General features: G+C 40.7%; 40 protein-coding genes, 9 rRNA genes, 1 riboswitch and 1 other annotated feature (2 of these 51 running past the window's edge). Of the genes, 9 read left to right on the top strand and 40 right to left on the bottom strand.

Annotated features, from left to right (window positions below; genetic code table 11):
* The 6 genes from G7061_RS04645 to G7061_RS04620 all read right to left on the bottom strand — a co-directional run.
* Window positions 1-499, bottom strand: partial view of a peptide ABC transporter substrate-binding protein gene (locus G7061_RS04645; protein WP_159640012.1) — the 5' portion only. 1,439 nt of this gene lie to the left of the window's left edge; only the first 499 of its 1,938 coding nucleotides appear in the window; the start codon lies at window positions 497-499; the stop codon falls past the left edge of the window.
* A gap of 333 nt (window positions 500-832) precedes the next feature.
* Window positions 833-2,239: a dihydrolipoyl dehydrogenase gene (gene lpdA / locus G7061_RS04640; protein WP_159638080.1), complete on the bottom strand. Its 1,407-nt coding sequence runs from the start codon at window positions 2,237-2,239 to the stop codon at window positions 833-835.
* 20 nt (window positions 2,240-2,259) lie between these two features.
* On the bottom strand, window positions 2,260-3,846 hold the full coding sequence (locus G7061_RS04635; RefSeq protein ID WP_166119336.1) for a 2-oxo acid dehydrogenase subunit E2: 1,587 nt from the start codon (window positions 3,844-3,846) through the stop codon (window positions 2,260-2,262).
* Between the two features lie 18 nt (window positions 3,847-3,864).
* On the bottom strand, window positions 3,865-4,845 hold the full coding sequence (locus G7061_RS04630) for an alpha-ketoacid dehydrogenase subunit beta (RefSeq protein WP_159638076.1): 981 nt from the start codon (window positions 4,843-4,845) through the stop codon (window positions 3,865-3,867).
* The gene (gene pdhA, locus G7061_RS04625) at window positions 4,845-5,963 is read right to left on the bottom strand and encodes a pyruvate dehydrogenase (acetyl-transferring) E1 component subunit alpha (protein WP_159638073.1); all 1,119 of its coding nucleotides are present in this window, start codon (window positions 5,961-5,963) and stop codon (window positions 4,845-4,847) included. The genes G7061_RS04630 and pdhA overlap by 1 nt, the downstream gene beginning before the upstream one ends.
* A gap of 140 nt (window positions 5,964-6,103) precedes the next feature.
* Window positions 6,104-7,090: a lipoate--protein ligase gene (locus tag G7061_RS04620; RefSeq protein ID WP_159638071.1), complete on the bottom strand. Its 987-nt coding sequence runs from the start codon at window positions 7,088-7,090 to the stop codon at window positions 6,104-6,106.
* Between the two features lie 131 nt (window positions 7,091-7,221).
* Here G7061_RS04620 and G7061_RS04615 point away from each other — a divergent pair, with 131 nt between their 5' ends.
* Window positions 7,222-7,638, top strand: coding sequence for a DUF2721 domain-containing protein (locus G7061_RS04615; RefSeq protein WP_159638069.1), 417 nt, complete (start codon window positions 7,222-7,224; stop codon window positions 7,636-7,638).
* 44 nt (window positions 7,639-7,682) lie between these two features.
* Here G7061_RS04615 and G7061_RS04610 read toward each other — a convergent pair whose 3' ends face one another.
* Window positions 7,683-8,036: a hypothetical protein gene (locus G7061_RS04610; protein ID WP_159640006.1), complete on the bottom strand. Its 354-nt coding sequence runs from the start codon at window positions 8,034-8,036 to the stop codon at window positions 7,683-7,685.
* Between the two features lie 95 nt (window positions 8,037-8,131).
* Here G7061_RS04610 and G7061_RS04605 point away from each other — a divergent pair, with 95 nt between their 5' ends.
* Entirely contained in the window at window positions 8,132-9,169 is a 1,038-nt protein-coding gene (locus G7061_RS04605; protein WP_166119330.1) for a Xaa-Pro peptidase family protein, read from the top strand.
* Window positions 9,170-9,203: 34 nt separating this feature from the next.
* Here G7061_RS04605 and G7061_RS04600 read toward each other — a convergent pair whose 3' ends face one another.
* Window positions 9,204-9,686 carry a peptidylprolyl isomerase gene (locus tag G7061_RS04600; protein WP_159638063.1) on the bottom strand — a complete coding sequence of 161 codons (483 nt, stop codon included), beginning with the start codon at window positions 9,684-9,686 and terminating at the stop codon, window positions 9,204-9,206.
* A 60-nt stretch (window positions 9,687-9,746) separates the two neighbouring features.
* Here G7061_RS04600 and chbG point away from each other — a divergent pair, with 60 nt between their 5' ends.
* Together chbG and G7061_RS04590 are read left to right on the top strand one after the other, a co-directional pair.
* Window positions 9,747-10,463 carry a chitin disaccharide deacetylase gene (chbG, locus tag G7061_RS04595; protein WP_159640000.1) on the top strand — a complete coding sequence of 239 codons (717 nt, stop codon included), beginning with the start codon at window positions 9,747-9,749 and terminating at the stop codon, window positions 10,461-10,463.
* A 64-nt stretch (window positions 10,464-10,527) separates the two neighbouring features.
* Window positions 10,528-11,238: a GntR family transcriptional regulator gene (locus G7061_RS04590; RefSeq protein WP_159639998.1), complete on the top strand. Its 711-nt coding sequence runs from the start codon at window positions 10,528-10,530 to the stop codon at window positions 11,236-11,238.
* 43 nt (window positions 11,239-11,281) lie between these two features.
* On the opposite strand, the gene G7061_RS04585 is transcribed toward G7061_RS04590, so the two are convergent.
* The 8 genes from G7061_RS04585 to G7061_RS04550 all read right to left on the bottom strand — a co-directional run bounded on the left by G7061_RS04585 (window position 11,282) and on the right by G7061_RS04550 (window position 19,370).
* Window positions 11,282-11,506, bottom strand: a complete 225-nt coding sequence (locus tag G7061_RS04585; RefSeq protein WP_159638057.1) for a hypothetical protein — start codon at window positions 11,504-11,506, stop codon at window positions 11,282-11,284.
* Window position 11,507: 1 nt separating this feature from the next.
* A complete protein-coding gene (locus tag G7061_RS04580) occupies window positions 11,508-11,942 on the bottom strand; it encodes a hypothetical protein (RefSeq protein ID WP_166119323.1) in 435 nt (144 codons plus the stop codon).
* A gap of 83 nt (window positions 11,943-12,025) precedes the next feature.
* Window positions 12,026-13,399 carry a PTS sugar transporter subunit IIC gene (locus G7061_RS04575; RefSeq protein WP_159639992.1) on the bottom strand — a complete coding sequence of 458 codons (1,374 nt, stop codon included), beginning with the start codon at window positions 13,397-13,399 and terminating at the stop codon, window positions 12,026-12,028.
* A gap of 201 nt (window positions 13,400-13,600) precedes the next feature.
* Entirely contained in the window at window positions 13,601-14,713 is a 1,113-nt protein-coding gene (locus G7061_RS04570; RefSeq protein ID WP_159638051.1) for a M42 family metallopeptidase, read from the bottom strand.
* Window positions 14,714-14,851: 138 nt separating this feature from the next.
* The gene (locus G7061_RS04565) at window positions 14,852-16,690 is read right to left on the bottom strand and encodes an ABC transporter ATP-binding protein (RefSeq protein WP_166119318.1); all 1,839 of its coding nucleotides are present in this window, start codon (window positions 16,688-16,690) and stop codon (window positions 14,852-14,854) included.
* Window positions 16,690-18,477, bottom strand: a complete 1,788-nt coding sequence (locus G7061_RS04560) for an ABC transporter ATP-binding protein (protein ID WP_166119313.1) — start codon at window positions 18,475-18,477, stop codon at window positions 16,690-16,692. The genes G7061_RS04565 and G7061_RS04560 overlap by 1 nt, the downstream gene beginning before the upstream one ends.
* A gap of 18 nt (window positions 18,478-18,495) precedes the next feature.
* The gene (locus tag G7061_RS04555) at window positions 18,496-18,996 is read right to left on the bottom strand and encodes a Gx transporter family protein (RefSeq protein WP_159638045.1); all 501 of its coding nucleotides are present in this window, start codon (window positions 18,994-18,996) and stop codon (window positions 18,496-18,498) included.
* On the bottom strand, window positions 18,993-19,370 hold the full coding sequence (locus G7061_RS04550; RefSeq protein ID WP_159638043.1) for a NusG domain II-containing protein: 378 nt from the start codon (window positions 19,368-19,370) through the stop codon (window positions 18,993-18,995). Before G7061_RS04550 ends, G7061_RS04555 begins: the two co-directional genes overlap by 4 nt.
* Window positions 19,371-19,558: 188 nt before the next feature.
* Between G7061_RS04550 and G7061_RS04545 the strand changes: the two genes are divergently transcribed.
* Together G7061_RS04545 and G7061_RS04540 are read left to right on the top strand one after the other, a co-directional pair.
* Window positions 19,559-21,082 carry a bifunctional UDP-sugar hydrolase/5'-nucleotidase gene (locus tag G7061_RS04545; RefSeq protein ID WP_166119306.1) on the top strand — a complete coding sequence of 508 codons (1,524 nt, stop codon included), beginning with the start codon at window positions 19,559-19,561 and terminating at the stop codon, window positions 21,080-21,082.
* A gap of 92 nt (window positions 21,083-21,174) precedes the next feature.
* Window positions 21,175-22,443 carry an adenylosuccinate synthase gene (locus G7061_RS04540; RefSeq protein ID WP_166119303.1) on the top strand — a complete coding sequence of 423 codons (1,269 nt, stop codon included), beginning with the start codon at window positions 21,175-21,177 and terminating at the stop codon, window positions 22,441-22,443.
* 72 nt (window positions 22,444-22,515) lie between these two features.
* On the opposite strand, the gene rrf (G7061_RS04535) is transcribed toward G7061_RS04540, so the two are convergent.
* The 13 genes from rrf (G7061_RS04535) to G7061_RS04475 form a co-directional block, all read right to left on the bottom strand.
* Window positions 22,516-22,629 (bottom strand): 5S ribosomal RNA (gene rrf / locus G7061_RS04535).
* Between the two features lie 65 nt (window positions 22,630-22,694).
* Window positions 22,695-25,602 (bottom strand): 23S ribosomal RNA (locus G7061_RS04530).
* 290 nt (window positions 25,603-25,892) lie between these two features.
* Window positions 25,893-27,429, bottom strand: a 16S ribosomal RNA gene (locus G7061_RS04525).
* Window positions 27,430-27,797: 368 nt separating this feature from the next.
* Window positions 27,798-27,911 (bottom strand): 5S ribosomal RNA (gene rrf / locus G7061_RS04520).
* Window positions 27,912-27,976: 65 nt separating this feature from the next.
* A 23S ribosomal RNA gene (locus G7061_RS04515) occupies window positions 27,977-30,884 on the bottom strand.
* A 290-nt stretch (window positions 30,885-31,174) separates the two neighbouring features.
* Window positions 31,175-32,711: ribosomal RNA gene (locus G7061_RS04510) — 16S ribosomal RNA — on the bottom strand.
* 368 nt (window positions 32,712-33,079) lie between these two features.
* Window positions 33,080-33,193 (bottom strand): 5S ribosomal RNA (gene rrf, locus G7061_RS04505).
* A gap of 65 nt (window positions 33,194-33,258) precedes the next feature.
* Window positions 33,259-36,166: ribosomal RNA gene (locus tag G7061_RS04500) — 23S ribosomal RNA — on the bottom strand.
* Window positions 36,167-36,456: 290 nt separating this feature from the next.
* Window positions 36,457-37,993, bottom strand: a 16S ribosomal RNA gene (locus G7061_RS04495).
* The 16S, 23S and 5S rRNA genes sit together here, the layout of an rRNA operon.
* Before the next feature lie 189 nt (window positions 37,994-38,182).
* Entirely contained in the window at window positions 38,183-38,716 is a 534-nt protein-coding gene (locus tag G7061_RS04490; RefSeq protein WP_159640947.1) for a DUF402 domain-containing protein, read from the bottom strand.
* Window positions 38,717-38,765: 49 nt separating this feature from the next.
* Complete coding sequence (locus tag G7061_RS04485) at window positions 38,766-39,281, bottom strand: energy-coupled thiamine transporter ThiT (protein WP_159647116.1); 516 nt, start codon at window positions 39,279-39,281, stop codon at window positions 38,766-38,768.
* Between the two features lie 23 nt (window positions 39,282-39,304).
* Window positions 39,305-39,395: riboswitch (TPP riboswitch) on the bottom strand.
* A 32-nt stretch (window positions 39,396-39,427) separates the two neighbouring features.
* The gene (locus G7061_RS04480) at window positions 39,428-40,108 is read right to left on the bottom strand and encodes an AAC(3) family N-acetyltransferase (RefSeq protein ID WP_159647118.1); all 681 of its coding nucleotides are present in this window, start codon (window positions 40,106-40,108) and stop codon (window positions 39,428-39,430) included.
* Window positions 40,109-40,126: 18 nt separating this feature from the next.
* On the bottom strand, window positions 40,127-40,606 hold the full coding sequence (locus G7061_RS04475) for a phosphatidylglycerophosphatase A (protein ID WP_236261726.1): 480 nt from the start codon (window positions 40,604-40,606) through the stop codon (window positions 40,127-40,129).
* Between the two features lie 106 nt (window positions 40,607-40,712).
* Between G7061_RS04475 and G7061_RS04470 the strand changes: the two genes are divergently transcribed.
* Both G7061_RS04470 and G7061_RS04465 read left to right on the top strand, forming a co-directional pair.
* Complete coding sequence (locus G7061_RS04470) at window positions 40,713-42,191, top strand: carboxypeptidase M32 (protein WP_166083072.1); 1,479 nt, start codon at window positions 40,713-40,715, stop codon at window positions 42,189-42,191.
* Window positions 42,192-42,237: 46 nt separating this feature from the next.
* Window positions 42,238-42,849, top strand: coding sequence for a superoxide dismutase (locus tag G7061_RS04465; RefSeq protein WP_166119297.1), 612 nt, complete (start codon window positions 42,238-42,240; stop codon window positions 42,847-42,849).
* An 82-nt stretch (window positions 42,850-42,931) separates the two neighbouring features.
* On the opposite strand, the gene G7061_RS04460 is transcribed toward G7061_RS04465, so the two are convergent.
* From G7061_RS04460 to G7061_RS04420, 9 genes are all read right to left on the bottom strand, one after another.
* A complete protein-coding gene (locus G7061_RS04460; RefSeq protein WP_166119292.1) occupies window positions 42,932-45,670 on the bottom strand; it encodes a polysaccharide lyase 8 family protein in 2,739 nt (912 codons plus the stop codon).
* Between the two features lie 347 nt (window positions 45,671-46,017).
* A complete protein-coding gene (locus G7061_RS04455) occupies window positions 46,018-46,728 on the bottom strand; it encodes an RNA methyltransferase (protein WP_166119287.1) in 711 nt (236 codons plus the stop codon).
* Window positions 46,729-46,730: 2 nt separating this feature from the next.
* On the bottom strand, window positions 46,731-49,448 hold the full coding sequence (gene ileS / locus G7061_RS04450; RefSeq protein WP_166083076.1) for an isoleucine--tRNA ligase: 2,718 nt from the start codon (window positions 49,446-49,448) through the stop codon (window positions 46,731-46,733).
* Between the two features lie 34 nt (window positions 49,449-49,482).
* Window positions 49,483-49,698 (bottom strand) — a binding site (T-box leader).
* Window positions 49,667-50,146 carry a DivIVA domain-containing protein gene (locus G7061_RS04445; RefSeq protein WP_159638394.1) on the bottom strand — a complete coding sequence of 160 codons (480 nt, stop codon included), beginning with the start codon at window positions 50,144-50,146 and terminating at the stop codon, window positions 49,667-49,669. (Overlaps the previous feature by 32 nt.)
* Window positions 50,147-50,151: 5 nt before the next feature.
* Window positions 50,152-50,556: a cell division protein SepF gene (locus G7061_RS04440; protein ID WP_159638392.1), complete on the bottom strand. Its 405-nt coding sequence runs from the start codon at window positions 50,554-50,556 to the stop codon at window positions 50,152-50,154.
* Between the two features lie 60 nt (window positions 50,557-50,616).
* Window positions 50,617-51,159 (bottom strand): ribosome hibernation-promoting factor, HPF/YfiA family, encoded by a 543-nt coding sequence (hpf, locus tag G7061_RS04435; RefSeq protein ID WP_159638390.1) that lies wholly within the window; start codon window positions 51,157-51,159, stop codon window positions 50,617-50,619.
* A 32-nt stretch (window positions 51,160-51,191) separates the two neighbouring features.
* Complete coding sequence (locus G7061_RS04430) at window positions 51,192-52,133, bottom strand: zinc dependent phospholipase C family protein (protein WP_207948930.1); 942 nt, start codon at window positions 52,131-52,133, stop codon at window positions 51,192-51,194.
* Between the two features lie 73 nt (window positions 52,134-52,206).
* On the bottom strand, window positions 52,207-53,325 hold the full coding sequence (gene ald / locus G7061_RS04425) for an alanine dehydrogenase (protein WP_166119281.1): 1,119 nt from the start codon (window positions 53,323-53,325) through the stop codon (window positions 52,207-52,209).
* A complete protein-coding gene (locus G7061_RS04420; RefSeq protein ID WP_166119278.1) occupies window positions 53,322-54,041 on the bottom strand; it encodes an HAD family hydrolase in 720 nt (239 codons plus the stop codon). Before G7061_RS04420 ends, ald begins: the two co-directional genes overlap by 4 nt.
* Before the next feature lie 257 nt (window positions 54,042-54,298).
* On the opposite strand from G7061_RS04420, the gene mgtA reads away from it, so the two are divergent.
* On the top strand, window positions 54,299-56,905 hold the full coding sequence (gene mgtA / locus G7061_RS04415) for a magnesium-translocating P-type ATPase (RefSeq protein WP_159640977.1): 2,607 nt from the start codon (window positions 54,299-54,301) through the stop codon (window positions 56,903-56,905).
* A 65-nt stretch (window positions 56,906-56,970) separates the two neighbouring features.
* On the opposite strand, the gene G7061_RS04410 is transcribed toward mgtA, so the two are convergent.
* Both G7061_RS04410 and G7061_RS04405 read right to left on the bottom strand, forming a co-directional pair.
* Window positions 56,971-57,129, bottom strand: a complete 159-nt coding sequence (locus G7061_RS04410) for a hypothetical protein (protein ID WP_159640980.1) — start codon at window positions 57,127-57,129, stop codon at window positions 56,971-56,973.
* Window positions 57,129-57,671: the final stretch of a valine--tRNA ligase gene (locus G7061_RS04405; protein ID WP_159640983.1), read on the bottom strand. Its footprint extends 2,040 nt past the window's final position; only the last 543 of its 2,583 coding nucleotides appear in the window; its start codon lies off the right edge, out of view; its stop codon occupies window positions 57,129-57,131. Before G7061_RS04405 ends, G7061_RS04410 begins: the two co-directional genes overlap by 1 nt.

The raw sequence follows: 57,671 nt of genomic DNA, 5'->3' as shown, positions 1-57,671 counted from the left end.
CAAGTGTGTAATCATCAAGAGCTTTCATACCGACTGATTCGATACCTAAAGCTGGGTTTTCGCGGTATTCTGCGAGTCCTTTAATACTTCCGATTACGATTGGGAGAGATTGTGAATTTTCTGCAACTGCATGTTCAATTCCAGTTACCCAGTCTTGAGCTTTAACTTCTGCATATTCATCCCCTGTGTTTGTAACCCATTTTACGCCTTGGCGAATTTTATATGTATAAACGAGTCCATCATCTGAAACTGTGTGTGATTCAGCTAATGCTGGCACAAAGTTTCCATAAGGGTCATTTTCATATAATCCATCTACAAAGTTACCAAAGTGGTCTCCATCTGTAGCTTTCATTGATACTGTATAGTCCAACATGTTTAAGTCAGTTGAATATACATATGAGTATTTATTAGACAGTTCGGCTGAGCCACCGCCTTTTGATTGTCCACAACCTGTGAGAACCAAAAGAACTGCTAATGAAAGTGCAAATATCTTTTTCATTACTTCTTCCTCCTTATTTACAAGTAAATACCTACGTGACTTACTGTATGTTTGTAATTATATATCATTTCATACAATTGTCAATTGATTTTTCATAGATTACACAAATATTTGAAAAAGTTTTGTAAATTACTGAAAATTGTTTCATCTGTAGTTACATTCAGTGTTAAATAGCGTCTGGATTGCGTTTCATGCCTTTATATAAGCAATAGATGAGCTTATGAAACGCTATTAAACATTTTAATTCTGCATCTATTATTGGAAAATATGAAGTAACGTCTGAAAATTGTTTCAGAATAAAGAAAAACCCGCAAATTTTGCGGGTTCCTTTGATTAGATATGAATTGGTAATCCTAATGATAACTCTGATGCATCCATGATTGTCTCTGACAATGTAGGGTGAGCATGAATTGTTAATGATAAATCTTCAACATTCATACGAGCTTCAACAGCTAATCCAATTTCAGCGATGATATCTGATGCTCCAACACCTGCAACTTGACCACCTAATAGTAATCCTGTTTCTTTGTCTGAGATCAAACGAACGAAACCTTCAGTTGCATTCAATGAAAGTGCACGACCATTCGCTCCAAATGGGAATTTAGAAACTTTAACAACAAGTCCTTGTTCTTTAGCTTCTTTTTCAGTTAAACCAACTGTTGCAAGTTCTGGGTCTGTAAAGCAGACTGCTGGAATTGCAACGTAGTCAACTGCTGATGGGTGTCCTGAGATTGCTTCAGCAGCAACTTTTGCTTCGTATGAAGCTTTATGAGCTAATGCTGCTCCAGGAACGACATCTCCGATTGCGAAGATATGGCTTTGGCTTGTACGGCCTTGATTGTCAACAGGGATTAATCCGCGCTCACCAACTTCAACGCCAGCTACTGTCAAGCTTAATTCGTCTGTATTTGGACGACGTCCAACAGTTACTAATACGTAATCAGCTTCGATTGTTACATCTTTTCCGTCTACTGCATATGTAATTGCTACTGCATCATCAAGCTCTTTTGCTTCTTTAGCCATTGCATTTGTTACGATATTAACATTTTTTGATTTAAACTCAGTTTCAACAAGTTTAATCATGTCTTTGTCGAATTGAGGAAGAATTGATGGACCACCTTCTAAGATTGTGATCTCAGTTCCTAAGTTAGCATATACACCAGCTAACTCACTTCCGATGTAACCACCACCGATAACAACTAAGCGTTTTGGAATTTCTTTTAAGTTCAATCCGCCTGTTGAATCAAGAACTCGTTTACCATATTTGAAACCTTTGATTTCAATAGGACGACTTCCCGTTGCGATGATTGCATTTTTAAATGTATATGATTGTGCATCATCTCCATTAACAACACGTAATTGGTGTGTATCATTGAAGAATGCTGTTCCACGAATGATTTCTACTTTGTTCTTTTTGAGAAGCATTTCGACTCCAGATGTAAGTTGTTTAACAACTTTAGTATCTTTCCATTCTTGAGTTGCTGCAAAATCAATTGTTACATTGTCTGCTGAGATACCGAAAGCTTTTGAATCTAATGATTCGCGGTAACGGTGTCCTGCATTGATTAATGCTTTTGATGGAATACATCCGACGTTTAAGCAAACGCCGCCGATGTATTCTTTTTCAATAATTGCTACTTTTTGTCCAAGTTGTGCTGCACGAATAGCTGCAACATATCCACCAGGACCTGAACCGATAACTACTGTTTCGAGTTCTAATGCTAAATCTCCAACTACCATATTTTATGTCCGTCCTTCTATTATGATTCCATTAAGAGAAGCTCTGGATTGCTTAAGAGGCGTTTCACTTCGTTCATCGCCATTTGAGCTGTCATACCATCGATAATACGGTGGTCAAAGCTTAATGATAACGCTAGTACATTACCAACACCAAGTGTTCCATCTTCAAGAACGACTGGTTTCTTGTCGATACGGCCGATACCTAAGATTGCAACTTCTGGGAAGTTGATAATTGGTGTAAACCATAATCCACGTGCTGATCCAATATTAGAGATTGTAATTGTACCATCTCGCATATCTGGTCCTGCAAGTTTGTTGTCGTTTGCTGCTGCTGCAAGTTCTGTAATTTCTTTAGCAATAGTAAAGATACCTTTTGAATCTGCATTTTTCACGTTTGGTACGTATAGTCCATGCGGTGTATCGGCAGCAAATCCGATATTGTAGTAGTTTTTGTATACAATTTCATTCGTTTTGTCATCAACACTGCTGTTGAGAACAGGGTATTTACGAACAACTGCAACTAAAGCTTTCACAACGTAAGGTAAGAATGTGAGTTTTACATCTTGTGATGCTGCCACATCTTTAAATTTCTTACGGTGGTTAACGAGTGCTGTTACATCCACTTCGTCAAAAATCGTAACGTGTGGTGCTTCTTTTTTACTTGTAACCATTGCTTTAGCGATTGCACGACGTGTTGGTGTCATTGCTTCACGAGTTACTTCACCTTTAGGTGCTACAACTGCTGCTTTAGCTACTGGAGCTGCTGCTTTTTCTTCTTTGATTGATTCTGGTGCGAATGATGCTGTTTCTGTTGCTGCTGCAACTGGTGCACCACCTGCTAAGAATGCATCAACATCTGATTTACGGATATGTCCGTGTTTACCGGATGCTGAAACTTGTGTTAAATCAACACCTTTTGAACGTGCATATGAACGTACTGAAGGCATTGCAAGAACACGGTTAGCAATTGTATTGCCAGCATGTTGAACTCCGTTTGATGCCGGTGCTGCTACTGGAGCTGCGGCTACTGGAGCTGCTGTTTGAGTTGCAGGTGTTGATACGCCGCCTGTTGTTGAGATTTCAACTAAAGCGTCACCGACTGTTGATACGGTTCCTGGTGTGACATGAATTTTTGTAATTGTTCCAGATACTGGAGCTGGAATTTCTTGAACAAGTTTATCATTTTGAATTTCAAGTAATGGTTGATCTTCTGAGATAGTATCTCCTTCTTTAACAAACCATTGTACGATTTCACCTTCAGCAATTCCTTCTCCAACATCTGGCATGTTGAATACAAAACTTGCTGATGCAGCTGGTGCTGCTGCAGGTGCTGCGGCTACTGCTGGTGCTTCAGCGGCTGGAGCGCCACCTTCTACTGCAAATTCAACAAGGTCGTCACCGACTGTTGATACGGTTCCTGGTTCTACAAGAATTTTTGTAATTTTTCCTGAAACAGGTGATGGAATTTCTTGAACGAGTTTATCGTTTTGGATTTCTAATAAAGGTTGATCTTCTGAAATTGTATCTCCCTCTTTAACAAACCATTGTACGATTTCACCTTCTGCGATTCCTTCACCAACATCAGGCATTTTAAATTTGAATGACATATTATTTGGCCTCCTCTATTAGTCGAAGTTTACTGTTTCGCGAACTTTATTGATGATATCTTGTGCGTTTGGTAACCAATCGCTCTCTGCCATACCGAATGGGAATACTGTATCCGGAGCAGCGACACGACCGATAGGTGCGCTTAGCGTAAGAATTGCACGTTCTGCAATTTCTGACATAACAACTGCACCAACACCTGCTTGGCGTTGTGCTTCTTGGACCATAACAAGACGGCCTGTTTTTGTTACTGAAGCAACGATTGTTTCAATATCAATTGGAGATACTGTACGTAAGTCGATAACTTCTGCGTTAATTCCATCAGCTTTTAATGCTTCTGCAGCTTTAATTGCTTCACGAACCATGTAACCGTAAGTTACGATTGTTACATCAGTACCTTCTGTTACGATGTTAGCTTTTCCTAATGGAATTGTGTAGTATCCTTCTGGAACTTCATCACGGAATGAACGGTATAACTTCATGTGTTCTAAGTAAACAACTGGATCGTTGTCTTCGATAGCTGCAAGAAGAAGACCTTTTGCATCATAAGGGTTTGAAGGAATAACAACTTTAATACCTGGTGTTTGTTGCATTAATCCTTCTAAGTTATCTGAGTGAAGCTCAGGTGTATGAACTCCTCCACCAAATGGTGAACGAATTGTAATAGGCATTTGACGTGTGTTTCCTAGACGGTAACGAGTACGTGCCATTTGAGCAACAACAGAGTCCATTACTTCGAATACGAATCCGAAGAATTGAATTTCAGGGATTGGACGGTATTTTTCTAAAGCCAATCCGATTGCTAATCCACCAATTCCTGATTCAGCAAGTGGTGTATCGAATACGCGGTCTTCACCGTGTTTTTCTTGAAGTCCGTCAGTAGCACGGAAAACTCCACCGTTTTTCCCAACGTCTTCACCAAAAATTAATGTATTTTCATCGCGTTCAAGGGCAATATCAAGCGCTTCTGTAATGGCTTGAATCATAGTTAGTTGTGCCATTATTTTTTACCCTCCTTTTCTTCAAAGTATGCAATTTGTTCTGCAATAACGTTTGTTGGTTCTTCAAACATATTTTTCAAGAAGTCAGAAACTTTTTGTTTTGGAGCTGAGTCCGCTAATTTAACTGCTTCTTTGATTTCTTCGTCAAATTGATCAATTAAAGCAACTTCTTTTTCTTCTGTCCATAAGCCTTTTTCAGTTAAGAAATTACGCATACGGATCAATGGGTCTTTTTTATCCCATTCATCGAAACTTGCTTGATCACGGTAACGTTTTGGATCGTCTCCTGACAGTGAGTGAGGACCGAAACGTGATGTTAATGTTTCAATTAATACAGGACCATTTCCTGCAAGTGCCCAATCACGAGCTGCTTTTGAAGCAACATAAACTGCTAGTGGATCCATTCCATCAACTTGAATTCCTGGAATACCTGCTGCTGCTGCTTTTTGAGCTAATGTAGGCGCTGCTGTTTGTCGATGACGTGGTGTTGAAATAGCATAACCATTGTTTTGGATGTAGAAAACGACTGGTGCTTTAAATGCCCCTGCGTAGTTCATACCTTCGTATGTATCACCTTGTGATGATCCACCGTCTCCTGTATATGTAAATGCTACTTGTGGTTTTCCACGTTTTTTCAATCCAAGACCAGAACCTGCTGCTTGAATAATTTGTGCCCCAATAATAATTTGTGGTGGCATTGCTTGTAAATCTTCAGGGTAGTTATTTCCCTCTACGTGACCACGGCTCCATAAGAATGCTTTGTGGAGTGGTAATCCGTGTTGTACCAATTGAGGAATATCACGGTATCCTGGGAATAGGACGTCTTTTTTGTCAAATGCAAAATGTGATGCAATTTGTGATGCCTCTTGACCTGCTGTAGGTGCAAAGAATCCAAGACGACCTTGACGTGCTAATGTTGTTGAACGGTCATTCAACGCACGTGACCATAACATCTTCTCGAATAACTCGACAAGTTGCTCGTCAGTTAAGTCAGGTAACAAGTCTTTGTTAACGACTTTTCCAGTTTCGTCTAGAATCTGGAATGTTGGGTATAGTTTCTCAACTGCATTGAGTTGAGCTTCAAAGTCCAACGCTTTGATTTTTTTAGTTTGTGCCATAAAAAATCTCCATGTCCCTTCTATTTACTAGGTCTTAGTGCCTAGCAATACATATTAAATGTACCATGTAAGCTTGTTTCATTCAACGATAATAATGTATTTACTGTGAATATTTGTTAAATGTGGTGTGTTTCTCACAATTAATCGAACATTACCGAAAGTATTTCGTCAAGAGTAATAGTGCCGAAGTATTTATTGAGTGTAAATTGTTCAAAGACTGCCGTTACATCAGCACGATTGAATCGTGTGCCTTGCATTCTTTGTTCAATTGCTTCAACATCTTCAATTCCAAGGTAATCACCAATAAATCGAACGGAATCAATACGTCCATCTGTTACGTGCATCAAGACCTCAATACGTCCACCTGGGAAACGTTTGCTATTTTTAAGATTAAACTCTGGTGATGCACCATAAATCCAATCCCAAGTTCCAAAGCGATTCACTGCTTCGTATTCAATCTTCGCTATATCTTCGTCCGTCAGAATAATTTCTTCATCTTTTCCTTCATTCGATAAGTAAAATTGTAATGCATCCCAAAATTGTTGGAGTGTCGTACCCTCAGGGAGATGCTCCTTAATATTGGTAACACGTGAACGAACAGATTTTACGCCCTTCGAAGTAATTTTATCGGGATCAACATTTAACGCTTCAACCAATGTTTCAACATCCACATCAAACATAAGCGTGCCATGATGCATAAGTTTGCCATTCGCCATACGTTGCGCATTTCCTGATATTTTTAGACCATCAACAAGAATGTCATTTCTTCCTGATGCTTCGGCTGTTACACCCATACTTGCAAGCGCGTCAATCACAGGTTGAACAAACTTTTTATAGTTAACTTTGCCTGGATCGTCGACATTGATGACAAACGTAAAGTTCAAATTACCGATATCGTGATACACAGCACCACCACCAGAAACACGGCGCGCTACTTTTATCCCTTTTTCATCGATAAATTTTTGGTTAATTTCCTCAGCTGTATTTTGGTTTTTACCAATAATTACAGAAGGCTCATTTTGCCACAAAAAAAAGAAATCTTCATCACAATCTATATGCTTCATCGCATATTCATCCAACGCTAAATTGAAATATGGATTGGTCGAAGGATTCTTCAAATATCTCATTGTAATACCTCACTCTCTGTCTCACTGCTCTATTATTCTAAGCCCTAATCCGTTATAATTCAACTAAAGTGATGGGGTTTTACAGCCTTTTCATTTGTTATGATTTGGACAATCTAGAAGGAGAATTTATTATGAGTTTCACATTTGATTTTGCATTGACGACGCCCGCTTTGGTCTTTCCTGCAATTTCTTTATTAATGCTCGCATACACGAATCGTTTTGTCGTTTTGGCGGATTTAATCAGACAACTCTACGACCGGCATAAAGAGTACCCCAAAGCAGAAAACTTGAATCAAATACTGAACTTGCAATATCGCATGAAAATTATTAAACGCATGCAACAGTGCGGAGCGACAAGTTTTGCATTTGCGGTCTTAAGTATGATTACTTCAATGCTTTACATCCCTTATTTATCGGGAATTCTGTTTTTAACAAGTCTAGTTTTATTATTATTTTCTTTAGTTTTTTTGCTAAAAGAGCTCAGCATTTCAATAGATGCGCTCACAATGCAGCTTGATGATCTGACCGTTCAGGTCAATGAAGACTAAATCCCTACAAAAAAAAGCCCAAACATCTTCCGTTCGGGCTTTTTTTAATGCATAAGGCGTTCTTCATTATTGACGAGTTCGACAAACTCTTTAATTGTTTCAAAAATCGATTTAATTTGTTCGGGATTCATTGCCGTTTCATCTCCTGTTAAGAAGAATTCTACGATAGGCAAAACATCCGCTTCTTCCATTGCATCCCGAAATGCTGTTACAAAATCAATAATGTAATTAGCAAGTTTTTGATCAAAAATATTTCGTTGAATTTCGTGCGTTACCGATTCGAAATCATCTTCTAGTTCGAATAAATTGATTGGACGAAACGGTGGAATCACAATTTGTAATGAAGCATCTGCCGGGTTTTTATTCATAATAATAAGTTGATTCATTTGATTTTCCATAATATCAGCGTCCTTTCATATTTAGTATAGCATAGGCTTTAGGACATTGCATTTTGGATACTCAAGTGCCTATAATAGTGCAAAGGAGATTAATTATGAACCGTATACAAAAATTACAAGCTATTATGGATGTTAAACAATTGATTATATCTGATCCAGCAATGCTCTATTATTACACCGGACACCGTTTTGATGTTGGAGAACGTATGATTGCACTTCTTGTTAAAAAAACAGGTGCTCCGACACTTTTCTTAAACAAACTTTTCGAAGCTCCTGATGATTTGCAAACTGTTCAATTCAGTGATTCCGAGGACTCGATTGGTATTCTTGGATCTTATTTAGAATCAGGACCACTTGCAATTGATGGAAATTGGCCTGCACGTTTCATCATACCATTCATCACTACCCACACGTTAGTAAATGCATCACCGCTTCTCGAACAAATTCGTACGATCAAAGATGCTCATGAGTTAGCGCTTCTTGAGACTGCATCACATCACAATGACCGTATTATGACCGAAATGCGCGACTTAATTAAAGTAGGAATGACTGAGCGAGAACTCGCTGAGATAGTTCGAACGAAACAAAGTACTGCGCCACTTCAGGGACCCAGCTTTGAACCGATTGTTATTTTTACTCAAAATATCGCAGACCCTCACGGGATTCCAACAGACCGAGTTCTACAAAACGGCGATGTGGTTCTTGTCGATATGGGTGGATTCTACGAAGGCTATGCATCAGACATGACCCGATGCTTCTTTGTTGGAAGTAATAAAGAGCTTGAGCCCATTTATGAAATTGTACGTCAAGCTAATGAAGCTGCCATTGCCGCTGTTAAACCAGGGGTTACATTAGCAAGCATTGATAAAGCTGCTCGAGATGTGATTACCAAAGCGGGTTATGGCGAATACTTCATTCATCGTACAGGTCACGGTATTGGAACTGAAGCTCATGAAAATCTTGATGTTTCCGAAACCAATCAAAAAATCGTTGATGTCGGTATGTGTTTCTCCATTGAACCTGGTATCTATCTTCCAGGAATTGGTGGCATTCGAATAGAAGATCTCGTTCATGTTACAGCAGACGGAGTCCATGTTATGAATCACTTCAGGAAAGAACTCACACGAATCTAGCGAATATATAAAAAACAACCGTGTGGTTGTTTTTTTAATCGATAAATTCTACTGTAGCGATGCGTTGATCTGTATCGGGACGATCGTTACGATTACGACTTACAGATACGATTTCTTGAATTGTATCAAGACCTTCGATTACTTTTCCAAAAGAAGCATATTGACCATCTAAATGTGGAGAATCTGCTGCCATGATGAAAAACTGACTTCCTGCACTATTTGGATCCATTGCACGTGCCATTGAAAGTACGCCAAGAGTATGTTTCAACTCATTTTTAAATCCATTTGATGTAAATTCGCCGTCAATTGAATAACCAGGGCCACCCATACCTGTTCCATCAGGGTCGCCACCTTGAATCATAAATCCTGGAATAACACGGTGGAAGATTAAACCATCATAAAATTTATCTTCAACAAGTTTTGTAAAGTTTGCAACCGTTTTCGGTGCAATTTCAGGATAAAGTTCAGCAATCATTGTTTTGCCATTTTCCATTGTAAATTTGATTGTATTTTTCATTGAAATACCTCCTCAAACATCATAACAAACATGGTATAATTTTACTAGGAGGATACCACAATGAAAGTAATTATTAATGCGGATGATTTTGGATTAACTTCAGGCGGAAACCGTGCCATTATTGAATGTCACAAGAACGGAGTCCTTACATCCACAACACTTATGGCAACAACGAAATACACTCAAGAAGCGATTCAACTTGCAAAGGAAAACCCATCACTCGGTGTTGGTGTACATATGGTCTTGACTACAGGTCGTCCCATCTTGGATTCACACAAAACCCTCGTAGACGAAACCGGCAAGTTTAAATATACAATTAATACTATCGATGATGCAATTGACCATGAAGAACTCTTTGCAGAATGGGATGCTCAAATTGAATCAATCAAACAACACTTAGATATTACGCATCTCGACTCCCACCATCACGTTCATATGCATCCAAAAATTAACGATGTCGTTGTTCGGCTTGCAAAGAAACATAATGTTCCTTACCGATCAGAACGTTTAAACCTTCCCACCGAAGTCTTAGTTGATGGCGCTTTCTATAAAGAAGGAGTATCACTTGATTATTTTAAAGAACTCTTCGAATCCGATAAAGCAGCATGTGTCGATGTTATGACTCACCCTGCCTATGTTGATGACTATCTTGAATCAATTTCAAGTTATACTTCATGGCGTCAAGTCGAATTAGAAATACTTACCAGCCAAGCGCTAAAAGACTTAGTTAACAAACATAACATTGAATTAATCACTTACCGTGATATTACGGCTTAAACATTGAGTTTAAGCCTTTTTTTTGTTATAATGTAAGAGATTACAACGACACGTGGGGATGACTATGACACATAAATATCAGAGTATTAGTTCCGACATAGAACAACGTATATTAAGTGGTTATTATAGCGATGGCAATAAACTTCCTACTGAGGAAGAGTTGGGTAAAGAATTCAACGTGAGCCGCAATACAATTCGCAAAGCAGTTGATACACTTGTAAAACGTGGATATATTATGGCGGTGCAAGGAAGCGGTATGTTTATTCGTAATATCGCACAACAAGATAATTCAATCATTAATTTAGAAAATTTTCGTGGCTTAACCGCTGATTTTCAAAACAGTACCATTGAATCACAAATCATTGAATTCAATGAGACCACCGCAACTGAATCTCTCGCAGAAATTATGAACTGTGCGGTTGGTACAGAATTGTATTACATTAATCGACTTCGAATCATTGACGGTAAACGATGGGTTGTTGAATATTCATACTATAACAAGCAATACATTCCGTTTCTAAATGAAGATATCATTAATGACTCCATTTATGATTACATTCGTAATGGTTTGAATCGGCAAATAGGATATGTAGACCGTGTTATTGAAGCAGCACCACTCAATCTTCGTGATGCACATCTTCTGGGTTTGCAAGAAGGTGACCCAGCGTTAATTTCGACCAACAAATCGATGTTCAAAACAGGAGAAATTTTTGACTACTCCATTGATATTCACCATTATAAATATACCAAATTCTTAAAACTGTCCAATCTATAAAAAAGAACTTCACCGGATGATAAATCCTCAGTGAAGTTCTTTTTTATATTTCAACAACTTGGAAGAACAATGTTCGTCCTAAGTCTGATTCTTTGATACGATCTTTAAATAAACGTATTGCCCGATCCATTTGATCTGGTTTATTTACTGAATAAATCAATTTAATCCCTTGTTCTTTTTCGAGTGTATATACAAAGCCTTCGACTTCGTAATCCTCAAATAAACCTTTAATAAAATCACGTTTTAATGGACTTGAAATTTGAATCATATTACTCTGCCTCCCCCTCTACTAACATTTTAATACCTTCGATACGAGCTCTCACTTTCTTCTTTGCGCTACTACGTAAAATTGGTAGTGACATGAGACTGTAGTTTAGTGATCGCAACGTACTTTTTTTACCTTTACCACTCTCGCTTGCAGTAAGGTAAGTACCTGTTCCAGCTTCATCCGTTTCAAGAATGTACTCCGTCTCAACCAGATCACGACCTGACTCAGACTGAATAATCAAACGGTGTGGTTTTTCTTGAATTGTGACCTCTTGACGAATGGCAATGACTTTACCAGTAAAATTCATGGTTTCCGCTTCAATTGTTTTACCAAGTAATTTTGATGGACTTGTTTTAAAGACCTTCGCAAATTCAAGTTCGATAAAATTCCATACTTCTTCAATAGGTTTCTCAATGTAAATCGTTTCTTTAATCATGTGTGCTCCTTCAATAGATAAGTCCTGTATAAATAGATTATACAGGACTTCCGAATATATTTCTATTAAGAAAGACGTCTAATCTATGCTTCAATACCTTCTGCGCGGTTTGCAACAAATACGAATGGTACGTAGAATGCAAATGCGATAGCAAAGTTAACTGCTGCGATAATACCAGCACCAATGCTGAAGTTTGTAGCTAATAATGCATTCAATACTGGAGGTGTTGTCCAAGGAATCGAGTTGACGATAGGACCAGCAAATCCAGAAATTGAAGCATAATATCCGATCATTGCAAGAACTGGTTGGTTCAATACAAATGGGATAATGTAAATTGGGTTCAAGACGATAGGAATACCGAATAGAACAGGTTCGTTAATCATAAAGATACCAGGAGCGAGTGATAAACGCGCAACCTCTTTTTGATCACGTAATTTTGAGAAGAGTAAGATTGCAAGGATTAGTGGAAGTGTTGCTCCCGATCCTCCGTGCCATACATATGCATCCCATGAACCACTTACCCAGTATGCTAAAGTATTTTGTCCGAGAGGGTCAAATCCAACATCTCTAACACCTTGAGCATAAGCTTGTAAGTTGTGGTTTTGTAAGTTTCCATAGATTGGACTCATAACTGGAGCCAATAAGTTAGCACCGTGTAATCCAAAGAACCATAGAATTGGAACAAGAATTGTAATAATTAAGATCAATGTTGGACCTTGTGAAATTGATGCAAATGGTTTCGCAATATATACTTCAAAGAGCATGAAGATATTTGGGTTTGCAGCAGCCTCTCCAAACATTTGTTCTAATCCAGACCATTGGACTTTAGTAATTGCAAATTTAACTGCAGCAAATAAGAACAATACAACTGTACCAGGAATGATTCCTGTAAATCCACGTGATACTGCAGGTGGGACTGTATCCGGCATTTTAATTGTAAGGTTGCGGTTAACAATTGCGAAGTAAATTGCAGGAACGATAAGTCCAACAATTAAGGCAACGAAGACTCCTTGACTTCCCAAGTAGTGACCAATCCAAGGGGCGATCATTTGGTTCTTACGTCCTAAAGCACCTAAGATGATAAATGATCCAATTGAAATTGTACCTGTGACAAGAGCATCTTGCCCTTCATTTTGTGCACGTAGGTAAGCAATTGCGAATGCGAGTGCTAAACCTAGAATTGATAGTGTTCCTGCATCCATAGTTGCAAGAATTGGTGAAATATATTCCCCTGTAAACTTGAAGAACCCGGATTCAGCTGACCCGCCAACAAAAGTTGACAATAAGCCAGTTGGGCTGAATACAACGTTATTCAATAGTAATGCAACAGCACCAGCCATAACAAGTGGCATCAATGCAGCAAACGCATCACGGATTGCAATCAGGTGACGCTGATTACCAATCTTAGCAGCAATTGGGACTAACTTGTCCTCAAAAAACTGGATAATTCCTTCCATAACTTCCTCCTCTTAACATCTCCTACGATGTCCTTGTACCTTCATTATAAAAGTTGTAGGTACGAATTACAGTCATATTATATCTAACATTATAATCTTTGTAAAGGCTTTCTTTGCGAAATGTTATAACGTTTGAACCAAAAACCACTCATAAAGCCGTATAATCTAAAAAAAAAACTACTTTTTAAAGTAGTTTTTAGATTATCGTTTGTAGTTTTGTAAGTCTTCAAGCACTGATGCATTGACACGCTTACTGAATTCCGTGAGGAGTTTTACAGTGTCTACATAATCTTTACGGTGAATAATACCGTAATGTGAATGAATATAACGCGTAGGAATAGAGATTGAAAGTGTAATAACACCATCGTGAACTTTATGAATTTCACCAGAATCAGTACCACCCGCTGCTAAGAGCTCAAACTGGTAATCGATACCCAATTCATCACTCAGATCTTGTAGGTAGTATAGCAGCCCTTTATGGCCGATATAAGATGCGTCCATAACTTCGAGAGTTACACCTACACCTAATTTAATACGGTTATCTTCACCAGGTGTATCCTGTGCAATTGTCGTATCAATAGTTACGGCAATATCTGGATTAATCTTTTGCGCAGCAGTCTTAGCACCACGAAGTCCAACCTCTTCTTGAACAGTTCCCACTGAATAAATATGTGCATCTGTCTTTTCTTCTTTTAATTGACGAATAACTTCAGCTGAAATAGCTGCCCCAATACGGTTGTCCCACGCTTTTGACATGAGGTAGTTAGGGTTAGCTAATACATGGAAATCAGCTTTTGGTGTTATAGCATCACCAACTTGAACACCCAGATACTCGAGTTCTTCTTTACTGTTTACACCCATGTCAACATACAAGTCTTTAAGTTCCATAACTTTGTTACGAACTGCAACAGGCATTCCATGAGGAGCTTTTGAACCGATTACACCAACATAGGCTGCCCCTTTTCGTGTTGTGACAGTCACAGGTTGTGATAGCAATACATGAGGCCACCAACCACCTACTGGGTGAAGGCGAATAAATCCATTTGCATCAATTGATTTTACTAAAAAACCAATCTCGTCAATATGACCCGCAAACATAATTTTAGGTCCATTTGCAACACCTTCTTTATGCGCAATGATTGATCCCAAATTATCATATGAAATATCATCAGCAGCATCTTCTGTCCAATTGCGATATACTTCCGCGATTTCACGCTCGTGTCCTGAAATTCCATTTGTAAGTGTGAAATCTGCAAGCATACTTAAATTTACATCACCATACGCCTCTTCCAACTTAAAATTATTTTTATCCATGCTATATTCTCCTTATTTCTACAACTTTAATCTCATTGTGATGATTCCTCAAAATCATGAGTTGTTTTACTCGTAATATCATACCACAACATTTCTCAGTTATCACTTCTTATGATAGAAAAAAGTGCCCGAAGGCACTTATAAGTTAGACATGAGTTGATCTTGCAAGGTTTCATTGAACTGATTGGTATACAATCTATGATAGTAACCTTTAGCAGCTAAGAGCTCCTCATGTGTTCCATCCTCAATGATTTCTCCCTTTTTAACAACGAGTATGCGATCCGCATTAACAATAGTTGATAGACGGTGAGCAATGATAAAACTCGTCTTCTCTTTTAATACGGTGTCAACTGCATACTGAATAATTGCCTCAGTCTCTGTATCAATGGATGATGTTGCTTCATCCAACACAAAGATTGAAGGGTTTGCAAGCAATGCACGCGCAAAGGAAATAAGTTGTTTCTGTCCTGTTGAAAGACGTCCACCACCTTCACCGACATCAGTATCATACCCATCTTCCATTTGCATAATGAAACTATGCGCGTTCACCAATTTAGACGCTTCGATTATCTCCTCATCAGTAGCATCCAGACGACCATAACGGATATTATCTTTAATAGTACCTGAGAACAGATGCGGAGCTTGAAGTACATAACCTAGATGTGAATGAAGCCATCCAATCGAACGATCTCGATAATCAACCCCATCAATCAACAGTTCACCAGCCTTAGGTTCATAAAAGCGACAAATCAGATTAACAATCGTACTTTTACCCGATCCAGTTTCTCCAACTAAAGCGACCCTCTGACGCGGTTTCACTTTAAGATTAAAATTCTTTAGAATTGGCTCGTCAGGATTATAGTAAAAGTCAACATCTTTGAATTCAATGTCCCCTACAATACCTTCATATACGGATTCGTTAGGTTCAAGTATCGTACCATATTTTGCAATAACATCATCACGATCCACAAGATCGGGTTCGATTTCAAGCAATGAAAGAACACGTTCAGCAGACGCCTGTGCCATTTGTAACGAAGCTAATATATTCGCAATGTTACGTAATGGTTCATAGAACTGTCCTGCGTACTGATTAAAGAGAATTAACGTACCAAATTGGACAAGACCTTGAATAACCATATTTCCACCGATAGAGATTACGCCAGCGCTTCCTAACGACGTGACAATAATGATGACAGGAAAGTAAAGTGAACTTAAGATAATTGCACGCATCGTACGCGAACGCATTTCAGATGTGAGAACACTAAACTCTGAAAAATGCAATTCTTCCAATGCCATTGTCTTTGTTGTTTTCGCTCCCGATATTCCCTCACTAAAAGCACCCGTTATTTTTGAGTTCACTGCTCGAGATTTTCGATAGCTTCGTAAGATGCGACGTTGGAACCATGTGCTAACGCCGTAAATAAATGGAATTACCGACACAACAACTAATGCAAGTTTCCAATTTGTTACAAACATGACAATCGCTAGCATGATCATCATAAATACACCCCAGATTAAATCTACAAAACTCCATGACAAGATTTCCGACAAGCGAGAAATATCACTAGTAACCCGTGCCATAATCCAACCACTCGGTGTTCGATCATAATACGAAAACGGTAAGTTTTGCAACTTCTTCATTGCATTCTGACGTGTATGGTAACTAACATCCATTTCAATCAATCCACTTTGATAAATAAATTGATAGATCAGATAAGCTTGGATGATAACCAATCCTGCATAAGCAAGTCCAAATAGAATTATATCTTGCGTTGTCCCTTGTCCTATATAGAATACATCAATAGCATGTCGATTGAGCAAGGGTAATGTTACACCAATTGCAGACTCACCTAAAACGATAAACAGTGCAATAAACATACGCTTCTTACTTTGTGCAAGTAAACCAAGTATTTTTCGCCATAGACCAGTATCCAGCGTTTCTTCATCAAAAATTTCTTCTTCATACTCTGGATTCATTATTGATCACCTCCAAACTGATTGCTCTGAATGTTGGCAATAGTTTGGTATAGCCCCTTCTGAGCGATTAGATCATTATGTGTCCCGATTTGTTCCACACGACCATTATTAATTACAATAATCTTATCCGCGGTTTGTGCTGAATTAACACGGTGTGTGATAATCAACGTTGTCGCAGTAGATTTTGCACGTTTTAATTCATTTCTAATATTTGAATCAGTTTCAGTATCTAAAGCAGACAGTGAATCATCAAAAATTACAATAGGTTGTTTGTTAATGACTGTTCTTGCAATCGCAACACGTTGCTTCTGACCACCACTTAATGTAACACCCTTCTCTCCAACTGCGGTATTATAGCCTTGGTCAAAACCTGCAATTACATCATGAATAGAGGCAACACGAGCCGCCTCATAAACATCATGCTCACTCGCATACGGCGTCGCAACACGGATGTTATCGTAAATTGACTTCGAAAATAGATACGGTTCTTGCAAGACAATTCCAACATTTTCACGCACATAACGTGGTGATAATGACGTAATATCATGATTATCGAAGCGAATCATACCTTCCGTTGCATCATAAATTCGAGTTAGCAAATGCACCAGACTAGATTTTCCAGAACCCGTAGGTCCCATAATAGCCACAGTTTCTCCAGCCTTGATATCAAATGAGACGTTACGAAGAACCCACTCATTCCCATCATCATACATAAACGAGACGTTATCAAAGGTGATTCCACCAGCAATTTGAGGTGTATCTCCTTCTTCAAGCTGTTCGATATCAATTTCTAAGATTTCATTGAGACGGTCAATTGAGACTGTTACTTTCCCCATATCCGAAAGAATCCGTCCAACATTACGAATCGGCCATAACACTGTACTAATATATGTTACAAACACGACTGCCTGTCCAATTGTAAGCGCACCACTTCTAACTTCAAAAATACTTGCGACTAACACAGCAAGAATTTGCAAGAAACAAAGTAAATCTGACGTGCCCCAATAAACTCCAAGCAGCCAAATAAGATGTTTTGTTTTATCGCGATATTCTATATTCTTTTCCGTGAATTTATCAAGTTCAAAGCGTTCGCGGTTAAAAGCTTTAACAACTCGAACTGCATCTAATGACTCTTTAAAAACTTCTGATAATGCAGCCTCCGCTTCATCACTCTCCTTGAATACTTCTTGCATTTTCTTAAAAAACAAGAATCCAAAGAAAAAGATAAATGGAAAAACTATCATCGAGATGAGCGTCATTTTAATGCTAATTTGAGCCATTACTGTTAATGAAATGACAACCATAAAAATAGCATAAACAAATTCCCGTATTTGATTCGCTAAAAATCTATTAATAGTATCAACATCTGAAGTACAACGTTGAATTAAATCACCTGTTTTTGCGCGTACATGGTACGCATATGGTAATTTTTGTAGATGATCATAGAGATGATTTCTCAATCGTTCAGTAAACACTTCTGCAAAAATACCATTTGAATGACCGCGCCAGTACAACATGATACTACTAATGACGTTAAGTCCAACTAAAACTCCAGCAATAATCCACAAATTATTGTGAATCGTTGCTATACCACCAAAAAACTCAGAAAATCGAATCCACACCGAGCTGGTGATTGGATCCATATTAATTACATTATCAATTGTGAATTGTAACAACAGTGGATTCACAAGAACGACAGCAACATAAACAAATGTTGCAATAACCATATAAATTAGGTTTCGTTTGTATCCCTGTGTATAATTCTTTATAAATTTAATTTGGTTCATTACCACTACTCCTAATCACTATCTCTTAAATTTTTTAAGAATTGATTGGACCAAGTAGCCAGTTAATACACCTGTAGGTAACCCTGTTAGTAACATTACAGGAAGCCATGTAATCATGAGCGGCATATCCGTTATAAATATAATTACAAATATTTGTCCTAAATTATGAAAGGTTGCTGAAACTGTAGAAATTCCAATCTCAGACATATTTGTGAATTTATGAAACACTACCACAGCAGCACTACTGAGTATAGCACCAATTAAGGCTAACCAGAAACCTGTGCCCACTAAAAATGTACCACGCATGAGTGATGCAATCACAACACGCATAATATTGACGATGAAAATTTCTTTAGCTCCAAAAATATATAGAGCAAACAGTCCCAAAACGTTCGCTAAGCCAAGCTTAACTCCTGGTAACCCAATTACAAACACGGGTTCCATCATATTGACGATTAGAGCCATGCCAACGAGCATAGTTAAAACAGTCATACGTTGTGTTTTATTTCTGATTGTCATCGAATAATAATATCTTCGTCAGTTGCTGCTTGATTTGCTTCCACTACAATTAGGATTTTATTAGGTAAACAAACAATTGGGACATTCGTTTTATCCACCCATCCTTGAAGTGAGCAATAGTTTAAAGGAGAAATCTCTTCGGCAACACGAATCTTGCCATCTTTGACTTCGACCACGACATCACCAAGTTCACCTGAAACAGTGTAGAACTCGTCCTTATTCATATTTATACGCAAGACTTCCTTATCCTTGAAAGTCACAACTGCCTGGGTTAAATCAGCATTCACTGTTTCGACTAACTTCCCAGTCGATAGGAATAATGCAACGCTTAAAATAAACACGATGCTGATGAAGACTTTATCTGATCGATTCATTGACTTCTCCTTTCTGTATGTGTTGATTTTAGCATACTTTGACACAATTTGTTCAACATATTTCACAAAATACCGATACTTTAATGCAAAAGTCAAAAACCGTGAATATTTTTAGATATTATAAGATTAAATACAGCTTTATTCCCTTTCAATCAATAAATTTAGTATAATTGATAAAGGTGATAAATATGAAAATGAAAATATTAGCAACAACTGATTTACATGGAAATATCTTTCCAACAAACTATACAAGTCGCGATAATATCGAGAACTATGGTCTAGCACGAATTGCTTCCGCGATCCATTCCCTCCGAGAAAACAATGATATTTTACTCGTCGACAACGGTGATTCATTTCAAGGAACGCCACTACTTACTTTTGCACATCAAAATGCAGATAGTTACATGAATCCGACTGCTGCAGCGTTTAACGCTCTTAAGTATGATTTCATAAATTTGGGAAATCATGATTTTAATTATGGTCCTGATATTCTTAAAAAATTTATTAGTGAAAACAAAGCACCGCTACTTACGTCTAATGTTGATATTGAGGGTAGACAGCTTGGAAATACACAAATTATTGAAAAAGGTGGAAAAAAAATTGCATTAATTGGCGTATTAACACATTACATTCCGAATTGGGAACGCCCAGCATACATCGAAAATATGACATTTAGAGATGCGCTCTCCCAACTGCAAACAGAAGTTTCACGTGTCAAAGATTCTGTGGACTTTGTGATTGCACTTTATCATGGTGGCCTTGAACGCGACCCGAAAAGCGGTGAACCAACAGAACGATTAACTGGTGAGAACCAAGGGTACGAGATGACAAAAATAGATGGATTAGATATTCTGATTACGGGACATCAACATCGCTCATTTGTTGAAGTTGTTAATGGCGTTCTTGTTACTCAAAATACTTTTAAAGGGCAAGAATACATTACAATTGATTTGGATTTAGAAACTGGTGAAAAAAGTGCACAACTTCATAAAGTCTATGATTTACCAGTTGATGAATCATTGCTGCAACAGTACCAAATTATTCAAGACAACGTTCAGACCTGGCTCGATCAGCCCGTCGGAAAACTAGATGCACACTCTCCTTCCCTTGTGATTGAAGATGAACTCGATGCAAGAATTCATAAGCATCCGATTGTCTCATTCTTTAATCAAGTCCAGTTGGATCGTAGTAAAGCCGATGTATCATCAGTAGCACTGTTTAATGGGGCAACTGGATTCAATTCTGAAATTACAATGCGAGAGCTCGTAAGTACATACTTATACCCAAACACATTGGTCGTGAAGAAAATGACCGGTAAATCAATAAAAGAAATGGTCGAATTTAGCGCAAACTATTTTGCTCTTGATGATGAAGGGAATATCGTTCCTTCTCCTGAATTTATCAGTCCTAAACCTCAGCACTATAACTATGACATGCTAGACGGCATTGAATATACAATCAACGTATCAAAGCCAAGAGGACAACGTGTCGAAATAATTACTAGAAATGGAATAGAAATTAATGACGAAGATACACTAAACTTAGTTACAAATAATTATAGAGCAATGGGCGGCGGAAATTATACAATGGTTGCTGATTGTCCGACAGTTCAAGAGATTCAGGAGGAAATGGTCGATACTATTATGAATTACTTCCTCCAAAATTCTCCCGTAATTGTAAATCATTCTGATAATATTAAAGTAATCAAATAATTTTTTGTTTGACATGGAAAATGATTTTTGTTAGTCTTATTCGTGTACGACGAGGCACCAAGGTGCCTCGTTTTGCTTTTCAGGAGGTCTATATGATAAAAGCAATTGTTGGCGCAAACTGGGGCGATGAAGGTAAAGGTAAGCTTACTGATGTATTCGCAAATGAATCTGATATTATTGTAAGATTTCAAGGCGGAAACAACGCTGGTCATACAATTATCAATGATCAAGGGAAATTCGCACTAAAAATGCTACCATCTGGAGTATTTTATGAGCATACAACAAATGTAATTGGAAATGGTGTTGCACTTAATATCCCTGCATTGATGAAAGAACTTAAAGAACTGGAAGATCGTGGAGTTAAGCCTAAAATTGTTGTAAGCGATCGAGCACAAATTGTCATGAGTTATCATAAACTTTTTGATGAACTCGAAGAGACAAGACTTGCTGATGCAAAATTTGGATCAACAAAGTCAGGTATCGCTCCATTCTACTCTGATAAATTCGCAAAAATCGGATTTCAAGTGGCAGAACTATTTAATGAAAAATGGCTAGAATCTAAAGTCGAACGTATTTTAGATATCAAAAATACGCTCCTTGTTAATCTTTACGGACATGAACCCTTAGATAAGAATTCAATATTGAATGAATTAATTGAGTATCGTAATACAATTGAGCCATTTGTAATAGACACATTTACATACTTGAATGACATGCATAGCCAAGGAAAGAATATTTTATTCGAAGGTCAACTCGGGGCTTTACGAGATCCTGACTTTGGAATTTATCCATATTCTACATCTTCGTCAACGCTTGCACATTATGCAACTGTCGGAGCGGGATTACCACATAAAATAGATGAAGTATGGGCTGTAACAAAGGCATATTCCAGTTGTGTTGGAGAAGGCGCTTTTGTATCTGAGATATTCGATGAAGAAGCAGAAGAGCTTCGACGTCGAGGCGGTGATGCTGGTGAGTACGGCGTAAATACCGGTCGTCCAAGACGTGTAGGCTACTTTGATGCTGTTGCAACTAAATATGGATGCAAGGTTCAAGGTGCAACGCATGTAGCATTAACAAACATTGATGTACTATCATATCTTGATGAAATTAAAGTTGTTGTCGCGTATGAGTATAATGGCGAAGTTTCCACACGATTTGGCAATATTACAGAGCTCGAATCTTCAAAACCAATAATCAAATCATTCAAAGGATGGAATGTTGATATTACCCAAATATCTACATACGAAGATCTTCCTGAAAAATGTATAGCCTATATCGAAGAACTAGAGAGACTAATTGATACAAGAATAGCGATTGTTTCAAACGGACCAAATCGAAAACAAATAATGTATCGCTAACATCTGCCCCGTTATAACGGGGTTTTTTTATATTGATGCATAAAAAAAAGACATCCAAATGGATGTCGAATTACCTGGCAATGAGCTATCTTCACTAACGCTGGGCTAGATATTGTCGCCGCTAAAGTGCTTAACTTCTGTGTTCGAGATGGGAACAGGTGTGACCACTTTGCTAGAATCACCAGATCATGAGAGTAATCTCTCAAAACTGAATAACAGAAGACTTTGTATCTTTTCAAATAGTCGTTATTGTGATTAAAACCTCGACCTATTAGTATCAGTCAGCTACACATATCACTATGCTTCCACCTCTGACCTATCAACCTGATCGTCTCTCAGGGGTCTTACTACTTACGTATGGGAAATCTCATCTTGGAGTTGGCTTCGTGCTTAGATGCTTTCAGCGCTTATCCAGTCCATACTTAGCTACCCAGCCATGCCCTTGGCAGGACAACTGGTACACCAGCGGTATGTCCATCCCGGTCCTCTCGTACTAGGGACAGCGCTCCTCAAATTTCCTACGCCCACAACAGATAGGGACCGAACTGTCTCACGACGTTCTGAACCCAGCTCGCGTACCGCTTTAATGGGCGGACAGCCCAACCCTTGGAACCGAATTCAGCTCCAGGATGCGATGAGCCGACATCGAGGTGCCAAACCTCGCCGTCGATGTGAACTCTTGGGCGAGATCAGCCTGTTATCCCCAGGGTAGCTTTTATCCGTTAAGCGACGGCCCTTCCACGTGGTACCGCCGGATCACTAAGCCCGACTTTCGTCCCTGCTCGACTTGTAGGTCTCGCAGTCAAGCACCCTTCTGCCTTTACGCTCGTCGATTGATTTCCAACCAATCTGAGGGTACCTTTGGGCGCCTCCGTTACTCTTTAGGAGGCGACCGCCCCAGTCAAACTGCCCACCTGACACTCTCCCGGACCCGGATTACGGGTCGCGGTTAGATCTTCAAACTTACAAGAGTGGTATCCCAATGGCGACTCCACATAAACTAGCGTTCATGCTTCATAGTCTCCCACCTATCCTGTACATGTAAATTCAAAGATCAATATCAAGCTACAGTAAAGCTCCATGGGGTCTTTCCGTCTAGTTGCGGGTAACCGGCATCTTTACCGGTACTAAGATTTCACCGAGTCTGCTGCCGAGACAGCGCCCAAATCGTTACGCCTTTCGTGCGGGTCGGAACTTACCCGACAAGGAATTTCGCTACCTTAGGACCGTTATAGTTACGGCCGCCGTTCACTGGGGCTTCAGTTCAATGCTTCGACTCATGGTCTAACACATCCCCTTAACCTTCCAGCACCGGGCAGGCGTCACCCCCTATACTTCGTCTTGCGACTTTGCAGAGAGCTGTGTTTTAGTTAAACAGTCGCTTGGGCCTCTTCACTGCGGCTCTTCTCTAAAAAGAGCACCCCTTCTCCCGAAGTTACGGGGTCATTTTGCCGAGTTCCTTGGCAACAGTTCTCTCGCTCACCTCAGGATTCTCTCCTTGCCTACCTGTGTCGGTTTTGGTACGGGCCAAACCATAATTAACGCTAGAAACTTTTCTTGAGAGCTGGCATCGGTTACTTCGCTACTTCCTCACGGGTTCACTCCTCATAACGCCTTTGCTTTATATGGCGGATTTGCCTACCATACGGCTCCTTCGCTTAAACCGGCTCTTCCATTCGCCGGCTTAACCTAGCCTTCTCTGTCATTCCTTCACTTATGGCTCGGGTACAGGAATATCAACCTGTTGTCCATCGACTACGCTTTTCAGCCTCATCTTAGGTCCCGACTTACCCAGGGCGGACGAGCCTTCCCCTGGAAACCTTAGGCAATCGGTGTGTCAGATTCTCACTGACATTTCGCTACTCACACCGGCATTCTCACTTCTATACGCTCCAACGCTCCTCACGGTACATCTTCAACGCTGTATAGAACGCTCCCCTACCACTTGTATTACTACAAATTCGCAGTTTCGGTATCATACTTAGCCCCGGTAAATTTTCGGCGCAGGGTCACTCGACTAGTGAGCTGTTACGCACTCTTTCAAGGGTGGCTGCTTCTAAGCCAACCTCCTAGTTGTCTGTGCATCCCCACATCCTTTTCCACTTAGCATGAATTTTGGGACCTTAACTGGCGATCTGGGCTGTTTCCCTTTTGACTACGGACCTTATCACCCATAGTCTGACTGCCATCTACTTCTCCACTGGCATTCGGAGTTTGATTATATTCAGTACCCCGAGATGGGGCCATCATACATTCAGTGCTCTACCTCCAGTGGCCTTACGATGACGCTAGCCCTAAAGCTATTTCGGGGAGAACCAGCTATATCAGAGTTCGATTGGTATTTCACCCCTAGCCACAACTCATCCGCCAGCTTTTCAACGATGGTCGGTTCGGTCCTCCATTTGGTTTCACCCAAACTTCAACCTGGTCATGGCTAGATCACTCTGTTTCGGGTCTACCACAATGTACTTCGCGCCCTATTAAGACTCGCTTTCGCTTCGGCTCCGTCTTTTCCAACTTAACCTTGCACATTATGAGTAACTCGCCGGTTCATTCTACAAAAGGCACGCCATCACCCTTTAACGGGCTCTGACTTCTTGTAAGCATACGGTTTCAGGATCTATTTCACTCCGCTTCCGCGGTTCTTTTCACCTTTCCCTCACGGTACTGGTTCACTATCGGTCACTAAGGAGTATTTAGCCTTACCGGGTGGTCCCGGTTGATTCCGACAAGGTTTCACGTGCCTCGCCGTACTCAGGATTCCACTAGGGTAATCGCAGCTTTCGTCTACAGGGTTTGCACCTTCTACGACTGGCCTTTCAATGCCATTCGACTAGCTTTAATTAATCCCACATTGTGGTCCTACTACCCCATCTCGAAGATGGTTTGGGCTCTTCCCGTTTCGCTCGCCACTACTCAGGGAATCACTGTTGTTTTCTTTTCCTCTTGCTACTAAGATGTTTCAATTCGCAAGGTTGCCTCACTATAGACTATGTATTCATCTATATGTAATACTGCATTACCAGTACTGGGTTCCCCCATTCGGATACCTCCGGATCGTTGAGTACGTACCTCTCCCCGGAGCATTTCGCTGTTAGTCGCGTCCTTCATCGGCTCTTAGTGCCTAGGCATCCACCGTACGCCCTTACATATTTAATCACATGTAATTTCGCGCCTGATTGTTTAAAATCAGTTTTTGTGTTTATCGCTTCGATAAACGTGTGTTCGCTTTGCTTTTAATTGCTTTTAGTTACTGTTTGTTTAACTTGATGTAAATCTAGTTTATACAACTATTCGAAAAGATATTCTGTTGATAACTTTATGTCTATCTATCTCTTCTGTTATTCAGTTTTCAAAGATCATTCTTTTGAAAAGCTTAATAGCCTCTCAAAACTAAACAGGAAACTCTTGTGTCAACTTCTGCTTCTTACTAAGTTATTACTCCTTAGAAAGGAGGTGATCCATCCCCACCTTCCGGTAGGGATACCTTGTTACGACTTAACCCCAATCATCGGTCCTACCTTCGACGGCTTCCTCCCTTTCGGGTTAGACCACCGGCTTCGGGTATTACCAACTCTCATGGTTTGACGGGCGGTGTGTACAAGGCCCGAGAACGTATTCACCGCGACATGCTGATTCGCGATTACTAGCGATTCCGACTTCATGGAGTCGAGTTGCAGACTCCAATCCGAACTGAGACGTACTTTCTGAGATTCGCTTCACATCACTGCTTCGCTGCCCTCTGTATACGCCATTGTAGTACGTGTGTAGCCCAGATCATAAGGGGCATGATGATTTGACGTCATCCCCACCTTCCTCCGGTTTATCACCGGCAGTCTCTCCAGAGTCCCCAACTTAATGCTGGTAACTGAAGACAAGGGTTGCGCTCGTTGCGGGACTTAACCCAACATCTCACGACACGAGCTGACGACAACCATGCACCACCTGTATCCGCCATAACTATTACATATCTCTATGCTTTTGCGCGGTATGTCAAGACCTGGTAAGGTTCTTCGCGTTGCTTCGAATTAAACCACATACTCCACCGCTTGTGCGGGCCCCCGTCAATTCCTTTGAGTTTTACGCTTGCGCGCATACTCCCCAGGCGGGATACTTATTGCGTTAACTACAGCACTGAATTTCTCCAACACTTAGTATCCATCGTTTACGGCGTGGACTACTAGGGTATCTAATCCTATTTGCTCCCCACGCTTTCGAGCCTCAGCGTCAGTTACAGGCCAGTTAGCCGCCTTCGCCACTGGTGTTCCTCCATATATCTACGCATTTTACCGCTACACATGGAATTCCACTAACCTCTCCTGTACTCAAGTCTACCAGTTTCTATGGCATCACGGGGTTGAGCCCCGAACTTTCACCATAAACTTAATAAACCGCCTGCGCTCCCTTTACGCCCAATAATTCCGGATAACGCTTGCCACCTACGTATTACCGCGGCTGCTGGCACGTAGTTAGCCGTGGCTTTCTGGTAAGGTACCGTCATATAGCTAGCATTCCCTCTAACTATCGTTCTTCCCTTACAACAGAGCTTTACAACCCGAAGGCCTTCTTCACTCACGCGGCGTTGCTCGGTCAGGGTTTCCCCCATTGCCGAAAATTCCCTACTGCTGCCTCCCGTAGGAGTCTGGGCCGTGTCTCAGTCCCAGTGTGGCCGGTCACCCTCTCAGGTCGGCTACGCATCATCGTCTTGGTGAGCCGTTACCTCACCAACTAACTAATGCGCCATAAGCCCATCTCATTGTGATGTATCCCATCTTTAATTAAATCAAGATGTCTTGACTTAACCTATCCGGTATTAGCTGACGTTTCCATCAGTTATCCCAGGCATTGAGGCAGGTTGCTTATGTATTACTCACCCGTTCGCCACTAAGATTGTAAGAAGCAAGCTTCTTACGCTCTTCGTTCGACTTGCATGTATTAGGCACGCCGCCAGCGTTCATCCTGAGCCAGGATCAAACTCTCCATTTGATTCTTTCTCATTTTTATACTCTGACGAGTTTTGTTTATTTCTTGTATTTCTTTTGAAATTGACGTTTCCTGTTTAGTTTTCAAAGACCATTTCGCACCCAAGTTCCCTTGAACGCTTGTACATAATACCACCCTATATCACTTGTGTCAACGCATTTTTCACATTTATTTAAAAGAGATTTAACTTTCTCTAGTTTCACTCTATTTCTCCTTTTTTATACACACTTCATCATGTTTTCTTCACCCTTTTTACCCTGACTTCCCTTTTCTTTTTATCCTTTTTCTACCCCTTCTTTTTAATCCTTTTCTTCCGCTTATGCCTTTCGCTCAATTGCATAAAAAAAAGACATCCAAATGGATGTCGAATTACCTGGCAATGAGCTATCTTCACTAACGCTGGGCTAGATATTGTCGCCGCTAAAGTGCTTAACTTCTGTGTTCGAGATGGGAACAGGTGTGACCACTTTGCTAGAATCACCAGATCATGAGAGTAATCTCTCAAAACTGAATAACAGAAGACTTTGTATCTTTTCAAATAGTCGTTATTGTGATTAAAACCTCGACCTATTAGTATCAGTCAGCTACACATATCACTATGCTTCCACCTCTGACCTATCAACCTGATCGTCTCTCAGGGGTCTTACTACTTACGTATGGGAAATCTCATCTTGGAGTTGGCTTCGTGCTTAGATGCTTTCAGCGCTTATCCAGTCCATACTTAGCTACCCAGCCATGCCCTTGGCAGGACAACTGGTACACCAGCGGTATGTCCATCCCGGTCCTCTCGTACTAGGGACAGCGCTCCTCAAATTTCCTACGCCCACAACAGATAGGGACCGAACTGTCTCACGACGTTCTGAACCCAGCTCGCGTACCGCTTTAATGGGCGGACAGCCCAACCCTTGGAACCGAATTCAGCTCCAGGATGCGATGAGCCGACATCGAGGTGCCAAACCTCGCCGTCGATGTGAACTCTTGGGCGAGATCAGCCTGTTATCCCCAGGGTAGCTTTTATCCGTTAAGCGACGGCCCTTCCACGTGGTACCGCCGGATCACTAAGCCCGACTTTCGTCCCTGCTCGACTTGTAGGTCTCGCAGTCAAGCACCCTTCTGCCTTTACGCTCGTCGATTGATTTCCAACCAATCTGAGGGTACCTTTGGGCGCCTCCGTTACTCTTTAGGAGGCGACCGCCCCAGTCAAACTGCCCACCTGACACTCTCCCGGACCCGGATTACGGGTCGCGGTTAGATCTTCAAACTTACAAGAGTGGTATCCCAATGGCGACTCCACATAAACTAGCGTTCATGCTTCATAGTCTCCCACCTATCCTGTACATGTAAATTCAAAGATCAATATCAAGCTACAGTAAAGCTCCATGGGGTCTTTCCGTCTAGTTGCGGGTAACCGGCATCTTTACCGGTACTAAGATTTCACCGAGTCTGCTGCCGAGACAGCGCCCAAATCGTTACGCCTTTCGTGCGGGTCGGAACTTACCCGACAAGGAATTTCGCTACCTTAGGACCGTTATAGTTACGGCCGCCGTTCACTGGGGCTTCAGTTCAATGCTTCGACTCATGGTCTAACACATCCCCTTAACCTTCCAGCACCGGGCAGGCGTCACCCCCTATACTTCGTCTTGCGACTTTGCAGAGAGCTGTGTTTTAGTTAAACAGTCGCTTGGGCCTCTTCACTGCGGCTCTTCTCTAAAAAGAGCACCCCTTCTCCCGAAGTTACGGGGTCATTTTGCCGAGTTCCTTGGCAACAGTTCTCTCGCTCACCTCAGGATTCTCTCCTTGCCTACCTGTGTCGGTTTTGGTACGGGCCAAACCATAATTAACGCTAGAAACTTTTCTTGAGAGCTGGCATCGGTTACTTCGCTACTTCCTCACGGGTTCACTCCTCATAACGCCTTTGCTTTATATGGCGGATTTGCCTACCATACGGCTCCTTCGCTTAAACCGGCTCTTCCATTCGCCGGCTTAACCTAGCCTTCTCTGTCATTCCTTCACTTATGGCTCGGGTACAGGAATATCAACCTGTTGTCCATCGACTACGCTTTTCAGCCTCATCTTAGGTCCCGACTTACCCAGGGCGGACGAGCCTTCCCCTGGAAACCTTAGGCAATCGGTGTGTCAGATTCTCACTGACATTTCGCTACTCACACCGGCATTCTCACTTCTATACGCTCCAACGCTCCTCACGGTACATCTTCAACGCTGTATAGAACGCTCCCCTACCACTTGTATTACTACAAATTCGCAGTTTCGGTATCATACTTAGCCCCGGTAAATTTTCGGCGCAGGGTCACTCGACTAGTGAGCTGTTACGCACTCTTTCAAGGGTGGCTGCTTCTAAGCCAACCTCCTAGTTGTCTGTGCATCCCCACATCCTTTTCCACTTAGCATGAATTTTGGGACCTTAACTGGCGATCTGGGCTGTTTCCCTTTTGACTACGGACCTTATCACCCATAGTCTGACTGCCATCTACTTCTCCACTGGCATTCGGAGTTTGATTATATTCAGTACCCCGAGATGGGGCCATCATACATTCAGTGCTCTACCTCCAGTGGCCTTACGATGACGCTAGCCCTAAAGCTATTTCGGGGAGAACCAGCTATATCAGAGTTCGATTGGTATTTCACCCCTAGCCACAACTCATCCGCCAGCTTTTCAACGATGGTCGGTTCGGTCCTCCATTTGGTTTCACCCAAACTTCAACCTGGTCATGGCTAGATCACTCTGTTTCGGGTCTACCACAATGTACTTCGCGCCCTATTAAGACTCGCTTTCGCTTCGGCTCCGTCTTTTCCAACTTAACCTTGCACATTATGAGTAACTCGCCGGTTCATTCTACAAAAGGCACGCCATCACCCTTTAACGGGCTCTGACTTCTTGTAAGCATACGGTTTCAGGATCTATTTCACTCCGCTTCCGCGGTTCTTTTCACCTTTCCCTCACGGTACTGGTTCACTATCGGTCACTAAGGAGTATTTAGCCTTACCGGGTGGTCCCGGTTGATTCCGACAAGGTTTCACGTGCCTCGCCGTACTCAGGATTCCACTAGGGTAATCGCAGCTTTCGTCTACAGGGTTTGCACCTTCTACGACTGGCCTTTCAATGCCATTCGACTAGCTTTAATTAATCCCACATTGTGGTCCTACTACCCCATCTCGAAGATGGTTTGGGCTCTTCCCGTTTCGCTCGCCACTACTCAGGGAATCACTGTTGTTTTCTTTTCCTCTTGCTACTAAGATGTTTCAATTCGCAAGGTTGCCTCACTATAGACTATGTATTCATCTATATGTAATACTGCATTACCAGTACTGGGTTCCCCCATTCGGATACCTCCGGATCGTTGAGTACGTACCTCTCCCCGGAGCATTTCGCTGTTAGTCGCGTCCTTCATCGGCTCTTAGTGCCTAGGCATCCACCGTACGCCCTTACATATTTAATCACATGTAATTTCGCGCCTGATTGTTTAAAATCAGTTTTTGTGTTTATCGCTTCGATAAACGTGTGTTCGCTTTGCTTTTAATTGCTTTTAGTTACTGTTTGTTTAACTTGATGTAAATCTAGTTTATACAACTATTCGAAAAGATATTCTGTTGATAACTTTATGTCTATCTATCTCTTCTGTTATTCAGTTTTCAAAGATCATTCTTTTGAAAAGCTTAATAGCCTCTCAAAACTAAACAGGAAACTCTTGTGTCAACTTCTGCTTCTTACTAAGTTATTACTCCTTAGAAAGGAGGTGATCCATCCCCACCTTCCGGTAGGGATACCTTGTTACGACTTAACCCCAATCATCGGTCCTACCTTCGACGGCTTCCTCCCTTTCGGGTTAGACCACCGGCTTCGGGTATTACCAACTCTCATGGTTTGACGGGCGGTGTGTACAAGGCCCGAGAACGTATTCACCGCGACATGCTGATTCGCGATTACTAGCGATTCCGACTTCATGGAGTCGAGTTGCAGACTCCAATCCGAACTGAGACGTACTTTCTGAGATTCGCTTCACATCACTGCTTCGCTGCCCTCTGTATACGCCATTGTAGTACGTGTGTAGCCCAGATCATAAGGGGCATGATGATTTGACGTCATCCCCACCTTCCTCCGGTTTATCACCGGCAGTCTCTCCAGAGTCCCCAACTTAATGCTGGTAACTGAAGACAAGGGTTGCGCTCGTTGCGGGACTTAACCCAACATCTCACGACACGAGCTGACGACAACCATGCACCACCTGTATCCGCCATAACTATTACATATCTCTATGCTTTTGCGCGGTATGTCAAGACCTGGTAAGGTTCTTCGCGTTGCTTCGAATTAAACCACATACTCCACCGCTTGTGCGGGCCCCCGTCAATTCCTTTGAGTTTTACGCTTGCGCGCATACTCCCCAGGCGGGATACTTATTGCGTTAACTACAGCACTGAATTTCTCCAACACTTAGTATCCATCGTTTACGGCGTGGACTACTAGGGTATCTAATCCTATTTGCTCCCCACGCTTTCGAGCCTCAGCGTCAGTTACAGGCCAGTTAGCCGCCTTCGCCACTGGTGTTCCTCCATATATCTACGCATTTTACCGCTACACATGGAATTCCACTAACCTCTCCTGTACTCAAGTCTACCAGTTTCTATGGCATCACGGGGTTGAGCCCCGAACTTTCACCATAAACTTAATAAACCGCCTGCGCTCCCTTTACGCCCAATAATTCCGGATAACGCTTGCCACCTACGTATTACCGCGGCTGCTGGCACGTAGTTAGCCGTGGCTTTCTGGTAAGGTACCGTCATATAGCTAGCATTCCCTCTAACTATCGTTCTTCCCTTACAACAGAGCTTTACAACCCGAAGGCCTTCTTCACTCACGCGGCGTTGCTCGGTCAGGGTTTCCCCCATTGCCGAAAATTCCCTACTGCTGCCTCCCGTAGGAGTCTGGGCCGTGTCTCAGTCCCAGTGTGGCCGGTCACCCTCTCAGGTCGGCTACGCATCATCGTCTTGGTGAGCCGTTACCTCACCAACTAACTAATGCGCCATAAGCCCATCTCATTGTGATGTATCCCATCTTTAATTAAATCAAGATGTCTTGACTTAACCTATCCGGTATTAGCTGACGTTTCCATCAGTTATCCCAGGCATTGAGGCAGGTTGCTTATGTATTACTCACCCGTTCGCCACTAAGATTGTAAGAAGCAAGCTTCTTACGCTCTTCGTTCGACTTGCATGTATTAGGCACGCCGCCAGCGTTCATCCTGAGCCAGGATCAAACTCTCCATTTGATTCTTTCTCATTTTTATACTCTGACGAGTTTTGTTTATTTCTTGTATTTCTTTTGAAATTGACGTTTCCTGTTTAGTTTTCAAAGACCATTTCGCACCCAAGTTCCCTTGAACGCTTGTACATAATACCACCCTATATCACTTGTGTCAACGCATTTTTCACATTTATTTAAAAGAGATTTAACTTTCTCTAGTTTCACTCTATTTCTCCTTTTTTATACACACTTCATCATGTTTTCTTCACCCTTTTTACCCTGACTTCCCTTTTCTTTTTATCCTTTTTCTACCCCTTCTTTTTAATCCTTTTCTTCCGCTTATGCCTTTCGCTCAATTGCATAAAAAAAAGACATCCAAATGGATGTCGAATTACCTGGCAATGAGCTATCTTCACTAACGCTGGGCTAGATATTGTCGCCGCTAAAGTGCTTAACTTCTGTGTTCGAGATGGGAACAGGTGTGACCACTTTGCTAGAATCACCAGATCATGAGAGTAATCTCTCAAAACTGAATAACAGAAGACTTTGTATCTTTTCAAATAGTCGTTATTGTGATTAAAACCTCGACCTATTAGTATCAGTCAGCTACACATATCACTATGCTTCCACCTCTGACCTATCAACCTGATCGTCTCTCAGGGGTCTTACTACTTACGTATGGGAAATCTCATCTTGGAGTTGGCTTCGTGCTTAGATGCTTTCAGCGCTTATCCAGTCCATACTTAGCTACCCAGCCATGCCCTTGGCAGGACAACTGGTACACCAGCGGTATGTCCATCCCGGTCCTCTCGTACTAGGGACAGCGCTCCTCAAATTTCCTACGCCCACAACAGATAGGGACCGAACTGTCTCACGACGTTCTGAACCCAGCTCGCGTACCGCTTTAATGGGCGGACAGCCCAACCCTTGGAACCGAATTCAGCTCCAGGATGCGATGAGCCGACATCGAGGTGCCAAACCTCGCCGTCGATGTGAACTCTTGGGCGAGATCAGCCTGTTATCCCCAGGGTAGCTTTTATCCGTTAAGCGACGGCCCTTCCACGTGGTACCGCCGGATCACTAAGCCCGACTTTCGTCCCTGCTCGACTTGTAGGTCTCGCAGTCAAGCACCCTTCTGCCTTTACGCTCGTCGATTGATTTCCAACCAATCTGAGGGTACCTTTGGGCGCCTCCGTTACTCTTTAGGAGGCGACCGCCCCAGTCAAACTGCCCACCTGACACTCTCCCGGACCCGGATTACGGGTCGCGGTTAGATCTTCAAACTTACAAGAGTGGTATCCCAATGGTGACTCCACATAAACTAGCGTTCATGCTTCATAGTCTCCCACCTATCCTGTACATGTAAATTCAAAGATCAATATCAAGCTACAGTAAAGCTCCATGGGGTCTTTCCGTCTAGTTGCGGGTAACCGGCATCTTTACCGGTACTAAGATTTCACCGAGTCTGCTGCCGAGACAGCGCCCAAATCGTTACGCCTTTCGTGCGGGTCGGAACTTACCCGACAAGGAATTTCGCTACCTTAGGACCGTTATAGTTACGGCCGCCGTTCACTGGGGCTTCAGTTCAATGCTTCGACTCATGGTCTAACACATCCCCTTAACCTTCCAGCACCGGGCAGGCGTCACCCCCTATACTTCGTCTTGCGACTTTGCAGAGAGCTGTGTTTTAGTTAAACAGTCGCTTGGGCCTCTTCACTGCGGCTCTTCTCTAAAAAGAGCACCCCTTCTCCCGAAGTTACGGGGTCATTTTGCCGAGTTCCTTGGCAACAGTTCTCTCGCTCACCTCAGGATTCTCTCCTTGCCTACCTGTGTCGGTTTTGGTACGGGCCAAACCATAATTAACGCTAGAAACTTTTCTTGAGAGCTGGCATCGGTTACTTCGCTACTTCCTCACGGGTTCACTCCTCATAACGCCTTTGCTTTATATGGCGGATTTGCCTACCATACGGCTCCTTCGCTTAAACCGGCTCTTCCATTCGCCGGCTTAACCTAGCCTTCTCTGTCATTCCTTCACTTATGGCTCGGGTACAGGAATATCAACCTGTTGTCCATCGACTACGCTTTTCAGCCTCATCTTAGGTCCCGACTTACCCAGGGCGGACGAGCCTTCCCCTGGAAACCTTAGGCAATCGGTGTGTCAGATTCTCACTGACATTTCGCTACTCACACCGGCATTCTCACTTCTATACGCTCCAACGCTCCTCACGGTACATCTTCAACGCTGTATAGAACGCTCCCCTACCACTTGTATTACTACAAATTCGCAGTTTCGGTATCATACTTAGCCCCGGTAAATTTTCGGCGCAGGGTCACTCGACTAGTGAGCTGTTACGCACTCTTTCAAGGGTGGCTGCTTCTAAGCCAACCTCCTAGTTGTCTGTGCATCCCCACATCCTTTTCCACTTAGCATGAATTTTGGGACCTTAACTGGCGATCTGGGCTGTTTCCCTTTTGACTACGGACCTTATCACCCATAGTCTGACTGCCATCTACTTCTCCACTGGCATTCGGAGTTTGATTATATTCAGTACCCCGAGATGGGGCCATCATACATTCAGTGCTCTACCTCCAGTGGCCTTACGATGACGCTAGCCCTAAAGCTATTTCGGGGAGAACCAGCTATATCAGAGTTCGATTGGTATTTCACCCCTAGCCACAACTCATCCGCCAGCTTTTCAACGATGGTCGGTTCGGTCCTCCATTTGGTTTCACCCAAACTTCAACCTGGTCATGGCTAGATCACTCTGTTTCGGGTCTACCACAATGTACTTCGCGCCCTATTAAGACTCGCTTTCGCTTCGGCTCCGTCTTTTCCAACTTAACCTTGCACATTATGAGTAACTCGCCGGTTCATTCTACAAAAGGCACGCCATCACCCTTTAACGGGCTCTGACTTCTTGTAAGCATACGGTTTCAGGATCTATTTCACTCCGCTTCCGCGGTTCTTTTCACCTTTCCCTCACGGTACTGGTTCACTATCGGTCACTAAGGAGTATTTAGCCTTACCGGGTGGTCCCGGTTGATTCCGACAAGGTTTCACGTGCCTCGCCGTACTCAGGATTCCACTAGGGTAATCGCAGCTTTCGTCTACAGGGTTTGCACCTTCTACGACTGGCCTTTCAATGCCATTCGACTAGCTTTAATTAATCCCACATTGTGGTCCTACTACCCCATCTCGAAGATGGTTTGGGCTCTTCCCGTTTCGCTCGCCACTACTCAGGGAATCACTGTTGTTTTCTTTTCCTCTTGCTACTAAGATGTTTCAATTCGCAAGGTTGCCTCACTATAGACTATGTATTCATCTATATGTAATACTGCATTACCAGTACTGGGTTCCCCCATTCGGATACCTCCGGATCGTTGAGTACGTACCTCTCCCCGGAGCATTTCGCTGTTAGTCGCGTCCTTCATCGGCTCTTAGTGCCTAGGCATCCACCGTACGCCCTTACATATTTAATCACATGTAATTTCGCGCCTGATTGTTTAAAATCAGTTTTTGTGTTTATCGCTTCGATAAACGTGTGTTCGCTTTGCTTTTAATTGCTTTTAGTTACTGTTTGTTTAACTTGATGTAAATCTAGTTTATACAACTATTCGAAAAGATATTCTGTTGATAACTTTATGTCTATCTATCTCTTCTGTTATTCAGTTTTCAAAGATCATTCTTTTGAAAAGCTTAATAGCCTCTCAAAACTAAACAGGAAACTCTTGTGTCAACTTCTGCTTCTTACTAAGTTATTACTCCTTAGAAAGGAGGTGATCCATCCCCACCTTCCGGTAGGGATACCTTGTTACGACTTAACCCCAATCATCGGTCCTACCTTCGACGGCTTCCTCCCTTTCGGGTTAGACCACCGGCTTCGGGTATTACCAACTCTCATGGTTTGACGGGCGGTGTGTACAAGGCCCGAGAACGTATTCACCGCGACATGCTGATTCGCGATTACTAGCGATTCCGACTTCATGGAGTCGAGTTGCAGACTCCAATCCGAACTGAGACGTACTTTCTGAGATTCGCTTCACATCACTGCTTCGCTGCCCTCTGTATACGCCATTGTAGTACGTGTGTAGCCCAGATCATAAGGGGCATGATGATTTGACGTCATCCCCACCTTCCTCCGGTTTATCACCGGCAGTCTCTCCAGAGTCCCCAACTTAATGCTGGTAACTGAAGACAAGGGTTGCGCTCGTTGCGGGACTTAACCCAACATCTCACGACACGAGCTGACGACAACCATGCACCACCTGTATCCGCCATAACTATTACATATCTCTATGCTTTTGCGCGGTATGTCAAGACCTGGTAAGGTTCTTCGCGTTGCTTCGAATTAAACCACATACTCCACCGCTTGTGCGGGCCCCCGTCAATTCCTTTGAGTTTTACGCTTGCGCGCATACTCCCCAGGCGGGATACTTATTGCGTTAACTACAGCACTGAATTTCTCCAACACTTAGTATCCATCGTTTACGGCGTGGACTACTAGGGTATCTAATCCTATTTGCTCCCCACGCTTTCGAGCCTCAGCGTCAGTTACAGGCCAGTTAGCCGCCTTCGCCACTGGTGTTCCTCCATATATCTACGCATTTTACCGCTACACATGGAATTCCACTAACCTCTCCTGTACTCAAGTCTACCAGTTTCTATGGCATCACGGGGTTGAGCCCCGAACTTTCACCATAAACTTAATAAACCGCCTGCGCTCCCTTTACGCCCAATAATTCCGGATAACGCTTGCCACCTACGTATTACCGCGGCTGCTGGCACGTAGTTAGCCGTGGCTTTCTGGTAAGGTACCGTCATATAGCTAGCATTCCCTCTAACTATCGTTCTTCCCTTACAACAGAGCTTTACAACCCGAAGGCCTTCTTCACTCACGCGGCGTTGCTCGGTCAGGGTTTCCCCCATTGCCGAAAATTCCCTACTGCTGCCTCCCGTAGGAGTCTGGGCCGTGTCTCAGTCCCAGTGTGGCCGGTCACCCTCTCAGGTCGGCTACGCATCATCGTCTTGGTGAGCCGTTACCTCACCAACTAACTAATGCGCCATAAGCCCATCTCATTGTGATGTATCCCATCTTTAATTAAATCAAGATGTCTTGACTTAACCTATCCGGTATTAGCTGACGTTTCCATCAGTTATCCCAGGCATTGAGGCAGGTTGCTTATGTATTACTCACCCGTTCGCCACTAAGATTGTAAGAAGCAAGCTTCTTACGCTCTTCGTTCGACTTGCATGTATTAGGCACGCCGCCAGCGTTCATCCTGAGCCAGGATCAAACTCTCCATTTGATTCTTTCTCATTTTTATACTCTGACGAGTTTTGTTTATTTCTTGTATTTCTTTTGAAATTGACGTTTCCTGTTTAGTTTTCAAAGACCATTTCGCACTAAAGCTCCCTTGAGTGCCTACATATAATACTACTTCAGGGGGCAGTTGTCAAACATAAAACTCATTTATTGCAAAAAAAAATCCACGAGCTTATTTAAACTCGTGAATTGATAAATATTTGTCGAAATAACGATGAATAGTATCGTCATTGAATGGATATTCTTTATGTTTAGCCAGTTCAACGAGGCGGTTTTTCTCATCTTCAACAATTCTTATGATGGATTCACTGTAGTGCATCTTTTTTTGATGCAATTCAAATTCATCTTCATCCAAAATGATATACTTACCATCCGGAAATACTTTCACATCCAAATCATAATCTATATTCTTCAATGACTCGCCATCGTACACACTTGGCGAAGCAAGATTGCAGTAATAATAAACTCCTTTGGCACGAATCATAGCAATGACATTATACCAACGATTTAAATAGTAGAAGCAAATTGCGGGTTCTCTAGTAAACCACCGACGTCCATCAGACTCGACTACCCATGTTTTATATGTAATGAGAACAATTTTTTCGTCATCGGCCGATAATACCGTTCCACTTGACCATGTTCTATGAAGCGATCCGTCATGTTTATAACTTTGTACGTAAATTACTTCTCCAACTTTCGGTTTCATAATGTTCCCTCCCAATTAATATACAATAATAACTAATTTAAAATATAATTTATTTTTTCAATTTTGGTCTTATTAATAGAACTAAGAATGCACTTATTATCATCGTCGGTACCATATATGACGCATTGTAAAGCATGACTCCGACAAGGATGTTACCTTCGTAATACGAGGCAAAGAAAAGCCATCCTGCAATATTATGCCACATAAATCGCAAAACATTCGACATAATTGCGCCAGTGGGGAATGTCTTGTCTCCAAACCTTAGATCTTTAAAGAGCACCGCTGTAGAGTAGGACATGTAAGAAAATACATAATCTGCCATGAATTGACCCAGAGTGAGAAAGTATGGAGGTGTGATTAACAACATAATGACGACGGAAATTGCGGACACTATCAAAGATTTTTTAAATCCTAAGTGATAACTCGCTATAATCAATGCTACTGCACTAATGGAAATACTTCCACCCTGAGGCATTTTCAATAATCCAAAGGTAACACTTATATACTCCAATACTGTAAATAAGGTTGCGTACATTGCAATTAGAACTAAATCTTTTGTTTTCATAAAAAAAACCTCCACACAAGGCGCAGGGTAAAAACAGAACTCCCTCCGCTAGTCTTAACTAGATCAGGTTTTGAGGGTTATTTTCTCAACCATTTGGTTCCCCTGTTCACTTTTTAATTATAACATTTATGTTTGTTTTTTCAATGTCACATTGTAATGAAGTCAACGAGCATTCTATAGGATATCCCATAAATTTTTACACCTTCAATTTCTTCAAACAACAGGATATTCGAATTAACAATTTTCGATAATAATGGTGTTTCGTCAATATCTAAATCTAAAAACGAAATCATTTCTCCATCTTTAATTGCAGTATTCCTTTTAATTGACTTCGTTGTGTCGTGGGCATATGCAAGCTTAGCTTCTGGAACATGTGCCGGTTCTCCAAGAAAAAGTATTGTTGCATTTAGCTCGTACATATCTTGAAAAATCGATTTATCTCCGTAGGGGTAATCGACTTTAACATGTCTTGCAAAGAACTTTGCATACTTACCTATATGTCCAATCATTAAAGACGGATGGTGGGCAAATGTTGTCTCATCTTTTAAGAGCATTAATTGAAGCATTCTTCCTGATGAGAGAATAATTCGTTCTTGGGTTGTAACAAGTGGTTTTAGTACCTTTTGGGATACGTTATTATTAAACGTATTGTCACCAATTATCGAAACAGTTCGGTCTTCTATATTTTTCAACAACATGTCAAGCACATATTTCGATACAAGTGCAGGAACATTGCTGTTTTCATGAATTATTAATACACCGTCTGAAGGGACGTCAAGTCTCTTAAGGAGTGATTGAATTTGATCTTGATTCACTTTCTGTTCCATATGTTCCCTTTCCAGCCTTTAATTACTATGTGAATGTGCAAGCTTGCTCGCAGCTGCAGCTGCAATTGCGCCGACTATATCATCGATAAAGGTGTTGCATTGCCCTGCATCATGATCATTAAGTTTGCCAATAATTCCAGGTTTTACTTTATCGATGTAACCATAATTGGTTAGTGCAATAGAACCATAAAGGTTACATATTCCATATGCCATAACTTCATCAATACCATATAAACCTTCATCAACTCTTATGATATTTTGAATTGTTTCATTACCAAATGCACCCTTGTCGACTTGAATATCAATATTAATAGCGGTCATCAATGCATTTTGTACTTCTCTTTTCCGGATTACGCTTTTAACAATATCTTCAATATCGATTTCGTGAATGTTCGCGATATAGTCTTTTTGTAGATAAACCACACAATCAACTATATCATTAAGGGTCACACCGCGTTCTTCTAGTAACGCAATGCAGTCATCATACATTTCATTCATTATTGAGTCCTCCAGTACTTTGTCACCTAATTATACATCATCTTTTCTGTAAAACATAGTATCCCTTTAGGTTTGAATGCAGTACAATAATTTCAGGAGGTATATTATGAATTTTTCAGAATTAAACAATAAATTGAATGCATATTCTTTAGCATTAACAACGATGTCATTTGATGCGCAGACGATAGCACCAAAAATGGGAGATGCGTATCGAAATAACGTAATGTCTTTTTTATCTGGTGAGTACTTTTCATTGTTCACAAGTCATGAAGCATATGTAGCCTTGACTGACGCTTTATTAAATGAGGATCCAATTATCGCTAAAAGTGCGGAGCAAATGTTAGAGAGCTTAAACAAAATCAAAGATATTCCTTATGATGAGTACGTAGCGTTCGAAAATCTAAAACTTGCGTCTCATAATGTATGGGCTGATAGCCGTAAAAATAAGGACTATAGTACTTTTGTTGAGAACCTGAATGAACTAATCACATCTCATCGGAACGTTGTTTCATATCGACCAAATGGTGCATCCATTTATGATGCATCTTTAGATGATTATGAAAAAGGATTAACAATTAACATTGTCGATAATTTCTTTACAACGATCAACGACAAAATTGTACCGTTCATCGATACGGTAATCGAACACCAAGCACCGCGTCCTGCGTTTATGAACGCTTTTGTATCAATTTCAAAACAACGTGAAATTTCTGAGTTAGTAATGACTCATCTTGGTTATAGTGTTGATTTTGGTCTTCTTGGTGAAGCTGAACATCCTTTCAGCAGTACATTTTCAATCAACGATACTCGTATTACAACTACATATCACGAAAATGACTTTACACAAAGTATTTTCTCGATAATTCATGAAATTGGTCACTCCATGTACAACCATCAAGTTAATCCAGAATTTGAGGGTTACGCTATCGCTGATTCGATGAGCATGAGTTTGCATGAATCGCAGAGTCGTTTTTTAGAAAACATGATTGGCCGTTCCGTTGCATTTTGGACACCGCTTTATCCAAAATTGCAAGCAATTATACCTGATGTTCTTGGAAGCGTTTCACTTGATGAATTTATTCGCGGTATCAATTTTGTTGAACGTGGTGCAATTCGTATCGAAGCTGATGAATTGACATACCCACTGCACATTCTTGTTCGTTACAATATCGAAAAAATGATGTTTGTAGAGGCTCACGATGCACATGGGCTTGACCAAAAGTTTGCCGACGAAATGACTCGTATCTTAAAATTAACACCTGCATCCGTAAGCGAAGGGATTTTACAAGATATTCATTGGTCCGATGCATCATTTGGTTATTTCCCAACATATGCACTTGGTACAGCATATGCAGCACAGTTTATGGCGGCGATGGAGAAAAATCTTGACGTCGATCAAACATTGCGTGATGGAAATTTATCATTAATATTTGATTGGCTACGTCAGAACATTCACCAATTTGGCGGATCAATCGAAACACAGGACCTTATTCTTAAAGTGTGCGGAGAGGCTTTTGATCCAAATTATTATGTGAATTATTTAATTACAAAATATAGTACATTAGTAGGCATACCTTTTGAATGACCCGACCCCATATGCTATGATGTAGCCATTAGGAGGAAGTACTATTATGACATACAAACTACCAGAATTGGCTTATGCTTATGATGCTTTAGAGCCACAAATTGATGTACGTACAATGGAAATCCATCATACAAAACATCACCAAACATATATTACAAATTTAAACGGAGCTTTAGATAAACACGAAGCTTTGAAGGATAAATCTCTAGAGGATTTAATCCGCAATATTAATGATGTTCCTGAGGACATTCGTGTTGCTGTTCGCAATAACGGTGGTGGCCACTTAAACCACTCGATGTTTTGGGAAATCATGGCTCCCGCAACAGGACAACAACCTGAAGGTGCATTGTTAGAAGCTATTAATGGCACATTCGGTTCAGTTGATGCATTCAAAGAAAAATTTGATGCAGCAGCTAAAACTCGTTTCGGATCAGGTTGGGCTTGGTTAGTTGTAAATGCTGACAAACAATTGGAAGTAATTTCAACACCTAATCAAGATAATCCACTTATGGATGGACTTGTTCCAGTTCTTGGCTTAGATGTTTGGGAACATGCATACTACCTAAATTATCAAAACCGACGTCCAGACTACATCCAAAGCTGGTTCGATGTTGTTAATTGGAGTAAAGTTGCCGAATTATTTGCAGCTGCAGTCTAGTCAACTTCAAGGAAGTCTGAAAACAGTATTCAAAAAATAAAAAAACGGTACATTTCGCACCGTTTTTTTTAGTTATCTTTTCCTAATCAATTTTTTTTAATTTCTTTTTGATATCGAAACAGAATACAATAACTCCCATAATGGTTAGCATTGCACCCAGACTTATCCCAAAGCCACTCACTCCTGTTGAAGGTAATGTTTCCAATCTCGAATCGCTTGATTTATCATTTTCTATAATTTCGTTAACTTCTGCGTCTGGTTTCGGCGTCGTTTCTCCTCCTTGTTCCGGTGTCGTTTCTCCACCTGTTTCTGGTGTTGTTTCTCCACCTGTTTCTGGTGTTGTTTCCCCACCTGTTTCTGGCGTTGTTTCTCCTCCAGTTTCTGGCGTTTCTTTCTCTTTTTTGTTAAGTGTAATCGTTGTTGTAACACCGTTTGAATTTCTCGTATCAACAACAAATACATTATTTCCAATTTGAGATACATTAGCAGGCAAAATTACTTCTGAAAATTCTACATCCGTTGAGAACATGATTGAGTCTTGTGCTTGAGTTGGATCTGCAATGTTAATTTCAAATGACTTTGCTTGTTCATCAATTAGAACCGATGCTGGTGAATAGATTGTATAGTCCATCACCTTATGAGGTCCTTGACTCCACACATTAATACCCAACGTATTGTGTTTTTCATCAAGAACTGCTTGAACGTCTTTGTTGTTCTCAATAATCTCAAAGGATTCCTCCACAGTACTTAGGGAATTAATTTCTACGGCAGGTGCCATAACGTAGGCATACGTTGCTTCTTGCGCATTAGCACCGTGATTTACAATAATCTTCTTATATGTGTCAGTGTATTCATTGCCACTTAATTCAGTCGCTGAGTGTCGCAAATATGTATCTGTATTTGTTTCCGTTTGTATTGTGATGGCTTGGTCTTGAAGCATCATGTATGCGAGATTGTTCGAAGATTCATATGCTTCAAGAATCATCCAATCTCCTTTTTTCACGTCGTAATTTCCATCGATAATTGCTTTTTCGTCTTGATCAACCAACTTATAACCTATATCACTATCAAGGATGCGATTTTCAACGACTGTTTCGATTGTTGCTGGGGTTTTTCCATTTATATCCGTTCCAAGTGCAACGATCTTTCCATCCATCACAAACCATGATTTTTTTGCGGTTAAATTCATGCCTATGTTTTTACCATTATTTTTCATGTCATTTTTATCAAGTTGCATTCCAATAACAGCGTTAGTGTCACTACTTGTTCCGCCCACCCATTTTTGTGGCGAAAGGTATGAAACCCATGCTTCAGTTGTATCTTCAAGAGTTCGCGTATCTACCGTTATTCCAGGTAGACGGTACATATCGACAGTTGCCCAGTATGATTTTCCGAATTGCTTATCCTCATTTTGGAGGTAAACCATTCCATCAGCCATATGCCACCCTTTTAGGTTCTCTTTGTTCCCTGTTGCATATGCTGATACTCGGTTGGAATACATTGAGAGCCCGAAATGATAGTCTTGAGCACTGTATACGTATCGGTCCATATTTGAAAACATTTTACTTCCTCTAAATGGGACAAAATCTACTGGCAACGTATCTCGATTAATAAAATCGCTCATTGTTACTAAGTCTGCTATATTAGAGCTTATTTTGAGGTAGTATTCTGGATCTTGCTGAATCCAGTATTGCATTGAGTTTTGTAGCTGAATGCCTTGATTGTTTTTAAGCAAGTTTCCTGCTTGCGCGAGTACTTTTACGCTATCAGATCCTGATGCATCTATATTATGAACATATTCGCGTGCAATTGATCGTCCTTTAACAAACGGCAGAAACGTTCCTTTGAACATAACTGGAACCGTTGCATTATAGGTCATTGCAACGAATCGTTCTTTTGTTTCTGCTGGGAGATCGTATGTTGTTTCGCTCACAATTGTAAGTATTTTTGTAACGGCTTTTATTAATTCAATTCCGTATGAACCTACATACGGTTTATTTTCGTGAAAAATAAAACTTCCGTCATCATAAAATCCTTCACCCTGGGTAACATAGTCAAATTCGCCCTTAATACTTTCGATACTTTCAGCAATAATTTCTGGATTTTGGTCAAGGATTCCGATGCCAAGGCGAGTATAAGCAAAATCTGTCCGATTAGCTCCTGAAGTTTGTGGTCCTGTATAAACAAAAGGAACAAATACTTCACTGCTTCCTTGGCCTAACAGTTGTTTATAGGGATCTGGTACATATAATTTTAAGATTTCGATATATTCGTTCAGCTCTTCAGGTGTCAAAGTATCTTGAATCATGAAAAGAATATTTATCATTTCATGTGGAATTCCAATTTGCCAGTTCCACCAGTTTCCATAGTATCCTTCACCATTGTATTGTTCGATTTCTACAATGTGTCGTAATGCGTCTTTAATTGTTTGTAACATTGCACTATCTTGATAGTACACAGTACCGTATGTTGCGTAAGCTTTGGTCAAAATTCCGATATTTTTGACATTTCGTGAGAGATAGTCGTGTTTGGGTTCTTTATCATTTCGCACCCATAAAGAAGTCCGATTCGTATCTTTATTAAGTGTTTGGTTAACTTGCGTAGCATCATTGGAAAGTTTTTGAACATAGTCTTTAACATATACATTTGATTGTAAGTCCGTATCTACGTCTAAATTTCCGGTTAGTGATTGAACCCATCGTTGGGTCATCACTTCTATATCCTGTGCTTCGTCACCATAGATTGGCATAAATGGTACAGATCCAATTCCTAGTACCATAATAAAGAGTAGTATTGTTCCTAGTTTATATAATCGTTTCATTATTCCTCCTGTGAAAGCGCTTCGATTATTAAAATAGCACACCACATCTCGATGTCAATTAAGCAGTTGTATCTAATTTTTTATAATTGCATGTCATCAATGTCGATCAAAACCACTTATAAATGGCTTTTTAGGCATTACGTTACTTACCTAACGATTTTAGCTTCGAAACCAAAACACCAAAATTGCGTATGTTTTACACAAGATTGTTTATGCTCATTTTTGCCTATTAAGCTTCGTTCAACTCCTTATTTTAAGAATGTGGACGTCTTGATATCTTTCGCCATTTTATCAGTATCTACGGAATAAAAGGATTAAAAAAACGCTACAAAATGTAACGTTTTAGTTTATTGCCTAAATGTATAACAAATAATTGCTGTCGCAATTGCAACATTTAATGATTCAAAATTACTGGTTTCTATTTTTGTAGTGCCATCACATTGCTCGAGAACTGCATCACTGACACCTTGCCCTTCGGATCCAACCACAAAAGCAATTGCATTATCGGTAACTGCTGACAATGGCACTGTATTATCTCCCAAGTATGTTGCATAGACAGATACAGATTCACCTTTCAAACGTGCGATTGCGTCTTCGAGTGACATTCTTATAACTGGCATATGGAATATCGACCCTTGGGTTGATCGTACAACCTTATCATTGAATTCATCCACACTATCGTGCGAAACGATGACTGCATCAAATCCAAAACTGTGTGCGGTGCGTATTATCGTGCCAAGGTTTCCGGGGTCTTGAACTCCATCACATAATATGAATCGTTTCCCATTTTGGGGCCATCCATGCTGCGGTTTATCAACTACAGTAAAGAGTGTCGATCCTGATTGAGTCGTCGATAGTTTGTGTGCAATGGCATCGGTAATTTCAACATCAAATTCTGATCCGATACCATAAGTTGTGTGGTTAAGTCCAGATGCCTTCACTTCTTGAAGTAGGTGTTCTCCTTCGACAAGAAGTTTGCCATTAGCATCACGATATTTTTTCTTTGATAATTTTAAGAGCGACTTGATGGTTTCGTTGTTGACGGATGTAATTTTCATAATTAACTATGAAGGACGTGATCACAACGCTCACACAATCCTGCATCGTTAATTGAACTTACAACATTCCAGCAACGTTGGCAAGTATGACCATCGTATTTCGTAACCGCTACGTCAATTGCTTCGCCTTCGATAGCTTCAAGTGTTACATGTGACACAATAAACCATTGTGCTAGATGTTTTCCAAGAATAGACTCGACACGTTCTATTGTCGCGCTATTCATTGAGATTGTAACTGCTGCTTCTAATGATTTTCCAATTTCTTTATCCGCACGTTTGACTTCAAGTGCTTTAAATACTGTTTCGCGAACCTTAAAGAGATCTTGCATGTCTGCTTTTTCTTGTTCAGAAATAATCTCATCTTGAATATCGACAAATTTTGTGAGATGAATACTTCCTTGCTCTGGTTTAAAGATTTGATACATTTCTTCTGTTGTATGCGGCAAGATTGGTGCAAGGAGTTTTAAGTATGTATCGAGTGTATGATAAATGACAGTTTGAATTTCACGTCGTGCTCGATCATCTTCTTTCTCAATGTAAAGAATATCCTTTGTATAGTCTAAATAGTATGACGACATCGTATTAATTAATGAGTTAAGAACTGCTGTCGTTACTTTTTGATAATCATAACCTTCGTATGCTTTACGACCTTCGTTATTTACACGAATCGCTTCGTTCAAGACATAACGGTTCATTAAGGATAAATCTTCAATTGCAATACCGTCAGTGTCAATGTTGAAATTGTTCAAGTTACCGTGCATGAATCGGAATGTGTTTCGAATCTTGCGGTAAGACTCGCTCACTTGTTTTAAAAGGTCTTTTGACATTGTAATGTCTGAGTGGTAATCAACACTACCCACCCAAAGTCGTAAAATATCCGCACCCATTTCGGATGTGATTTCATTTGGGCTAAGTCCATTCGATTTAGACTTACTCATTTTCTCACCGGAATCCAGTTTGATAAAACCGTGCGTAATTACAGCCTTGTAAGGTGCAATTCCGTACAACGCGACAGAAATAATGAGTGATGAGTTAAACCACCCACGGAATTGGTCAGCTCCTTCAGCATATGCATCAACCGGAAGTGGTGTTTCGTTGTGATTTAATGCAGCTGTATGCGATGACCCTGAGTCAAACCAAACATCCATGATATCTTTTTCTTTTGTAAAGGTTCCATTTGGAGAATTTGGATGTGTATAACCAACAGGCAACAGTTCTGCAGCCTCTTTCTCAAACCAAATATTTGAACCATGTTCTTCAAATAACGTTGCAACATGTTCAAAGACTTCTGCATCGATGATTGGTGTCTCATCTTCTGCGTAGAAGATTGGAATTGGAACACCCCACGCACGTTGACGTGATATTGTCCAGTCGCCACGATCTGCAATCATATTATGCATACGTTTTTCACCCCATTTTGGATACCACTCAACATTCGCAATTTCATCAAGAATTTGTTGACGAATGCCATCAATCGATGCAAACCATTGCGTTGTTGCACGGTAAATAATTGGAAGCTTCGTTCTCCAGTCGTGTGCATAACTGTGAGTAATCCAACCCATTTTTAAAAGTGCACCTTCTTCTTCCAAACGAAGCGTTACGGCTTTATTTGCTTTCTCAAAGAACATACCCGCAAACTCACCTGTTTTTTCATTAAGGTGACCTTGAGCATCGACAGGTCCAAACGGTTTAATATCATACTTTGCAGCGACATCAAAGTCTTCTACCCCGTGGTCTGGCGCTGTATGAACACAACCTGTTCCCGCTTCATCAGTTACGTGATCACCATTTAATACAGGGGAAATACGGTCATAAAGTGGGTGTTTGTATGTAACATATTCAATGTCTGACCCCAAGAATGTTGTCAAAATCTCATAGTTTTCAATTTCTAATTCTTTCATTACGGATTCAATGCGCGATTCCATCATCACGAGAACCCCTTTATCAGTTTTCACACGTGCATAAGTCATCACTGGATTAACTGAAATTGCAAGGTTTGCTGGAATAGTCCATGGTGTTGTAGTCCAAATGACCAATTTATCATTTTGTTCTACGACGCCCTTACCATCAACCACATCAAACGCAATATAGATAGCTGGATCACGTCGATCTTGATATTCGATTTCAGCCTCAGCTAGTGCAGTCTCACTGGATGGTGACCAATAAACAGGTTTTAATCCTTTGTAGATCATACCTTTTAGCGCCATTTGAGCAAAGACACGAATTTGTTGTGCTTCATAGTCTTTATTGAGTGTAATGTATGGATTCTTGTAATCTCCAATTTTCCCAAGAGATTTGAAATCTTTCATTTGAATTGCAACTTGTTCGCGTGCATATTTCTCGCAAAGAGCTCTAAACTCGTGTAATGGCATTGATTTACGATCAACACCTAGCTTTTGAATCGCATTTTCAATTGGCAATCCATGCGTATCCCAACCTGGTCTAAACGGTGTCTTAAATCCTGCCATGAATTTTGTACGGACAATGAAGTCTTTTTGAATGCTATTTAATGCATGACCAATATGAATGTTTCCATTCGCATAAGGAGGACCATCATGTAATACAAAGAGTGGCGCACCTTCTGCTTCTCTGGTTGTTTGCATTGCTTCATAGAGATTTTCTTCATCCCATTTCGCTTGAATGAGTGGTTCTTTTTTGCTGAGATTCCCTCTCATCTCAAATTCTGTTTTCGGTAACAGTAGTGTATCTTTGTATTCCATAATTTCCTCCTATATACAAAAAAAGACGTCCTTAGATAAGGACGTCTTCGACGCGGTACCACCTTAATTCACAATTAAAAAATTGTGCACTCAAATGCGGTAACGCCGCCGACGTGTTTCTTACTTTATTCATAGAGTGTTCAGAAACAAGCTCACAAGTGATAAACCCATAAGGCCCTCTTCGTTCTCACCAACCACGAAGTCTCTGCAAGGGATGCTTATTGATTATTGTCTTGGTCATCGCCAATTATTAATGAATAAGGCGCTTCAGGAAGTTCAAGTCCTTCAATCGCTTCTTCTAGATTTTTAATTTTATCTTTCAATTCATCACGAAGCAAGTTCGATTCATTTGAAATTCGAGCAATCTCAACCAGCACTTGACGCGATGTTGACATTGCTTCACGAACAATCATATCTGCATTTGAATGAGCATTTTCAATAATGTCGTTTGCTTCACGAAGGGCAAGGCGTGACATTTCTTCTGATGCTCGTTCACGAACAGTGATTTCGCCAACAAGTTGCTGATACCTCTTTTTTATGAGGTCACGTTGTTCTTGGAGTGTATCAATCTGTTTCTTATAGATTTGTGTTTGTTTTTGCAACAAAACGCGTTCACGTTCTAGTTCCGAGATTGTCTGATCTACTTCAAAGCGATCGTATCCCTGTTTCATAATGCGAAATGCATGATTGTTTGACATAGTGTCTAAGAATCGAATTCTTCAAGGTTCATACTGATTTCACCTTGTACACCAATTGTTTTAGGAGTACATAGAATTACATTATGACCTATTTTTTGAATTGATCCATCAAGTGCAAAGACGACACCTGTTAAAAAGTCAATTGTACGCTGTGCGTAATCACGTTGTAAACGATGTAAGTTAACAACAGCAGCTCGTTTTTCTTTTAAGTAACGTGCTACTTCTTCAGACTCCTCAAAGGATCTTGGTTCGAATAGAACCATCTTTGTATCACTTGGTAATTTTGTTCCATCGCTTGCGCGTGGTGCTTCATAATCGCTCAATGTTTCTACCTCATCATCTGAAAATTCCAGGTATTCGTCATCTTCTACTGGCGTTAGAATGTTTTTTAGTTTGTCTTTAAAGCTCATATCCAAACCTCCATTTGTGTAATTATAGCATTTTTTCTACTGAACTTAAAATAAATTTTGTTATTCTACCTCAAGTAGACCATAGTCACCATCTAAACGCTTGTAAACAACAGCTACTTCATTGGTTTCATCATCAGTATAAATGAAGAATGTATGACCAAGCATTTCCATGTTTAAGATTGCATCGCTTAGGTCCATTTTTTCTGCAGCAATTGTTTTGGTTCTTACTAATTCTGCTTCTTCGTTTTGTTTTGTTTCTGCTTCTTGATCTTCGATCATTGAAATGAATGCTTGTGATAAGCCTTCACGGTTTTTCTTAGAAATACGTGTCTTATGACGACGAATTTGATCTTCTAATTTATGGACTACTTTATCAAGAGCAGCATAGAAATCTTCGGTCATTACTTCTGCACGTAATGGTCCGATTTTTGAAGTAATAGTTACTTCAACTTTAACGCCTGTTGGGTATGTATTAACAACAACGTTTGCACGCCATGTATCGTCAATTTCGAAATACTTGTGTAAGAATTCCAATTTTTCCTCTACTGCTGTGTACATCGCCTCTGTAATGTCGACGTTTTTTCCATGAATACTGATTAACATAATAAAACCCTCCCTATTATAGTGTTATAGATTTAATAAATACTATTGTAATACTTCATTTCTTTACCTACAGGTCTCCCCGTATCATATTGGCAATCTCTGAGTATGTCATCAAATGTCACACTAGGATCTGCAAGTGCTTCGTTTAGACGATCAACAAGGATTACACCTAGTTTAATTGAGTAATCGTACAAGTCGACGAAGCTTAGTCGCGATGTATCGTTTATATCCGTTGGATTTGACCAAACATCGTGTTTTAAATTAAGCACATCATGTTCTGAATCCAGTTCTCCATTCACCACATGGCTCGTAAGTGCCCAGGGTTCCAAGAACTTGTTTTCATATGCCCGGATTACAGGCGTCTTGATGTTACTTGGATCATATAAAAATCCAAGTGCCGTCTTGAAAGTCACAATTGATTCTTCTATGACTTGTGGACTCGTTTGAATATCAAACACATTTGCCAATAACATTTGGTAAAATGATGCGATAACACGACGCTCCGTCGCATCAACATCCACAAATCGTGTCGCTTTCAATTTTTTCATGTCTCTTCGTTTTACGTAAGATACCATGAGGGCGTCAATCATTGACTCGTAACGGAAATGCCAGTACTTCGTTTCATTTGCAATTTCGCCACTGCGATAAAACACAAATGGATGTGCTAACGTATCCAGTGACCAATGCATAAAATGTCCCGAAAGATATGCAATAAGAATTGCACGTCGTTCTGGATCTTGGACTTGACGAACAAATGATACAGCTTCACGATAGAAGTCATTTATATGTTCAACATGAACCAAGTTTCCATACCCACCAACTTTTTTATTTAAAGCTTGATCTTGCCAAGGCAAGGCTTTGTAGTAAAAAAGAAGGTCAGGTCCGTTACTCCCAAGCAAGTAAGCTTTAGGATGTTTTGCGATTGCCTCTTGGACTTCTGACACCTCTAGTTTGTTGTAAACGTCGAGTGCCATCAATCCGTGTGTTATTACATTAGGTATGACGGCCACCTCCTTTAATCTATTGTACCAAAAATGCTTAAAGAGTTCATCCTTTTAACGTATTTTTCATGTTGTTATATTCAAAATTTTGTGAACGTGCAACTGCAGCATTTGTAATGTGACCATCGTAGGCATTAAGACCATTAAATAGACCTTCATTACTTTGGATTGCTTCCAAAGCGCCACGATTGGCAATTTCTAGACCATATCGAATTGTCGCATTCCCCAATGCATGAGTGGATGTTTGTGGCACAGCACCCGGCATGTTCGTAACACAGTAGTGCACAATTCCCGAGTCAATAAAAATTGGATTTTGGTGTGTTGTCGGTTTGCTAGTTTCAAAACATCCCCCTTGATCGATTGCAACATCCACAAGAACTGTTCCTTTTTCCATCAGTTCTAGATGTTCACGGCGCACAAGTTTGGGTGCCTTATCACCAGGAATCAATACACTTCCAATTACAATGTCTGCACGTTTCAATTCTTCTTGAATATTATGTTCATCACTAAAAATCGTGTTGACACGGCCATTAAAGACATCCTCTATGTATGCAAGGCGATCAAGATTTGTATCCAAAATGCTTACAGATGCTCCGGTTCCAAGTGCAGTTTTACATGCACTCATCCCGACGACACCTGCCCCAATGATTACCACATGACCGCCATGAACTCCAGGAACACCCGATAGCAGAATTCCTTTACCACCGTAGTGACCTTCAAGGTATTTTGCTCCTTGTTGAATTGAGAGTCGTCCTGCAACTTCTGACATAGGACGTAATAACGGCAAACGACCTTGCGGATCGGTAACTGTTTCATAAGCAAACGCTGTCACTTTTCGGTCTACGAGGGCCTGTGTCAGTGGCGCATTATCTGCCAAATGAAGGTATGTGAACAGTATTTGTCCGGCACGCATCAATGGATATTCACTTTCAAGCGGTTCTTTGACTTTTATCATCATATCTACTTGTGCCCATACCGCTTCAGCGCTATCGACAACTGTAGCTCCAGCTTCGCTGTATAGTTCATCTGTAAAACCACTTGCAACACCCAAGCCAGATTCCACAATTACAGTGTGCCCTGCATTCACATATTCAAATGCATGGGTCGGCATTAATCCCACTCGGTTCTCGGATTCTTTTATTTCTCGTACACAACCTACAATCATACTAAATCCTCCTTAATTTTTATGAGTAGTTCTTCTCGGTTTCCTCGCCACGTCACATGATCATCAAGAACATCCGGATGACGGTTAATTAAGTCATCCGTAATCAACCATGTTTCCATACCGAGTTTTGCAGCCATCATATCTTCTTGTACATCATTTCCAATCATGATGCAGTTTTTGGGTTCTAAGCCACAAACACTCATAATTTCTTGATAATACATTGGATTAGGCTTACAGAAATGATTCGATTCGAATCGTGTAATATAATCAAAGTCTTCAGGTTTAAATCCTGCCCATTCGATACGTTTATCAGTAGCTATCTTAGGGAATAAAGGATTTGTCGCTAAAATAACGGTATATCCTTTTTGTTTGGCATAATGGATTGCTTCAATCATTGCCTGGCTTGGTTTTGTTGCTTTTTGAATTTCTGAAAACGGACCGTTGTAGTACTGATCCATTGTTTCCTTAATATATGCGGTTGCTGACGCGCCAATCAATGCTTCAAAAGCTTCCCAAAAAGTTGTTTCATTGGTTCGATTTGAATCGGTATTTTGAATCATTGCTGCGGTTGCTGCCCACAGGCTTTTCGCTAATTTTTCAGGTTCGATAGTATCCTTCGCAAAGTTTGTTAACGTTCCAATATAGAGATGTTCAAAGTCTTTGTTATCTAAAGGTAATACAGTTCCATCTAAATCAAATAATAGTGTCTTTTTCATTATGCACCCCCTAGTACTCTAAAAGTATATCATATTGTGTTATTTTTCTGTGAAGACTGTGTTCACAATCCGTCGTTTTATTGCTAATAATCCTTAATTTTGTTATAGTTTACATGAAAGTGAGGTGGCAACATGGAAGGTCAAAGTTGTAGTTCTAGTATATGTAGCACTTGTTCTTTAGACGATGATCCCTTGGGGCCTCCCTCGGGTTATTATCTATTTTAGTGCGCTTTTTCTGATGAAGGAGGGCTTATTGAATGACATCAAAAAATAAAAATATTCTAGACTTGCTCCAAAGTTCCCAAGAGGAACTCTATGATAATTTGGGAGCGTCACCAACAGGGTATACTCTCGACCAAGCAGAGCAAAAACTTGAAGAGCTTGGTCCAAATGCGATTTCACAGGGGACGAAAAAGCATCCAATTATTGGTTTTGTAAACGTATTGATTAATCCATTTAACCTAGTTTTAATGGTCGTAATTGCAATTACATTAATTACTGATGTGATTGTTCCGGTATTTTTCCTGACTGGGGAAACACCAGATTATCTCACCATCACAATCTTGACTGTCATTGTCATGATTTCAACACTGATTTCATTTGTTCAAGAAGAACGTTCCAGTGCCGCTAGTGAGAAATTACTCAACATGGTTTCGAATACCACCGCTGCACTTCGTGATGGTGTCTTTACTGAAATCCCAATTGATGATTTAGTTTTGGGTGATATTGTCCGACTATCTGCAGGTGATATTATCCCAGCTGATATGCGCGTCTTATCTGCAAAAGATTTATTTATTTCTCAAGCAACCTTAACCGGGGAATCACAGCCTATCGAAAAATTTGTTAAATTCGATGAAGAGCAAATGATCACAGAGTCTGATTATTCGAACTTGTGTCTCATGGGAACCAACGTAGTCTCAGGTAGTGCACGGGCAATGGTCATTCGGACCGGTGATGATACATATCTTGGCCGTATGAATACAAGTTTAAAAGAAACAAAGCAAATCAATAGTTTTGAAAGTAGTATTTCGACAATTAGTTCGCTTTTAATGCGATTAATGTTAATTATGCTACCCATCATTTTTATCATTAATGGCGTTTTGAAGCATGATATTGTCGAGGCCTTCTTGTTTGCGCTCACAGTTGCGGTAGGTCTTACACCAGAAATGCTTCCGGTTGTGTTAACCACAAGTCTTGCACGTGGTTCTATCAACATGGCAAAGCATCAAACAATTGTAAAATCCCAAAGTTCTATTTCTTCCTTTGGAGAAATGGATATCCTTTGTACAGATAAGACTGGAACTTTAACACAAGATAATATTGTTCTTGAACGTTATATGGACGTTAATGGAGAAGATGACATGCGTGTCCTTCGTCATGCATTCTTAAACTCATATTTCCAAAGTGGTCTTAAAAATCTAATTGATCTCGCCATTATTAACCGTGCAGAATCATATAACATGGATGACCTTGTAAATTACTATTCAGTCGTTGACGAAATCCCATTTGATTTCTCTCGCCGTCGAATGAGTGTCATCTTGGAAGATGGTAATGACAAACGACAACTTATTACGAAAGGTGCCGTTGAAGAAATTGTTAAATTATGTCGATACATTGACCGTAATGGCGAAGTATTTGAACTCAACGACGAAATTCGTAAAGAAGCTATGGAAGTCTATTCCCAACACAATCATGATGGATTACGCATGATTGCTGTCGCGCAGAAGAACAATGTTCCTACAGAGCACGAATTCGGCGTCGAAGATGAAAGTGATCTCGTATTAATTGGGTTTATTGGTTTCCTTGACCCACCTAAAGAAAGTGCGAAACCTACAATCGAAAGCCTTAACCGACATGGTGTAAAAGTTGTTGTTATTACAGGTGATAGTTTGGGTGTTGCTAAAAAAGTAAGTAGCAAAGTTGGAATTGATACTGAGATTACCTATATGGGTGATGAAGTAGAAGCCATGAGTGATGAGGAATTACGTGATGCAGTTGATCACTGTCACCTCTTTGCAAAGATTTCTCCAGATCAAAAACAACGAATCGTTAAGGCATTCCAAGATAAAGGCCATACAGTTGGTTTCTTGGGTGATGGTATCAACGATGCCCTCGCATTGAAACAAGCAAACGTCGGTATTTCGGTTGACAGTGCCGTTGATATCGCTAAAGAATCTGCTGATATTATTTTATTGAAGAAAGATTTAACCGTACTTGAAGAAGGAATTCTTGAAGGACGTAAAACAATTGTAAACATGATCAAGTATTTGGAAATGGCAGTCAGTGGTAACGTGGGGAATATGATTTCTGTCTTGGTCGCAAGTCTCTTTGTGCCATTCCTACCACTATTACCAGTTCATATTCTTGTTCAAAACCTCTTAAGTGATTTAGCACAAACAGGAATTCCATTCGATAATGTTACTGAAAAGGAACTCGAAAAACCTCGTAAACTCGAATCAAAATCGCTTGTGAAGTTCATGAAACTCTTTGGGCCACTCAGTTCAATTTTTGATATCGCGTGCTTTGTCGTCCTGTATGCTGTGTTTGATGTTAGAACACCTGAGCATGCTACATTATTCCAAACATTCTGGTTTGCGTTTGGAATCATCTCCCAATCTTTAATTATTTTTGTAATTCGTACAAAACGTCCATTCTCGCTATCAAATCTACCTTCGGGAGTGCTTGTGTTTGTATCATTCTTAGCGATTGCTATTACCTTGCTCTTTGTGACCACACCATTAGCATCAACAATTGAGCTCCAAGTACTTTCATCAACACACCTCTTGTGGGTTGGTGGAATCGTACTCATGTATATCATCGCTACTTCAGTTATGAAACGCATTTGGTTTAAAGATATCATCTAATTAAAAGGAGTGCGAATGCACTCCTTTTACATAAAAAAAAGAACCGCACTTATGCGGTTCTTTTCTTAATTTATTAATGATCCAATAACCCCTACATACAGCAGGATAATAAAGATAAGAATGATGATAAGGCTCTTTTTACGAGCACCACGTGGGTCTTTTTCGATATCAAATCGAAACATTGTAGAAATACCTTTTACTAAGGTGTTAATGATTGCTTCCATTAGTTTAACTGTCCTAAGACCACATCAAGTTGACGTCGATATTCATCAAGTTTTGCTTGTTCGGCTTCAACTTTTGCAGCAGGTGCTTTGGCAATAAAGTTCTGGTTTGCAAGCATTTTTTCACCACGTGAAATCTCCGCTTCAAGTCGTTCTTTCTCAGCATTTAGTTTTACTAACAATGCTTCCTGATCTACTAATTCATCTTGTAATAAAATAATTGATCCACCTTGAATTGGTTGTTTAACGGGATTCTCGGTAATCGTTCCGATGGCAACACGTGCCATACTCTCAAACATCGCTTTTAAGACAGCATCAAATTCGTAGTCCTTATCTTTGTTGTTCAATAGTTGTGCCGTGAGTGGTTTTGAAGGCTTAACATCGTATTGAACACGGAGTTCACGAATTGCTGAGATCGCATCTATCATGAATGTGACTTGTTCTAATCCATCTGTGTCAATTTGCATCATTGAAGGCCATGTCTCGAGATTGATTGATTCCAAGCTGCCAGGCATCGATTGGTAAATCTCTTCGGTTACAAATGG

Origin of the sequence: Erysipelothrix sp. HDW6B, assembly GCF_011301115.1 — a bacterium.
GTDB classification, from domain to species: Bacteria; Bacillota_I; Bacilli_A; order Erysipelotrichales; family Erysipelotrichaceae; genus Erysipelothrix; species Erysipelothrix anatis.
The sequence above is the reverse complement of the archived record's forward strand: the minus strand, read 5'-3'. Positions and strand labels throughout refer to the sequence as shown.

Excerpts from the sequence above, each read along its gene's own strand:
- G7061_RS04580 (WP_166119323.1), bottom strand. The coding sequence starts at position 11,942 with ATGATTAAAGAAACGATTTACATTGAGAAACCTATTGAAGAAGTATGG.
- G7061_RS04455 (WP_166119287.1), bottom strand. The coding sequence starts at position 46,728 with ATGAAAATTACATCCGTCAACAACGAAACCATCAAGTCGCTCTTAAAA.
- G7061_RS04470 (WP_166083072.1), top strand. The coding sequence starts at position 40,713 with ATGAATTTTTCAGAATTAAACAATAAATTGAATGCATATTCTTTAGCA.
- G7061_RS04560 (WP_166119313.1), bottom strand. The coding sequence starts at position 18,477 with ATGAACCAAATTAAATTTATAAAGAATTATACACAGGGATACAAACGA.
- G7061_RS04605 (WP_166119330.1), top strand. The coding sequence starts at position 8,132 with ATGAACCGTATACAAAAATTACAAGCTATTATGGATGTTAAACAATTG.
- G7061_RS04555 (WP_159638045.1), bottom strand. The coding sequence starts at position 18,996 with ATGACAATCAGAAATAAAACACAACGTATGACTGTTTTAACTATGCTC.
- ileS (WP_166083076.1), bottom strand. The coding sequence starts at position 49,448 with ATGGAATACAAAGATACACTACTGTTACCGAAAACAGAATTTGAGATG.
- G7061_RS04485 (WP_159647116.1), bottom strand. The coding sequence starts at position 39,281 with ATGAAAACAAAAGATTTAGTTCTAATTGCAATGTACGCAACCTTATTT.
- G7061_RS04540 (WP_166119303.1), top strand. The coding sequence starts at position 21,175 with ATGATAAAAGCAATTGTTGGCGCAAACTGGGGCGATGAAGGTAAAGGT.
- ald (WP_166119281.1), bottom strand. The coding sequence starts at position 53,325 with ATGATTGTAGGTTGTGTACGAGAAATAAAAGAATCCGAGAACCGAGTG.
- G7061_RS04610 (WP_159640006.1), bottom strand. The coding sequence starts at position 8,036 with ATGGAAAATCAAATGAATCAACTTATTATTATGAATAAAAACCCGGCA.
- G7061_RS04460 (WP_166119292.1), bottom strand. The coding sequence starts at position 45,670 with ATGAAACGATTATATAAACTAGGAACAATACTACTCTTTATTATGGTA.
- G7061_RS04635 (WP_166119336.1), bottom strand. The coding sequence starts at position 3,846 with ATGTCATTCAAATTTAAAATGCCTGATGTTGGTGAAGGAATCGCAGAA.
- lpdA (WP_159638080.1), bottom strand. The coding sequence starts at position 2,239 with ATGGTAGTTGGAGATTTAGCATTAGAACTCGAAACAGTAGTTATCGGT.
- G7061_RS04630 (WP_159638076.1), bottom strand. The coding sequence starts at position 4,845 with ATGGCACAACTAACTATGATTCAAGCCATTACAGAAGCGCTTGATATT.
- G7061_RS04545 (WP_166119306.1), top strand. The coding sequence starts at position 19,559 with ATGAAAATGAAAATATTAGCAACAACTGATTTACATGGAAATATCTTT.
- G7061_RS04445 (WP_159638394.1), bottom strand. The coding sequence starts at position 50,146 with ATGTCAAACAATCATGCATTTCGCATTATGAAACAGGGATACGATCGC.
- hpf (WP_159638390.1), bottom strand. The coding sequence starts at position 51,159 with ATGTTAATCAGTATTCATGGAAAAAACGTCGACATTACAGAGGCGATG.
- G7061_RS04565 (WP_166119318.1), bottom strand. The coding sequence starts at position 16,690 with ATGAATCCAGAGTATGAAGAAGAAATTTTTGATGAAGAAACGCTGGAT.
- G7061_RS04585 (WP_159638057.1), bottom strand. The coding sequence starts at position 11,506 with ATGATTCAAATTTCAAGTCCATTAAAACGTGATTTTATTAAAGGTTTA.
- G7061_RS04490 (WP_159640947.1), bottom strand. The coding sequence starts at position 38,716 with ATGAAACCGAAAGTTGGAGAAGTAATTTACGTACAAAGTTATAAACAT.
- pdhA (WP_159638073.1), bottom strand. The coding sequence starts at position 5,963 with ATGGCACAAACTAAAAAAATCAAAGCGTTGGACTTTGAAGCTCAACTC.
- G7061_RS04620 (WP_159638071.1), bottom strand. The coding sequence starts at position 7,090 with ATGAGATATTTGAAGAATCCTTCGACCAATCCATATTTCAATTTAGCG.
- G7061_RS04465 (WP_166119297.1), top strand. The coding sequence starts at position 42,238 with ATGACATACAAACTACCAGAATTGGCTTATGCTTATGATGCTTTAGAG.
- G7061_RS04410 (WP_159640980.1), bottom strand. The coding sequence starts at position 57,129 with ATGGAAGCAATCATTAACACCTTAGTAAAAGGTATTTCTACAATGTTT.
- G7061_RS04420 (WP_166119278.1), bottom strand. The coding sequence starts at position 54,041 with ATGAAAAAGACACTATTATTTGATTTAGATGGAACTGTATTACCTTTA.
- chbG (WP_159640000.1), top strand. The coding sequence starts at position 9,747 with ATGAAAGTAATTATTAATGCGGATGATTTTGGATTAACTTCAGGCGGA.
- mgtA (WP_159640977.1), top strand. The coding sequence starts at position 54,299 with ATGACATCAAAAAATAAAAATATTCTAGACTTGCTCCAAAGTTCCCAA.
- G7061_RS04430 (WP_207948930.1), bottom strand. The coding sequence starts at position 52,133 with ATGGCACTCGACGTTTACAACAAACTAGAGGTGTCAGAAGTCCAAGAG.
- G7061_RS04600 (WP_159638063.1), bottom strand. The coding sequence starts at position 9,686 with ATGAAAAATACAATCAAATTTACAATGGAAAATGGCAAAACAATGATT.
- G7061_RS04570 (WP_159638051.1), bottom strand. The coding sequence starts at position 14,713 with ATGGATAAAAATAATTTTAAGTTGGAAGAGGCGTATGGTGATGTAAAT.
- G7061_RS04440 (WP_159638392.1), bottom strand. The coding sequence starts at position 50,556 with ATGAGCTTTAAAGACAAACTAAAAAACATTCTAACGCCAGTAGAAGAT.
- G7061_RS04615 (WP_159638069.1), top strand. The coding sequence starts at position 7,222 with ATGAGTTTCACATTTGATTTTGCATTGACGACGCCCGCTTTGGTCTTT.
- G7061_RS04575 (WP_159639992.1), bottom strand. The coding sequence starts at position 13,399 with ATGGAAGGAATTATCCAGTTTTTTGAGGACAAGTTAGTCCCAATTGCT.
- G7061_RS04475 (WP_236261726.1), bottom strand. The coding sequence starts at position 40,606 with ATGAATGAAATGTATGATGACTGCATTGCGTTACTAGAAGAACGCGGT.
- G7061_RS04590 (WP_159639998.1), top strand. The coding sequence starts at position 10,528 with ATGACACATAAATATCAGAGTATTAGTTCCGACATAGAACAACGTATA.
- G7061_RS04550 (WP_159638043.1), bottom strand. The coding sequence starts at position 19,370 with ATGAATCGATCAGATAAAGTCTTCATCAGCATCGTGTTTATTTTAAGC.
- G7061_RS04480 (WP_159647118.1), bottom strand. The coding sequence starts at position 40,108 with ATGGAACAGAAAGTGAATCAAGATCAAATTCAATCACTCCTTAAGAGA.